Annotated in this window: 52 protein-coding genes and 6 pseudogenes (1 of these 58 only partly in view); 32 read left to right on the forward strand and 26 right to left on the reverse strand. The window is 70.3% G+C overall.

Going from position 1 to position 55997, the window contains the following annotated elements; genetic code table 11:
* Positions 1-32: 32 nt before the first annotated feature.
* Positions 33-1454 carry an ATP-binding protein gene (locus AC061S_RS01615; protein ID WP_478683962.1) on the forward strand — a complete coding sequence of 474 codons (1422 nt, stop codon included), beginning with the start codon at positions 33-35 and terminating at the stop codon, positions 1452-1454.
* Positions 1455-2279: 825 nt separating this feature from the next.
* Here the strand turns inward: AC061S_RS01615 and AC061S_RS01620 are convergent.
* Positions 2280-3197 carry a LysR family transcriptional regulator gene (locus AC061S_RS01620; RefSeq protein WP_478683963.1) on the reverse strand — a complete coding sequence of 306 codons (918 nt, stop codon included), beginning with the start codon at positions 3195-3197 and terminating at the stop codon, positions 2280-2282.
* A 71-nt stretch (positions 3198-3268) separates the two neighbouring features.
* Here AC061S_RS01620 and AC061S_RS01625 point away from each other — a divergent pair, with 71 nt between their 5' ends.
* Positions 3269-3922, forward strand: coding sequence for a maleylpyruvate isomerase family mycothiol-dependent enzyme (locus AC061S_RS01625; RefSeq protein WP_478683964.1), 654 nt, complete (start codon positions 3269-3271; stop codon positions 3920-3922).
* A gap of 97 nt (positions 3923-4019) precedes the next feature.
* Positions 4020-4289 (forward strand): annotated as a pseudogene (locus AC061S_RS01630) (DUF5990 family protein); the annotation flags it as partial.
* 131 nt (positions 4290-4420) lie between these two features.
* Here AC061S_RS01630 and AC061S_RS01635 read toward each other — a convergent pair.
* Positions 4421-5638 (reverse strand): collagen-like domain-containing protein, encoded by a 1218-nt coding sequence (locus tag AC061S_RS01635; protein WP_478683965.1) that lies wholly within the window; start codon positions 5636-5638, stop codon positions 4421-4423.
* 745 nt (positions 5639-6383) lie between these two features.
* On the opposite strand from AC061S_RS01635, the gene AC061S_RS01640 reads away from it, so the two are divergent.
* Positions 6384-7676, forward strand: a complete 1293-nt coding sequence (locus tag AC061S_RS01640; RefSeq protein WP_478683966.1) for a DUF2079 domain-containing protein — start codon at positions 6384-6386, stop codon at positions 7674-7676.
* 17 nt (positions 7677-7693) lie between these two features.
* Here the strand turns inward: AC061S_RS01640 and AC061S_RS01645 are convergent, their stop codons facing one another.
* A complete protein-coding gene (locus tag AC061S_RS01645) occupies positions 7694-8215 on the reverse strand; it encodes a peptidylprolyl isomerase (protein ID WP_478683967.1) in 522 nt (173 codons plus the stop codon).
* Positions 8216-8537: 322 nt separating this feature from the next.
* Here AC061S_RS01645 and AC061S_RS01650 point away from each other — a divergent pair, with 322 nt between their 5' ends.
* From AC061S_RS01650 to AC061S_RS01660, 3 genes are all read left to right on the forward strand, one after another.
* Positions 8538-9659 (forward strand): tetratricopeptide repeat-containing glycosyltransferase, encoded by a 1122-nt coding sequence (locus AC061S_RS01650; protein ID WP_478683968.1) that lies wholly within the window; start codon positions 8538-8540, stop codon positions 9657-9659.
* Between the two features lie 129 nt (positions 9660-9788).
* A complete protein-coding gene (locus AC061S_RS01655) occupies positions 9789-10139 on the forward strand; it encodes a hypothetical protein (RefSeq protein WP_478683969.1) in 351 nt (116 codons plus the stop codon).
* Between the two features lie 290 nt (positions 10140-10429).
* Positions 10430-10642, forward strand: coding sequence for a hypothetical protein (locus AC061S_RS01660; RefSeq protein WP_478683970.1), 213 nt, complete (start codon positions 10430-10432; stop codon positions 10640-10642).
* Positions 10643-10688: 46 nt separating this feature from the next.
* Here the strand turns inward: AC061S_RS01660 and AC061S_RS01665 are convergent, their stop codons facing one another.
* Positions 10689-12764 (reverse strand): SpoIIE family protein phosphatase, encoded by a 2076-nt coding sequence (locus tag AC061S_RS01665; RefSeq protein WP_478683971.1) that lies wholly within the window; start codon positions 12762-12764, stop codon positions 10689-10691.
* Positions 12765-13153: 389 nt separating this feature from the next.
* Between AC061S_RS01665 and AC061S_RS01670 the strand changes: the two genes are divergently transcribed.
* The 5 genes from AC061S_RS01670 to AC061S_RS01690 all read left to right on the forward strand — a co-directional run bounded on the left by AC061S_RS01670 (position 13154) and on the right by AC061S_RS01690 (position 15198).
* On the forward strand, positions 13154-13738 hold the full coding sequence (locus tag AC061S_RS01670; RefSeq protein WP_478683972.1) for a DUF5994 family protein: 585 nt from the start codon (positions 13154-13156) through the stop codon (positions 13736-13738).
* A 5-nt stretch (positions 13739-13743) separates the two neighbouring features.
* Complete coding sequence (locus AC061S_RS01675; RefSeq protein WP_478683973.1) at positions 13744-13932, forward strand: hypothetical protein; 189 nt, start codon at positions 13744-13746, stop codon at positions 13930-13932.
* A 94-nt stretch (positions 13933-14026) separates the two neighbouring features.
* On the forward strand, positions 14027-14293 hold the full coding sequence (locus tag AC061S_RS01680) for a hypothetical protein (protein WP_478683974.1): 267 nt from the start codon (positions 14027-14029) through the stop codon (positions 14291-14293).
* 50 nt (positions 14294-14343) lie between these two features.
* Entirely contained in the window at positions 14344-14616 is a 273-nt protein-coding gene (locus tag AC061S_RS01685; protein ID WP_478683975.1) for a hypothetical protein, read from the forward strand.
* A 195-nt stretch (positions 14617-14811) separates the two neighbouring features.
* Positions 14812-15198: a nuclear transport factor 2 family protein gene (locus AC061S_RS01690; RefSeq protein WP_478683976.1), complete on the forward strand. Its 387-nt coding sequence runs from the start codon at positions 14812-14814 to the stop codon at positions 15196-15198.
* Positions 15199-15561: 363 nt separating this feature from the next.
* Here the strand turns inward: AC061S_RS01690 and AC061S_RS01695 are convergent, their stop codons facing one another.
* On the reverse strand, positions 15562-16335 hold the full coding sequence (locus tag AC061S_RS01695) for a hypothetical protein (RefSeq protein ID WP_478683977.1): 774 nt from the start codon (positions 16333-16335) through the stop codon (positions 15562-15564).
* Positions 16332-17669 carry a right-handed parallel beta-helix repeat-containing protein gene (locus tag AC061S_RS01700; RefSeq protein WP_478683978.1) on the reverse strand — a complete coding sequence of 446 codons (1338 nt, stop codon included), beginning with the start codon at positions 17667-17669 and terminating at the stop codon, positions 16332-16334. Before AC061S_RS01700 ends, AC061S_RS01695 begins: the two co-directional genes overlap by 4 nt.
* A 78-nt stretch (positions 17670-17747) precedes the next feature.
* On the opposite strand from AC061S_RS01700, the gene AC061S_RS01705 reads away from it, so the two are divergent.
* The 6 genes from AC061S_RS01705 (at position 17748) to AC061S_RS01730 (ending at position 23503) form a co-directional block, all read left to right on the forward strand.
* Positions 17748-18905, forward strand: a complete 1158-nt coding sequence (locus AC061S_RS01705) for a Dyp-type peroxidase (protein WP_478683979.1) — start codon at positions 17748-17750, stop codon at positions 18903-18905.
* A 147-nt stretch (positions 18906-19052) separates the two neighbouring features.
* Complete coding sequence (locus AC061S_RS01710; protein WP_478683980.1) at positions 19053-21263, forward strand: SdrD B-like domain-containing protein; 2211 nt, start codon at positions 19053-19055, stop codon at positions 21261-21263.
* A gap of 350 nt (positions 21264-21613) precedes the next feature.
* Complete coding sequence (locus tag AC061S_RS01715) at positions 21614-21988, forward strand: hypothetical protein (protein WP_478684092.1); 375 nt, start codon at positions 21614-21616, stop codon at positions 21986-21988.
* A complete protein-coding gene (locus AC061S_RS01720; RefSeq protein WP_478684089.1) occupies positions 21922-22275 on the forward strand; it encodes a hypothetical protein in 354 nt (117 codons plus the stop codon). The genes AC061S_RS01715 and AC061S_RS01720 overlap by 67 nt, the downstream gene beginning before the upstream one ends.
* On the forward strand, positions 22205-22516 hold the full coding sequence (locus AC061S_RS01725) for a hypothetical protein (RefSeq protein WP_478683981.1): 312 nt from the start codon (positions 22205-22207) through the stop codon (positions 22514-22516). The genes AC061S_RS01720 and AC061S_RS01725 overlap by 71 nt, the downstream gene beginning before the upstream one ends.
* Before the next feature lie 363 nt (positions 22517-22879).
* Complete coding sequence (locus AC061S_RS01730; protein WP_478683982.1) at positions 22880-23503, forward strand: helix-turn-helix transcriptional regulator; 624 nt, start codon at positions 22880-22882, stop codon at positions 23501-23503.
* Between the two features lie 73 nt (positions 23504-23576).
* On the opposite strand, the gene AC061S_RS01735 is transcribed toward AC061S_RS01730, so the two are convergent.
* The 3 genes from AC061S_RS01735 to AC061S_RS01745 all read right to left on the reverse strand — a co-directional run bounded on the left by AC061S_RS01735 (position 23577) and on the right by AC061S_RS01745 (position 28308).
* Positions 23577-26327, reverse strand: coding sequence for a PKD domain-containing protein (locus tag AC061S_RS01735; RefSeq protein WP_478683983.1), 2751 nt, complete (start codon positions 26325-26327; stop codon positions 23577-23579).
* A gap of 161 nt (positions 26328-26488) precedes the next feature.
* Positions 26489-27184: a response regulator gene (locus AC061S_RS01740; RefSeq protein WP_478683984.1), complete on the reverse strand. Its 696-nt coding sequence runs from the start codon at positions 27182-27184 to the stop codon at positions 26489-26491.
* Positions 27181-28308, reverse strand: a complete 1128-nt coding sequence (locus tag AC061S_RS01745) for a sensor histidine kinase (RefSeq protein WP_478683985.1) — start codon at positions 28306-28308, stop codon at positions 27181-27183. The genes AC061S_RS01740 and AC061S_RS01745 overlap by 4 nt, the downstream gene beginning before the upstream one ends.
* Before the next feature lie 196 nt (positions 28309-28504).
* Here AC061S_RS01745 and AC061S_RS01750 point away from each other — a divergent pair, with 196 nt between their 5' ends.
* Both AC061S_RS01750 and AC061S_RS01755 read left to right on the forward strand, forming a co-directional pair.
* Positions 28505-28882 (forward strand): DUF6223 family protein, encoded by a 378-nt coding sequence (locus AC061S_RS01750; protein ID WP_478683986.1) that lies wholly within the window; start codon positions 28505-28507, stop codon positions 28880-28882.
* A 162-nt stretch (positions 28883-29044) separates the two neighbouring features.
* Positions 29045-29584: a GtrA domain-containing protein gene (locus AC061S_RS01755; protein ID WP_478683987.1), complete on the forward strand. Its 540-nt coding sequence runs from the start codon at positions 29045-29047 to the stop codon at positions 29582-29584.
* Between the two features lie 97 nt (positions 29585-29681).
* On the opposite strand, the gene AC061S_RS01760 is transcribed toward AC061S_RS01755, so the two are convergent.
* Both AC061S_RS01760 and AC061S_RS01765 read right to left on the reverse strand, forming a co-directional pair.
* Positions 29682-31511 (reverse strand): alkyl/aryl-sulfatase, encoded by a 1830-nt coding sequence (locus AC061S_RS01760; RefSeq protein WP_478683988.1) that lies wholly within the window; start codon positions 31509-31511, stop codon positions 29682-29684.
* Between the two features lie 108 nt (positions 31512-31619).
* A complete protein-coding gene (locus AC061S_RS01765; RefSeq protein WP_478683989.1) occupies positions 31620-32462 on the reverse strand; it encodes a helix-turn-helix transcriptional regulator in 843 nt (280 codons plus the stop codon).
* A gap of 158 nt (positions 32463-32620) precedes the next feature.
* On the opposite strand from AC061S_RS01765, the gene AC061S_RS01770 reads away from it, so the two are divergent.
* Positions 32621-33487 (forward strand): alpha/beta fold hydrolase, encoded by an 867-nt coding sequence (locus AC061S_RS01770; protein WP_478683990.1) that lies wholly within the window; start codon positions 32621-32623, stop codon positions 33485-33487.
* Between the two features lie 45 nt (positions 33488-33532).
* Here the strand turns inward: AC061S_RS01770 and AC061S_RS01775 are convergent, their stop codons facing one another.
* On the reverse strand, positions 33533-34105 hold the full coding sequence (locus AC061S_RS01775) for a GNAT family N-acetyltransferase (RefSeq protein WP_478683991.1): 573 nt from the start codon (positions 34103-34105) through the stop codon (positions 33533-33535).
* Between the two features lie 12 nt (positions 34106-34117).
* A complete protein-coding gene (locus AC061S_RS01780) occupies positions 34118-34744 on the reverse strand; it encodes a TetR/AcrR family transcriptional regulator (protein ID WP_478683992.1) in 627 nt (208 codons plus the stop codon).
* A 218-nt stretch (positions 34745-34962) separates the two neighbouring features.
* Here AC061S_RS01780 and AC061S_RS01785 point away from each other — a divergent pair, with 218 nt between their 5' ends.
* The gene (locus AC061S_RS01785) at positions 34963-35955 is read left to right on the forward strand and encodes a GlxA family transcriptional regulator (RefSeq protein WP_478684090.1); all 993 of its coding nucleotides are present in this window, start codon (positions 34963-34965) and stop codon (positions 35953-35955) included.
* A gap of 12 nt (positions 35956-35967) precedes the next feature.
* Here AC061S_RS01785 and AC061S_RS01790 read toward each other — a convergent pair whose 3' ends face one another.
* On the reverse strand, positions 35968-36897 hold the full coding sequence (locus AC061S_RS01790) for an alpha/beta fold hydrolase (protein WP_478683993.1): 930 nt from the start codon (positions 36895-36897) through the stop codon (positions 35968-35970).
* Positions 36898-37056: 159 nt separating this feature from the next.
* Between AC061S_RS01790 and AC061S_RS01795 the strand changes: the two genes are divergently transcribed.
* Entirely contained in the window at positions 37057-37695 is a 639-nt protein-coding gene (locus tag AC061S_RS01795; protein ID WP_478683994.1) for a TetR/AcrR family transcriptional regulator, read from the forward strand.
* A 131-nt stretch (positions 37696-37826) separates the two neighbouring features.
* Here AC061S_RS01795 and AC061S_RS01800 read toward each other — a convergent pair whose 3' ends face one another.
* From AC061S_RS01800 to AC061S_RS01820, 5 genes are all read right to left on the reverse strand, one after another.
* Positions 37827-39467: an IS200/IS605 family accessory protein TnpB-related protein gene (locus AC061S_RS01800; protein ID WP_478683995.1), complete on the reverse strand. Its 1641-nt coding sequence runs from the start codon at positions 39465-39467 to the stop codon at positions 37827-37829.
* A gap of 169 nt (positions 39468-39636) precedes the next feature.
* Entirely contained in the window at positions 39637-39972 is a 336-nt protein-coding gene (locus AC061S_RS01805) for a hypothetical protein (protein ID WP_478683996.1), read from the reverse strand.
* Positions 39973-40012: 40 nt separating this feature from the next.
* A complete protein-coding gene (locus AC061S_RS01810) occupies positions 40013-40762 on the reverse strand; it encodes a CbtA family protein (protein WP_478683997.1) in 750 nt (249 codons plus the stop codon).
* 30 nt (positions 40763-40792) lie between these two features.
* Positions 40793-41011, reverse strand: a complete 219-nt coding sequence (locus tag AC061S_RS01815) for a CbtB domain-containing protein (RefSeq protein ID WP_356515299.1) — start codon at positions 41009-41011, stop codon at positions 40793-40795.
* 276 nt (positions 41012-41287) lie between these two features.
* A complete protein-coding gene (locus AC061S_RS01820; protein ID WP_478683998.1) occupies positions 41288-42574 on the reverse strand; it encodes a phytase in 1287 nt (428 codons plus the stop codon).
* Positions 42575-42695: 121 nt separating this feature from the next.
* Here AC061S_RS01820 and AC061S_RS01825 point away from each other — a divergent pair, with 121 nt between their 5' ends.
* Entirely contained in the window at positions 42696-43163 is a 468-nt protein-coding gene (locus AC061S_RS01825; protein ID WP_478683999.1) for a histidine phosphatase family protein, read from the forward strand.
* Positions 43164-43558: 395 nt separating this feature from the next.
* On the opposite strand, the pseudogene AC061S_RS01830 reads toward AC061S_RS01825, so the two are convergent.
* The 5 genes and pseudogenes from AC061S_RS01830 to AC061S_RS01850 all read right to left on the reverse strand — a co-directional run.
* A pseudogene (locus AC061S_RS01830) lies at positions 43559-43828 on the reverse strand (TIGR04222 domain-containing membrane protein); the annotation flags it as partial.
* 190 nt (positions 43829-44018) lie between these two features.
* Positions 44019-44936 carry a factor-independent urate hydroxylase gene (pucL, locus tag AC061S_RS01835; RefSeq protein WP_243330865.1) on the reverse strand — a complete coding sequence of 306 codons (918 nt, stop codon included), beginning with the start codon at positions 44934-44936 and terminating at the stop codon, positions 44019-44021.
* A gap of 255 nt (positions 44937-45191) precedes the next feature.
* A complete protein-coding gene (locus AC061S_RS01840) occupies positions 45192-46571 on the reverse strand; it encodes an aminotransferase class III-fold pyridoxal phosphate-dependent enzyme (RefSeq protein ID WP_478684000.1) in 1380 nt (459 codons plus the stop codon).
* 100 nt (positions 46572-46671) lie between these two features.
* Positions 46672-47268: pseudogene (locus tag AC061S_RS01845) on the reverse strand (SDR family NAD(P)-dependent oxidoreductase); the annotation flags it as partial.
* A 35-nt stretch (positions 47269-47303) separates the two neighbouring features.
* Positions 47304-48584 (reverse strand): RNA-guided endonuclease InsQ/TnpB family protein, encoded by a 1281-nt coding sequence (locus AC061S_RS01850; RefSeq protein ID WP_478684001.1) that lies wholly within the window; start codon positions 48582-48584, stop codon positions 47304-47306.
* 83 nt (positions 48585-48667) lie between these two features.
* Between AC061S_RS01850 and AC061S_RS01855 the strand changes: the two are divergent.
* Positions 48668-48782 (forward strand): annotated as a pseudogene (locus tag AC061S_RS01855) (transposase); the annotation flags it as partial.
* Positions 48783-48909: 127 nt separating this feature from the next.
* Here AC061S_RS01855 and AC061S_RS01860 read toward each other — a convergent pair.
* Positions 48910-49065: pseudogene (locus AC061S_RS01860) on the reverse strand (SDR family NAD(P)-dependent oxidoreductase); the annotation flags it as partial.
* Between the two features lie 220 nt (positions 49066-49285).
* Here AC061S_RS01860 and AC061S_RS01865 point away from each other — a divergent pair.
* The 5 genes from AC061S_RS01865 to kdpC are packed head-to-tail and all read left to right on the forward strand — an operon-like array spanning position 49286 to position 53970.
* On the forward strand, positions 49286-49465 hold the full coding sequence (locus AC061S_RS01865; protein WP_478684002.1) for a hypothetical protein: 180 nt from the start codon (positions 49286-49288) through the stop codon (positions 49463-49465).
* Complete coding sequence (kdpF, locus tag AC061S_RS01870; RefSeq protein WP_243330869.1) at positions 49462-49551, forward strand: K(+)-transporting ATPase subunit F; 90 nt, start codon at positions 49462-49464, stop codon at positions 49549-49551. Before AC061S_RS01865 ends, kdpF begins: the two co-directional genes overlap by 4 nt.
* A 5-nt stretch (positions 49552-49556) precedes the next feature.
* Entirely contained in the window at positions 49557-51221 is a 1665-nt protein-coding gene (kdpA, locus tag AC061S_RS01875; RefSeq protein ID WP_478684003.1) for a potassium-transporting ATPase subunit KdpA, read from the forward strand.
* A complete protein-coding gene (gene kdpB / locus AC061S_RS01880; protein ID WP_478684004.1) occupies positions 51218-53317 on the forward strand; it encodes a potassium-transporting ATPase subunit KdpB in 2100 nt (699 codons plus the stop codon). The genes kdpA and kdpB overlap by 4 nt, the downstream gene beginning before the upstream one ends.
* 20 nt (positions 53318-53337) lie before the next feature.
* Positions 53338-53970 (forward strand): potassium-transporting ATPase subunit KdpC, encoded by a 633-nt coding sequence (gene kdpC, locus AC061S_RS01885; protein WP_478684005.1) that lies wholly within the window; start codon positions 53338-53340, stop codon positions 53968-53970.
* A 77-nt stretch (positions 53971-54047) separates the two neighbouring features.
* Here kdpC and AC061S_RS01890 read toward each other — a convergent pair whose 3' ends face one another.
* The gene (locus AC061S_RS01890; RefSeq protein ID WP_478684006.1) at positions 54048-55268 is read right to left on the reverse strand and encodes an RNA-guided endonuclease InsQ/TnpB family protein; all 1221 of its coding nucleotides are present in this window, start codon (positions 55266-55268) and stop codon (positions 54048-54050) included.
* A gap of 209 nt (positions 55269-55477) precedes the next feature.
* Here AC061S_RS01890 and AC061S_RS01895 point away from each other — a divergent pair.
* Together AC061S_RS01895 and AC061S_RS01900 are read left to right on the forward strand one after the other, a co-directional pair.
* Positions 55478-55618, forward strand: a pseudogene (locus tag AC061S_RS01895) (SMP-30/gluconolactonase/LRE family protein); the annotation flags it as partial.
* A gap of 43 nt (positions 55619-55661) precedes the next feature.
* Positions 55662-55997, forward strand: the 5' portion of a protein-coding gene (locus AC061S_RS01900; protein ID WP_478684007.1) for an N-acetyltransferase family protein. 246 nt of this gene lie beyond the right edge of the window; 336 of the gene's 582 nt are visible here — the first part of the coding sequence; its start codon is at positions 55662-55664; its stop codon lies beyond the right edge, outside the window.

Here is a 55997-nt window from a genome sequence, read left to right on the forward strand (position 1 = left end):
GCTGTAGATAGTATCTTCGACGGGAGCGTGTCGTGCGTCGATTCATCGGGCGGGAGCGGGAGCTGCGGGTTTTGGGCGCGGCCTTCGAGAAGGTCCTCGAGGGGGGCGGTTCCCAGAAGCCCGGCGAGTGCATCCTGCTGCGCGGGCGCCGCCGGGTCGGCAAGTCGAGCTTGGTCGAGGAGTTCCTGAGCCGGGCCGAGGTCCCCTACCTCTTCTTCACAGCGGCAGGGGGATCAGCGGAGGACGAGCTGACGGAGCTGCTCGACGCCGTCGCTTCCTCCACCCTGCCGGAGCGGTCTCTGTTCGCCGAGGAGGCTCCGACCCAATGGAACGCCGCGTTCCGGCTGCTTGCGGAGATCCTGCCCGACGACAGCCCCAGCGTGGTCGTGATCGACGAGGTCCCGTACCTCATGGACCGGATCGATGCCTTCGAAGGCATGCTGCAGCGGGCGTGGGACCGGCTGCTCAGCCGCAAGCCGGTACTCCTGCTGCTGGTCGGCTCCGATCTGTCGATGATGGAGGCGCTGAACAGTTACGACCGCCCCTTCCACCAGCGCGGGCGCGAGATGGTCCTGGGGCCGCTCACTCCCGCTGACATCAGCGACATGCTCGGCCTGGAACCGGCGGCCTCGTTCGATGCGGCACTGGTGACCGGCGGGCTGCCACTCATCTGTGCCGAGTGGGCGCAGGGTGCCTCGCTGTGGGAGTTCCTCCGAGCCTCGCTCGAAAATCCCATCTCCGCACTCCTGGTCTCCGCCGAACGATCACTTGCCGCCGAGTTCCCTCCCCAGGCAATGAGCCGCGAAGTGCTGCGCGCCATCGGGAGCGGCGAGCGCACGTTCACCAACATCGCCCGGGCTGCCGGCGGAATCGCCCACACGACCCTCACCAGAGCCACCGACGTCCTGACGGAGAAGCGCGTGGTCGCGGCCGAACTGCCCGTCTCCCTCCGACCGTCCAAGGAGCGCCGCTATCGGGTGGCCGACCCGTATCTGCGCTTCTGGCTGGCGTTCCTCGATCCACACATGGCGGAGATCGAACGCATGCGCGGCGACCTGACCCTGAGCCGGATCAAAGAACAATGGACAAGCTGGCGAGGCCGGGCCGTCGAGCCGCTCGTACGCGAATCCCTTGCCCGCCTCCTGCCCGACGACGACCTGCCCGCCGCCCCGGCCATCGGCGGATACTGGACCCGCAGCAACGACGTCGAGATCGACCTGGTCGGCGCCGACCGCCAGCCGGTGGCCAAACAGCTGCTCTTCCTCGGATCGGTCAAATGGCTGGAGAGCTCGGCCTTCGACAGCCACGATCTCGCCGCACTGCACAAACACCGGGCAGCAGTCACCGACGATCCCGTGCCACTGATCGCGGTTTCCCGCAGCGGCGTCAACTGCGCCGGACTCCAGGCAACATACGGCCCGGAAGAATTGCTCACCGCCTGGCGCAGAAACTGAACAGTCGGATTGGGCCTTACCCAGTCGCCGCGTTCTCGGCGATCGCGAAGATCCGGTCCAGGCGGTGGTGGAGTACCGCGATGGCCGACTCCTGACTTCGCCGGCCCACCAGGATGCTCGGCTCGGGGACGATCACGGCACGCCTGCTGAGCCTGGAGGCTCGGGCCCTCACGGCCGGCGGAGACAGCCGCAGCGCGCTACGCTCCCTCGCGCTGGCCCATGAAGCACGCGGGCGAGGGCGACGAAGACCGGCCAGAGCGCGGCGCGATGGGCCAGCCGCTGACCGGCAGCCTTGGGGTTCTATGCCTCCTGCCGATCCCCTTGCGTCAAGCCTCATGCTTCCAGGAGTCAAGGCGCGATCACTGAGGCGGGGACACTCCGCACGGCCTTCCTCAGCAGAACGGGGCCCTCAGCGGCACGCCGCACTCCCCAGACACCCCGATCGCATACGTGACGCACCCCGCCACGAAGCACCGAACCCCGTCACACCCCGCCTGCCGAACAGGGGAAAACGCTTCAATCTGCCAAGCCGGCGGACGCGTGCCCTATCCGTGCCCTTCGGAGCGGTGAACAGCGGTCAATACGGGTACGGGCAGACCCTCGCGAAGCTCCCTCGGTCAGCTGTTTTCGCAGGTCAGACACCATGTAGATGCCCCGCACGCCATAGATTCCCAAGCTTATAGCGCGGGTTCGATTCCCGTCATCCGCTCCATGACAAAGCCCCAGGTCAGCGACCTGGGGCTTTTGTGTTGCCTAGACCTGTCGGGGCCACGCGCCATTCGCGTGCCGTAACTGCCGTCACGGCGCGCCAAGTCGGCCCCCAGGTCAGCCTGCGGCGGCCAGGGTTGTACGCAGCAGGTCCAGGAAGACGGTGGCTGCGGGGCTGGAGGGGCCGTCCGCCCGCCAGGCCAGAGCGACCCGGCCGCGTAGCGGCGGCTCGGTGATCTCCAGCGTCCGCAGCCCGAGGGCCGACGCCGCGCCCGCGGGGAGAGCCGGAACCACCGCCACGCCGAGACCGCGGGCGGCGAGCTGTGCAAGGAACAACGGAGCGGCTGCCTCGAAGGCGATGCGGGGCTGGAACCCGGCCTGCGCGCACGCGCGGTCGAGTACCCCGCGCAGCCCTGTGCCGCGCGGCAGGCTGATCAGCGGGCGGTCGCGGAGCTCGGCCACCGGAATGCTCGTGCGGTCCGGGGGCGTGAGGGCGGGGTCGTTCGGGGCAACGGCTGCGACCAGGGGTTCGTCGACCAGGACCTGGAGGGAGATGCCCGGTGGGGGTTCCTCGTCCGCGAGTCCGATCACGGCTATGTCGAGTTCCCCGCGATTCAGTGCGGTGAGCATCCACTCCGAGCTGTCCTCCGTCAGGGCGATCTCTACTTGGGGGTGGTCCTCGTGGAAGCCGGCCAAGACGGCGGCCAGGTCGAACTCATGGGCTGCCGCGGCCGCGCCCGAGACCAACCCGATCGCGACCCGGCCGCGGAGCAGCCCGGTGAACTCATCAGCGGTCTGCCGTACCGCTTCGACGGCCGCGAGCGCGGCCCGCGCGTACGGCAGTACGGCCTCGCCCACCTCCGTCAGGGTCACCGACCGGCCGGAGCGGTCGAGCAGCGGGTGCCCGAGTTCCTTTTCGAGCCGGCGGACCTGGGCACTCAGCCCCGGCTGTGCCAGGTGCAGACGGGCGGCAGCGCGGGTGAAGTTGGCTTCCTCCGCGACGGTGACGAAGTACCGCAGCTGGCGAATGTCCATAACTGATGATGCTAGTTGCGAGACATGCAAACTCTTGGACTTATGGCGGGGCTGCCGAGAGCCTTGAAGCCATGGGTAACACGACGCACCGGAGACCAGCGGCGGAGATCAGGGCCGCGATCGCAGCCGAACGCCGGGAGCTGGCGGCCATGCTGGACGGCTTGTCGGCCGAGGAGTGGGACGCGCCGACCCTGTGCGGGGGGTGGCGGGTTCGGGAAGTCGCAGCCCACATGACGATGGGGTTTCGCTACTCGCTCTCCAGGATGGCGTGGGAACTGATCAGATCGCGGGGCAGCCTCCATCGGATGACCGATCGATGCGCCCACAAGGACGCAGCCACCCATTCGACGCGTGAGCTTGCCGCATTCCTCAGTGACAACGCGGATCACCCCTGGAAGCCGCCGGTCGGCGGGATCGAGGCAGCCCTGGGCCACGATGTGATCCACGGCCTGGACATCACGGTCACTCTGGGGCTCGAACGCCAAGTTCCCGAAGACCGCCTGCGCATCGTCCTGGGGAGCGTCAACGCCAGGACTCTCAAGTTCTTCGGAGCCGACCTGGACGGCATCGAACTCCGCGCCAACGACCTCGACTGGTCCTTCGGTACCGGAACGCCGCTGTCCGGCGCCGCACGGGATCTCCTCCTGCTCGCATACGGCCGACGGCTCCCCCCAGGACACCTCCACGGCGAACTGGGCGATCGCTTCCTCGCTGCGCCGGCATGACGGCGGTGACTGCCTGCGTGCGAGCTCTGCCACATAAGCACCGCCGAAGATCCACTCTTGATTCTTCAGTCGGGCGTGGAGGGTATTTTCTGAGCTCGTCGCGGTCCAACGGCGCGACCGCCCGGACGAGCTGCTCGATCCGCATCTCGGTGACGCACCGACGGCGACGTGGGTACTGGACTGCACGGCCACCCCGACCGAGGTCGGCATCGGCATCAAGGGGCCGTACGTTCAAGGCCGTCCCACCAACCGGTTCGTCTACCTGTCCTGGGGCGCTGTGGACAAGGCAGGAACCTTCATGATGTTCCGGCGGGCCAAGCTGATGCTCGACGCCATCGCCCCGGCCACCGCCGACGCCGCGCTGCGCGGGCATCAGGCGTACTGCCTGGTCTGGCCCTGAGGCGCGGCGGCTGCCGGGCCGCGGCATGCGTGTGCCGTGCCCGGGCGCACCCGGACACGGCACAAGCGGTCAGACCCCGATCAGCTCAGGGGCGCCGGTTACTTCATGTCCTTCCGGCGGTGGTTGGGGTCCATGGGGGCCTCCATGACCTTGGCCGGCTTGGCACGCTGGGCCGTCCCGACCCCCGGCAGCGGCGGGGTGACCAGTACCCAGCCGTTGGTGCACATCACCAGGGTGTCGGTGTTGTTCTGGAGCTGACACCTCCGCTCGTACAGCTGGTTGCCCGTGGTCAGCACCTGGAACGACACGAAGTTCGCCTGGGAGGCCACGGAGATGGAGCAGGCGTCGGCGGGGAGGTCCGCCCCACCGTTGGTGCCCTGGGTCAGGTTCAGCCAGTTCCAGGTGTTCGGATTCTGGATGGAGCGGACGCCGCCGACGACCTGGCCGTCGGTCAGGACGGCCTTGACCTCGCTGGAGTTGCTGGGCTCGTAGGCGTCGACGTCACTGCAGACGGCGGGACCCGCAGGACCCTGCGGACCGGTCGGACCCGTCGCGCCGTCCGTGCCGTCCGTGCCGTCCGTGCCGTCCGTGCCGTCGGTACCGGCCGGACCCTGCGGACCCTGCGGACCCGTCGGACCGGTCGCCCCGCCGCCAGGACCGGCCGGGCCCTGCGGACCGGTCGGACCCGTCGCGCCGTCCGCGCCGTCCGTGCCGTCCGTGCCGTCCGTGCCGTCCGTGCCGGCCGTGCCGGCCGGACCCTGCGGACCCGTCGCACCGTCGGCACCGTCGGCACCGTCGGCACCGGCCGGACCCTGCGGACCCGTCGGACCGGTCGCCCCGCCGCCAGGACCGGCCGGGCCCTGCGGACCGGTCGGACCCGTCGCACCATCCGCGCCGTCGGCACCGGCCGGACCCTGCGGACCCGTCGGACCCTGCGGACCCGTCGGACCGGTCGCGCCCTGGCCACCCGGCTTGCACTTGTCGTGGTCATCGCCCGGCTTGAGGTGCGGGGTGGACCTCTGCCCTTGCTTCGCCGCCCAGTCCTCCACGTGCGACGCGTCGAGCCAGTCCGGTCCCTCCGGCCCGTGCGGCCCGTCATGCCCGTCATGCCCGTCAGGCCTGCAGTCGTCGCCTCCGTCCGCCTGAATCCCCGCGGTCACTGCCGCGGGGGGCTGTGCTGCCCACGTCCCGGCTGCGGCAGGGCTCGCGATGCCCGCCAGAACGAGAGCGAGCGACGCGAACGCGCCGGTGGCCAGCCATCCTGCCCGCCGGGGAAGCGGGCCGAGGGACGATCGGGTCCTGGACTCAGGACTCATGCGCTACTCCTTGTGGAACCGAATCAGGTGGATCTCCGGGCTGGGTCGAAACCCTCGGCAACAGTCGACCCCCCGCAGGGACACGTGTCAGAGGCACGCGCGGACATCAGCACATCGGCCCAGCGCCGGCGGGCCATGCGGACGACCCTCCAGCGCGCCTCCCCGGCCCGGGCACACGCATGAGCGCCCAGCACGGGCGTACTCGTACGACCTGCTCCCTTTCCGGGGCCTGTCCGAGGCCGACTTCTGGCTGCTGCGGCGCAAGACGAACCCGAGATGACGGAGGGCCTCGGCGGGCGCAGACCCCCCACCGCTGCAACGACTGGGCTTCACCCTCGCCTAACGGCACGGTCAGGTGGCTCGTACGACCGTAGACCGACACGAGATCGGCGACGGACTGGTGGCGCGGGCCGTCATGCGGTGGCGGTCGGCGCATCGGCCGATTGCGCGCTGTGCGGCCGTTCGGTGGATTCTGACCGCAGAGAAGGTGGCTCGGAATCACGACCGCGGGATCACTGGCATCTTGAGGGTTTTCGGACGCCGCAGCCGCCTTCGAAAGGCATCAGTCATGCAAGCACCCGCCGCAGACAACGCCGCCCTCCCAGCCCAGCAATCAGCCACCGGTACACGGGTGCCAGCGGAGGCCGAACCGCGAAGCCCAGCCGGAATTCCGTGGTGGATCTGGCTCCTCGCCGGAGCACTGTTCCTGGCTTATGCGACGCTGTCGCTCCGCCTCCATCAGCGGATGCTCTCCAACGCCTTCGACCTGGGAATCTTCGAACAGGTCATCCGGTCCTACGCGGACGGCCGTCTGCCCGTGTCCGAGGTCAAGGGGCCGGACTTCCCCGTCATGGGGGATCACTTCCACCCCATCCTGGCTCTGGTGGCGCCCCTCTACCGGCTCTGGCCGTCGCCGATGACCTTGCTCGCCGTGCAGGCGGCACTGATCGCCGCGAGCGTCGTGCCCCTGACCGTATGGACCCGACGCACGCTGGGCTCCCTGGCCGCCGGAGTCATCGGTGCCTGCTACGGCCTCTCCTGGGGCATCGCGAGCGCGGTCGGCCTCGACTTCCATGAAGTGGCCTTCGCCGTACCCCTGCTCATGTGCTCGCTGATCTCTCTCGCGAGCGACCGGCTGCGCGCCGCGGCGTGCTGGGCCCTGCCTCTGCTGCTGGTGAAGGAAGACCTCGGTCTCACGGTGGCCGTCATCGGCCTCCTCATCGCCCGGCGCGGAGCTCGCAGGCTCGGAATCACCATGGCCGCGGCCGGTCTGGCCGGAACCGCTCTGGCGATGCTGGTGATTCTGCCGGCCTTCAATCCGGAGGGATCGTACGGCTATCTGTACTGGTTGACAGGTCCTGAAGGCGGCGACAGCGGGCCGGCGGATCTGCTCTACCAGGCCACGATCGGACTCATCACCCCTGCGGCCAAGATCACGACACTGCTGTTCCTGCTGGCACCCACCTTGTTCCTGGCCCTGCGATCTCCGCTGGTGTGGGTCGCGCTGCCGACCATGCTCTGGCGCTTCGCGTCCGACCTCTACACCCACTGGGGCACCAGCCTCCACCATTCGCTCGTGCTGATGCCGATCATCTTCGTCGCGTTCGCCGATGCCCTGAGCAGGCGGCAGCCGAGCAAGAGCAGCTTGCGCCGCTACCTGGGGGGCTCGGTCGTGATCACAGCCCTGCTGCTTCCGCAGTTCCCACTGTCGCAGTTGGTCAAGCCGGACACCTGGCGGCCCGATCCGCGCGTCGCCGTCGCCCACAGCCTGATGGACCGCATCCCTGACGGAGCCACCGTTCAGGCATCCAACCAACTCGTTCCGCAGCTCACCAACCGCACGAGCGTCAGCCTCTACGGCTGGGCCGACAGCCGCCCCGACCCAGAGTGGATCATGGTGGACACCGGGGTGCCGCCGCACCGCCGGTGGCCGCAGAGCGTTTTCGAGGAGAGGGACTCGCTGGATCTCGCCCGTACGCAGGGATATCGCAGCGTGGCCGAGCAGGACGGCTTCGTCCTGCTCAGGCGCTCAGGCTGACGGCCCTTACGCGGCCCTCACGGCACCACGACCACTCCCTCGATGACGACCGGCTTCTTGGGCCTGCCGTCGGTGGATCCGGTCTCCACGCCGGCCTTGCCGATCTCCTTCACGACGTCCAGGCCGCCGATGACTCGCGCGAACGGAGTCCAGTGGGAGGGCATGGCGACCTTCGGATCAGCGAAACTGATGAAGAACTGGCTTCCGTTCCGGCCGGGAGCAGCCTTGGACATCGCCACCGTTCCGGCCGGATACTTGGCTCCGGCCAGATTCTCATCCGGGAAGGTGTACCCGGGATCAGCCTTGCCCTTCCCCTCGGGGTCTCCGCATTCCAGTGTGAAAACCCCCCGTGTCGTCACGCGGTGACACCTGCTTCCGTCGAAATACCCTTTCCTGGCCAGGAAGGAGAACGAGTTGGCCGCACAAGGCGCATCGGCGGTCAGCGCCTCCATCAGCACCAGCCCTCGATTGGTCACCAAAGTGGCTGTGAACGGCCGGGAGGCCTTCGCGGCATCGAAGACGGGGATGTCGGAGGCCACTCCCCGCTGGGTGGGGGTGTAGGAGCACGGGGCGGCCGGAGGTTTCGGGGCGGAGCCTTCGGCGGTCAGAGAGACCAACGCCCACGTGAGCACCGAACATGTCCCCGTGACCGCAAGTGCCGTGATCATCGTCCTTTTCGCGGACATGTGTTCCCCAATGGCGGTGAGTTGCGTTTGCCTGCACGATGCCGCGAGCGTATCCAGGGGTCGTTGAATCGGCACGAGCGACACATACCTTCCCGTTCCGATCGGCGCGCCTCAGCCGTCCACCGCGGGGAATTGGTTTTGGATGAGGCCCGTGAAATCAACGGTCTGCCTGAATATGATCGTCAGGGACGAAGCTCCGGTGATCCGCCGCTGCCTTGAGTCCGTTCGCCCCCTGATCGATACCTGGGTCATCGTGGACACCGGCTCGAACGACGGCACCCAGGACGTCATCCGCGAGGTCTTCGGCGACCTGAGCGGCACCCTGCACGAGCGGCCGTGGAAGGGGTTCGACGGGAGTCGCAGCGAAGCAATCGACCTCGCCCGCGGAAGTGCGGACTACCTGCTGTTCATCGACGCCGACGACCTGATGGAGGTGAAGCCGGAGTTCCGCATGCCGGAGCTGACCCGCGACGCATACCGGGTCGCGCTCCACGACGGACCGATCATCCACTGGCGACCGGCCCTGGTCTCGACGCGGCTGCCCTGGCGGTACATGGGTGTGCTGCACGAGTACATCGACTGCGGAAAGCCGTACACCCTCGGGACGCTCCACGGCGCCAACATCCTCTCCGTGGGCGGCGGGGCGCGTGTGCGGGAAGGCCTGCGGACGAAATACCTGCGTGACGCCGGGATCCTTGAGCAGGGCCTGGCCAAGGAGCCCGACAACGCCCGCTATGTCTTCTACCTCGCTCAGAGCTGGCGCGATGCAGGAGAGCCGGAAAAGGCGCTCGCCGCCTACGACCGCCGGGCCACCATGGGTGGTTGGGGGGAGGAGGTCTTCTGCGCCCACCTCTATGCCGCGCGCCTCGCGGCTCGTCTGGACCGGCCGGCCGCCGAGGTGATCGACCGCTACCTCCGCGCGCACGAAAGTCGTCCCTCGCGCGCCGAAGCCCTCGGTGAACTGGCACGTTTCTGCCGACTCGCAGGCCCGCCGCGCTGGCCGCTCGCCCACCTGTTCGCGAAGCAGGCGGCGCGGATCCCCTATCCGACCGACATCCTGTTCGTCGAGTTCGACTGGTACAACTGGCGCGCCCTCGACGAACTCGCAATTTCGGCTTACTGGGTGGGGGAGTACGAGGAGTCCAGGGAGTGCTGCCAGCGCCTCCTCGGCGACGGCAAGCTACCCGAGGAACAGCGCGAACGGATCACCCGCAACCTCGGATTCGCCCAGCGCAAGCTGGGTGCGGACCAACGCAGGGCCGAACCAACCCCTGCGCCTGCCCTGACCCCCTCCTGACCCGGACCGCGGCGGCCGCGCGACGCGTTTCCTGTCTTCTCGGGGCCGGACGGGGGGATCGACGGGGCCGATCGAGGGAAGGGCGGGACGGGAGCGGTGACCCGGGCGGCGCCTTCCCGTTTGCCGAACATGCAGATCAATCGAATCTCAGTAGTCGGCGGCCTGGCCGGCACGGTCCTCCTCTTCGGTGGCGCGCCCGCCCACGCGGCCGACCCGCTGGTCTCGCTCCTCGACAGCCTCAGCGTCTCGGACCTCTCGCTCTCTCGGATCCTCAACCCGACGGTCGTCCTGACCAACGGGGGCGCGACGACGCTCCAGCAAGCGGCCGAGCCGCTTCTGGCGCAGCCCGCCACGCCGGCGGCGGCTCCAGTTGCTCCGGCTGCTGCGCCCGCCGCTCCGGCGCGCACCATCGTGGTGCAGGCAGCCCCCGTGCTGCCGGAGGGTCCCGCGCGGGCCGTCCTGACGCCGGCCGCGCCGTGACGGGTGTACACGTGAAGGCCCCGTCCGGGATCGGGAGCTGCTGGTAGACCCGGGCCTGCGGCACGACGGCCTGTGCGACCCCGTTGGGGTTGTGCAGGCCGTCGTCTTGCTCAGGGCTACGCCTCCCCGACTTCAGTTCGACCCTGACGGCCCGCCTTCCGGCGCCGCCACAGAGGACAGGGGTCACCCGTAAGCCACACCCTGTGGTCGAAATGATGCAGATTGTCACTACGCGTGTCAGCGTGATCCGCGAGGAATCCCAACCCTACGGATCAAGAGGAGTCGCCGTCATGGGCGATGCACAGGACAGGCACCAGGAGCCGGGCAAGGGCCGCGAGGCGCAGGAGCATCATCGCTCCGGGGACCCCGCGCACCCCAAGCCGGGCAAGGCGTCCCGCGAGCAGGGGCAGAAGCAAGGCCACAAGCAGGGCCCGAAGGAGAACTCGCGCCGCCGCGAGGACGACCTGTTGCGCGAGGAAGACCTGCACGACGAGACGCTCTGACCGGAGCACCACTCGCCCACACATCCAGAGCCCGGCCGCGGGAGTGTCAGGGCTGGACCCGGGCGATGAGCAGGGCGACGTCGTCGTGGTCGCCGGGGTGACGCAGTGCGTGCAGGAGCATGTCGCAGGTCTCCTCCAGGGATCGCGGCGGCTTTGCGAGGAGGGCAAGGAGAGCGTTCAGCCGTTCGTCGATGGCCTGGTCGCGGGTTTCGACCAGGCCATCGGTATAGAGGACCAGTTGGTCGCCGGGGTGAAGATCGAACTTGGTGGTGTGGAAGAGGAAGTCTCCGACGCCTAGAGGTACTCCGGTGGGCAGTTCCAATAGTTCGGGCGGCCGTCCGGGACGCATCAACACGGGGGGCATGTGCCCCGCGTTGGAGATGAGGCAGCGGGTGTGGTGGGGGTCATGGACGGCGTAGAGGCAGGTCGTGATGGTCTGCCCCATGGGCTCGGCCAGGCGGTCGAGGTGACGCAGTACCTGGGCGGGGTCGAGGTCGAGTTCGGCCAGTGTGCGGGTGGCGGTGCGGAGCTGGCCCATCGTTGCGGCGGCGCTGATGCCGCTGCCCATGACGTCGCCGACGACGAGGGCGGTCTTGTCCCCCGCCAGGGGGATGACGTCGAACCAGTCGCCGCCGACCTCGTCCGCCGCTTGGGCGGGCTGATAGCGGTAGGCGATCTCCAGGCCGGGCGGGTCCGGTGGCTGCTTGGGGAGGAGGCTGCGCTGGAGGGTGAGGGCGGTATTGCGTGCCTGCTGGTACCAGCGGGCGTTGTCGATGCACACGGCGGCCCGCGCGGCCAGCTCGCCGGCCAGGACCTCGTCGTCGGCGGTGAACGGTTCCGGATTGTGCAGGCGCTTGAGGTCGAGGGCGCCGAGGACTTCGCCGCGGGCTATGAGCGGCACGGCCAGGTAGGAGTGGAGGCCCGCGGCGGCCAGCATGCCGACGGCTTCCGGACTGCGGGCGATGCGGATCAGGTCATCGGCGTCCACGTGGGGCACCCGGACCGGGCGGCCGGTGTTCACGCACCGGGTGACCAGCCGGTCGGCGTCGTAGCGTGCCACCTCGCCCGGCGGATCGGCCGCACGCACCGCCTCTGTGGGGTACGCGGCAGCCACGGCCAGGGCCCTGAATACCGCTGACCCTTCGTTTACGGGAACGGCCGCGCGGCTGTGCAGGATGCTGTCGAGCACGTCCACCGCGGCCACGTCGGCCAGTTCCGGCACTGAGACTTCGGCGAGTTCGCGGGCGGTCTGGCCGAGGTCGAGCGTGGTCCCGATGCGCAGGGAGGCGTCGGCTACGAGCGCGAGGCGCTGCCGGGCCCGGGCGGCCTCGGCTGTGGCGCGATGCCGCTCACTGACGTCGACGACGGATGTCGCGACGCCGAGCACCTTCCCGTTGGAGGCCTCCAGCCGGTAGAAGGACACCGCCCACACGTGCTCGCGGTCCGGGTCGGCCGGGGTGCGCCCCGTGGACTCACGGTCAAGGATCGGGATTCCGTCGGCCAGAACCTCACGCATGGCGGACTCGATGGCCTCGGCGTCCAAGAAGGGCAAGGCCTCTCGGACGTTCCGGCCGACATGATCGGCGGCCGGCAGGCCGTTGATACGTTCCAGCGCCGGATTGACGGTCACGTACCGCAGATCGGTGTCTACCACCGCCAGCCCGATCGGGGACTGCGAAATCAGCCGGGTGGACAGCGCCAGATCCCGCTCCACCCTCCGCAACGTCGCCTGGTCGGTAGCCAGGCCCAGGGCATAGAGGCCTTTCCGGCCGTCCTCCAGCCGCATGTTGCGGAACTCCACCAGCCGCGTGCCGCCATCCTTGTGCCGCACGGGAAACACGCCCGCCCAGCTCCCCCCGCCCGCCATGACCCGCGCGAACAGGTCGACCACCAGCTCAAGGTGCTGCTCGTGGACCAGCAGCCGGCCCGCGAACCGGCCGAGAGCCTCAGCGGAGGTGTATCCGAACAGTTCCTCGGCCTGCGGGCTCCACAACCTGATCCGCCCGTCCGCGTCGAGCACCACGGCCGCGACCTTCAGCACATCCAGCAGGCCCCCCGGCTCGGGGGAACCACCATCCGACGGCTGGCCGGGGTAGGCCGGGAAGGATTCCGTTGCGCGCATCCCGGGACTCCTTCCACCCGCTGCCCGCGACTCCCATCCTCCCTCCCCCACAGCCGACCCCGCACCTCTGCACGAGCAGCGAGGCGGAGTCAGCCATCCGGGTCCGCCCGTCTACGGGGTGCATCCGCACGTCACCTCAGGTAGGCGCCGATGCCGACGCCGGTGCCCGGTCGGCGACCTGCGCGAGCCCGCCGTCGTTTCGCGAAACTCCGGCCGCCCGCTCCCCCGCCCGCCGGAAAATGGCTGGTCACGCCGGTCATAGTCCACCGAACGGGCGTACAGTGAAAGTACCGGGAGTACTTCGCGCACCTGCTTTCACGCGGGTGTCATTCCTGGCGATTGCCTAAAATCCGGGCTGCCGACGGGCAGTCCGGGGGCAGGTCCGCATCATGACCAAGACCCTCGACCGGACCGCGCCCCGCGACCTCGCCGCAGATCTCCCGGCCCTCCCGGCCCGTTTGTCCCTCACCCCGAAGACCATGCTCGCCGGCCAGCTGGACGGGGCCTGGTGGCCCCACTCCCGCGACCTCGCAGCCGAGCTCCCACCGCTCGCCGCCGCCCTGGAGGACCCCTGGGGGCGCATCACCCGCGTCACCGTGAACCCCATCCGCTGGCCCGCCGTACCGCACACGGTGCCCGCGGACGGGCGCACGCTGCACGTGGCCTGGTTCACCGAACAGGACCCCGACAAACTGATCCTGCTCTCCTACACCGTCGGCCGCTGGGACCTCCTCGTCATCCCGCCCGAGACCGAGCCCGCCGCCGCGGCCCGCCTGATGGCCGCCGCCGCGATCCCCGGCAGCGACCTCACCGCGAGCGTCCTGATGGCCAACGAAGCCGCCATCGGGCGCGGCATCCGCGATGCCCAGCGCCAGGAAGCCGGCTGGGAGAGCGAAGGCGGGGCCTGCATGTCCCCCTTCGGGAACCCTATGGACCGACGCACCCTGCCACTGCCCGGGAACGGCTGGAGGTGAGCTCCGTGGAGACCATCGTCCTCATCGCCGTGACCATCCTCGCGACCGGCATCGGAATGCGCCTGATCCACCTGCTCAACGCCCAGCACGACGCCCGGATCGAGGCCTACCACTTCAGCGACCCCCTGCCGAGGCCTCCCGGCCTGCCGGACGACACCAGTCGTCGAGCCCACCACACAGATGCCGACCGGTGAAGGAACCGACCTTCCTCCGACCGGGGGCAGCGGGCGGGGCGCCACGGCGCCCCACCCGCCGGCTCCTCGCCCACCACGAAGGGAACACGCCCACGTGAAGTACATCGAGACCCAGACACTGCCGTCGCTCGGGCACGCCGAGGTACGGATCATCGCGCACACGCCCGAAGCCGCCCGAGCGGTCGCAGAGGCACTGCGCGGCTGCTTCGCCGGCGCGGAACAGCGCAGCTATCCCGGCCTCGACGGCAACACCCGCCTCCACCTCACCGTGGACACGGCAACACCCGCCGGCCCCGTCCGCTCCTGGCTGGCCGCCAGCCGGACCCCCGTCGGCGCCGGCACCCACTCCGACGAGACCTGAGAACCACCACGGACCCCGGAGCCCACCCCCGCACACGAAAGGACGCGGTCATGGCCACACTGCGCGAGCGCAAGACCTACCGCGATGAGGTACTCCGGGTCCTGTACGAAGCCGTCGAAGGCAACCGCCTCCTCGGCATCACCGGAGCACAGCTACGGCGCGACCTCCACGTACCGGAACAGGACCTGGCCGCCGCCTGCACGTACCTGGCGGGCGAAGGCCTGATCACCGTCGACTGGGAACCGGGCAACACCCCCGCGATGGTCACCCTCACCCACGAGGGAATCCGGCGCATGGAGGCCGAGGAGGAAGAGCACGGGTGAATCCCCTTGCACAGGTGAAGGACCTGGCACGTGAGTACACCAGTGCTTCAGTTCCGCGCCCCCTCTCGGGGCCCGCGTGCCATTCGTGCGCCAGAGAGCACCTAACGGGGCATCAACTCCGGGCGCACCGCACACTCCCGCGCGAACCCCGCCAAGATCGACCACGGACAGCGATCGACCTGATACCTTCCGCGCATGGATTTCACCTCTGTCGCCTCCGCGTTCACCAATCACTACTACTCGTCCTTCGACACGGGTGGCGCGACCCGTCAGGGGCTCGAAACCCTCTACCGGCCCGAGTCGATGCTCACCTGGGAGAGCCGGCAGGTTCAGGGGACATCGGACATCATCGCGACCCTGACGAAGCCCGAACTCGGCACCGTCAAGCACGCGGTGACCACGGTCGACTCGCAGCCCGCGCCGGGCGGCGGCATCCTGGTCGCCGTGACCGGCAGCCTCGCCGTAGACAACGCCCACGACAAGCCCATGTCGTTCGGAGAGACGTTCAACCTGCAGCCGATCCCCGGGCAGGCCGGCGGCTTCTTCATTTACAACCAGATCTTCCGCCTGATCTTCTCCTGAACCGCCCGGTCCGGGTCCTCCGCTACGAGCTGCGGGCCCGGCCGTCGCTCCCTCTCCGCGAGGCTGCGGCCCCCATGGGCTGCAAGCCGCCCCTCGGCGTCAGACGATTTCTGACCGCCACGCCGCACGCGGTTGCTCGACGCGGGCCGATGAAGTGCGTGGTGGCATGGTGGCTCTCTTTGTCGCGCGAGTTGCACCGGGAAAGGGGCTCCGGGGCTTCCCCAGCAGCCACCCGCCAGGAAGGGATGAGTGCCCTGGCGAGGCCACGGAGGAGACTCACCGGGTGGAACGCGTAGCGCCGAGCCTGGACGCGGCCCGAGGCCGACCGCCCCTGTTCACCCTTCGTCGTTGCCGGAGCAGGGTTCAACTAGGCACGGGGGGTGGAGAGCTCGGCGGGTCGAGTGCGGCCCGGGTAAGTACGGGCGGCGGTGCCGGCAGCGGGTCCGCCGGGCTCTGGGGAAGTTCCGCGGTCATCCACGCGCTCTCCCCGCCGGCCCGCGCGCTGAAGCGGAGCAGGCGGCCGTCGTCGTCGATCCAGTAGCGGGTGTTGCCGAGTTTGGACTGGTCGGCCCCGGCGGTCGGGGCGGCGGGACCGGCGACGACGATCACCGGGGCCTTGGCGACGTGGTCCTGCCTGACCAGGCGCGCACTACTACGGGCGAGGAGTTGGGCGTTGTCGGGGCGGTCGGTGCCCAAGTTGAGCAACAGGAGAAGGGCTGCGTCGAGCGGGGAGGCGTGCGGGGTGAGGCGGTGTGCCTCCCAGCCAGTGGCGGGGGGCTGTTTCGGCAGGCCGCCGGGCCAGTCGGGGCGCGTGGTGACGCTGGTGAGGTTCCACTGGATGAGCTCTCGGGCCGACGACTCGGCGTCGGCCCGGATTTCCGCGTAGCCGAGGTGGCGGCGCCAGTCGATGCGGCCGGTGAGGGTGACGGTCCGGCCCCGGGACGGAATGGTCATGGTGACGTTTCCCGTGCCGCGCCGGTACGTCGCGAAGCGGGCCAGCGCCACGCGGTCGGCCTCCTCGGCGGTGAGGGGCCGGGGGGCGCCGTCCTCGACGTCGGGCCTGCCCGGTCCGGAGCAGGAGGTCAGGGCGAGCCAGCAGGTCAGCGCGGCTGCCACCGCAGCGCGGACCCGGGTCATCGGCCGTCCCGGCTGTACGCGGCGAGCAAGGTCGCGGCGGGCAACCGAACGGTCGCCGGGTCGACGGGCTCCGGCCTGCCGGTGGCGGGAGCGGCGGGCGCCGTGGCGGCCTGCGGGAGCTGCGGTTGGGCAGGGGGAAGGGGGACGTCGAGGAAGGGCAGGCCGACGGGGGCGGGCGGAGTGTGCACTGCGGTCTGGGGGCCCGGGGTCGGTCTGGCCGTACCGGGGCAGTCCATGGTGTCCGCCAGGTCCTCGGGGAGAGTGCGACCCAGGGGGCCGTCGAAGCAGTTCCCGCTGCCGGGGGCGTGCGGCGAGGCGAGGTATGCGGCGTCGAGGGCGTTGGCGGCGAAGTTGTTGGCGGTGACCCTGTTCCCCATCGGGGGCATGTCCTCGGAGGAGGAGAGGATCAGGCCTGCGCGGGGGTGGCCCGTGATGCGGTTGCGCTGGACGGTGTTGCTGCGACCGCCGGCGATGCCCAGGCCGATGCCGAACCCGCCGTCGGCCTGTTCGGGGGTGTCCGGGGCGGCATTGTCGGCGATGAGGTTGCCGACGATGGTCGCACCGGTCTGAGGGGTGAGGGCCTCGAGGTAGTCGGAGCCCACGGTCATCCCGACCCGGTTGCCGGTGAAGCGGTTGCCGACGATCCACAGGGGGCCGCTGGCGTTGGTGTTCTCGTAGCCGACGGCGTTGCGCTCGGCGATGTTGCCGCGGACCAGGATCTCGCAGGGCTTGCACTGGCCCACGTACAGGCCGGAGTCGGCGCTTCCGGAAGCATAGTTGTGCTCGATGGTGCCGCGGCGGGCGTTGAAGGCGTAGATGCCGTAGAGGCCGTTGTTGGCGGCGGTGACGTAGCGGACGCGAAAGCCGTTCAGGGGAGGGTTCGCCGCCGGGTCGAGGCGGTCATAGCCGTCGCTGCCGCGGCCGATGCCTTCGCCTCCGTTCTTCAGACCGGTGACGAGTACGCCGTTCTGGAGGTGGCTGCGGACGGTGAGGTTCTCCACGGTCACGCCGGGGGCGGTGACCACGACGCCGTTGCCGCGTCGGCCTTCGCCGTCGATGACGACACGGTTGCGGTCGGTGCCGCGCAGCGTGACCTGTCCGGTACGGATGTGGACGGTCTCGCGGTAGCGGCCCGGTGAGACCAGGACCAGATCGTGGGGACGGGCCCGCTCCAGGGCGGCGGTGATCGTCGGCGCCTCGGCGGGGACACGGATCGTGGCCGGGGCGCGGGGGGCATCGTCGGCGGGCCCGGCTGCGCGCGGACTGCAGGCGGCCGTCGCGGCGCAGGCGAACAGCACGGCTAGGAACCGGAGTCGCAGGTGGGGAGCGGACACGGCGTGACGTCCTCATCCGGGCAGGCGGGGCCGGCCGCAGCGGACCGGCGGCCGATCAGTCGTGCGTAGAGTACCCACATGACCACGCAGAGTGACAACCCTTCGGTGGTTCGACGTGCGTTGCTGGGCGCGCTGCCGGCCGTCGTCTCACTGAGCGGGTGCCGGTCCGGCGCCCCGACGCCCCCCGCCTCCGGCCCGCGACCGGCAGACGGGCAGCCGCCCGGCGCGGTGTTGGCCTCGGGCCCGCGCCAGGCCGGGGTCGACCGCCCGACGCAACCGCAGACCCACGCCGTGGTGTCGGTGTACGACCTCCCCCAGGGAGCCGACCCCGCCCAGGTGGCCGCACGGCTGGGCGAAGCCGTCCTGGAGCTGACCGGGAAGCCCCGGATCGCCCTCGGGCTGGAGGTCGGGGACCTGACCGTGACGGTCGGCGCGGGACCGCGACTCGTCGCCCTCGCACGTCAGAACGTGGCCGGCGGGCTGGAGTTGCCGGCCTTCGCCGGCGAGGAGCGGACCGCGCGCGCATGGGGTGGCGACCTGCTGGTGCAGACGTGTGCGAGCGACCCCGTTGCCGTGGTTCTCGCCGATACGCACCTGAGTGCTCAGCTGTCCTCCGACGGCGCCTCGCGCCGCTGGTCGCAGACGGGTTTCCGGCCGCCGGGCGGAGGAGCGGTCCGCAATCTGCTGGGCTTCCCGGACGGCATCGAGAACCCCAGCACCCGCGCCGACTTGGAGCGGGAGGTCTGGCTGCCCGAGCCCGCCCCGCTGGCCGACGCCACGATCGCCGTCGTACGAAGGCTGCGCATCGACGTACCCGAGTTCCTCGCCCAGCCCCCGGCCCGGCAGGAGGAGGTGATCGGGCGGCGCAAGCCAGATGGCGCACCACTGAGCGGCGGGGCTCCGGCCGATCGGCTCGATCTGGCGGCGAAGTCGGCGCGCGGCCGGTACCTGGTACCTGCCATGGCGCACGCACGGCGGGCCAATCCGAACGCCACGGGCAGCGGCCGGATGCTGCGCCGGGGTTACAGCTACCGCAACGGCCCCGCGGACCAAGGGCTGCTGTTCGTCGGCTTCCAGCGGCAGTTGCGCACGTTCACCGCCACCCAACGCCGCCTGGACGACGGCGACGACCTGATGCGTTTCGTCACGGCCACCGCGTCCGGGGCCTTCCTCATCCTTCCGGGCTTCAGCCCCGAAAAACCCCTCGGCAGTAGCGTTTTCGCAGGTCACCGCTGAATCCGTTCTGCACATCCCACCCCGTCCAGCGGCAAGTCACTCAAAAGTGCGAATCTGCCGACAGGGCCTATCGGGAAAGATCAACACCCCAAGATCATGCTCACGCAACGTGTTCATCACCACTGTGTGTGACATGGAGGAAGAGCTGTGAAAGCCCTGAGGAAGGCCATGGTGGCGCTCGCCGCCGGTCTTGCCCTGACCACCGGAGTCCTACAGCAACCCGCGGCCGGAGCGGACCCGGCAGACGGCACGGCCCGCATCAAAGTCATCCGTGACTCCAACACCAACGGCCGCCACGATCCCGCTTCCGAGCTCCCGGCGGCCGGTATCACCGTCGAGCTGACCGACTACGAAGGAAATGTGGTCACCGCGGTCACCGGCGCCGACGGATACGCGGTCTTCCCGCCCAACACCGTCCTCACCGGCGGCAAGTACTACGTACGCATGAAGATGCCCAACGGCTCCTTCCTCGAGCCCACCTTCGGCGCCGCCGGCGGCCTCGCGTCGGACGCCGCCATCATCGACGTGGTCGACGGGGACGCCGAACTGACCATGGGCGTGCGCAACCCGGCGGACTGGTGCGAGGACGACGCCCGGCTGAGTACGGTCTGCCAGGTCGCCGCCACCAAGTCCGGTGGCGTCCGCACCACGGTCACCTTCCCGTTCCGCGAACGCGGTGACAGCAACCCCGGCAACACCACCGCCCTCGCCACCCGCACCGACACCGGCAACACCTACGGTGTGGCCTACCACAAGCAGCAGCGCCGCATCTTCACCGGCGCCCACGCCAAACGGCACACCGTCTACGGCCCCTCGGGGCAGGGCGCCATCTACGTCACCCCCCGGAACGGCGGCGCCACCACCCTCTTCACCACCGTCCCGAACGCCGGCACCACCGCACACCAGGACTCGGTCCGCTTCGACGGCCCCTTCGTCGGTGTGGTCGGCAAGGAGTCGCTCGGCGACATCGACATCTCCGAGGACAACCGCCAGCTGTTCGCCGTCAACCTGGCCGACCGCAGGCTGTACACGTACGACGCCACCCAGCCGACGGCCGCCGCGCCGTTGACGTCCGTGGCCATCCCCAACCCGGGCTGCCAGGCGGCCGGCGACTGGCGCCCCTTCGGCCTCGGCGTTCGGGACGGGGTCGTCTACGTCGGCGGGGTCTGCTCCGCGGAGTCCTCCCAAGCCGCCGCCAACCTCAGGGCGGTCGTGTGGACGTACAACCCCGTCACCGCGGCCTTCGCCCCGGCGCCGATCCTCCAGCAGCCGCTCACCTTCCCCCGCGGCGAGGTCAACGTCGGCGTCCCCGGCTTCAACCGCTGGTTCCCGTGGACAGTCGGTGCCGCCACCTTCCCCCAGCAGCTCGTCGCCCACCCCGAGCCCGAGCTCAGTGACATCGCCATCGAGAGCAACGGCGACATGGTCCTCGGCTTCCGCGACCGGTTCGCGGACATGGGCGGCCACGAGATGCCCAACGCCAACCCCTCCTACGCCAACAGCGGCATCACCGACTCCGGCGGCGACCTCAACCGCGCCTGCCGCAAGCCCAACGGCACGTTCGAGTGGGAGGGCACGGGCGCCTGCCCGAACAACGCCCCCACTCGCCCCAACGGCGGCCAGCCCGCCAACGTCGTCGAGTTCTACCCCGGCGACTTCGTGCCGGGCGCCCACCTGGAGACCGCCCAGGGCGCCATCGGCCTCCACCTCCGCGAGCAGCGGATCGCCTCCACCGCCATGGACCCGGCCAGTCAGTTCTTCACCGGCGGCACCGCCTACTTCGACCGTCTGACCGGAAGCCGCGGCGCCAACCCCGGCGAACAGGGCTTCACCCTCCAGAAGCTCAACGACCCGCTCGACGGCGGCTTCGGCAAGGCCAACGGCCTCGGCGACCTCGAAGTCCTCTGCGACGAGCCGGCCGTCCAGATCGGCAGCCGCGTCTGGTACGACCGCAACAAGGGCGGCGCCCAGAGCGTCGACGACGACGAGCCCGGCATTCCCGGAGTCACCGTCCAGCTCCTGGCCGAGGACGGCAGCCTGCTGGCCACCGTACGCACCGGCGCCGACGGCGCCTACTACTTCGGCCCCGAGCACGGCGTCCGCCCCAACACCAAGTACAAGATCCGCTTCGACAAGTCCACCGCCGACACGAGCGTGATCAACTCCCGTCGCCCGCCCGCCGCGAGCGGCCTGGTCTGGTCGCCCGTGCAAGCCGTCGGAGCCCCCGGTGACCTCAACTCCGACGCCGTCCCCGACACCGCACCCACCGGCCAGTTCGCCACCACCGAAGTGACCACCGGCGCACCCGGCACCGTCGACCACACCGTCGACGCCGGTCTCTTCATCAACCGCCTCTGACGCACTAGCGCGGGTTCGATTCCCGTCATCCGCTCCGCCAAGAGGGCCCAGGTCACAGATCTGGGCCCTCTTCGTCAGCTCGGTGACCACTGCGGACGTCGATCGGTTAATGGGCGAGTGGCTGTCCGCCGCCTGTCGACTGCGCATGAGAATCGAGAGTGGCGTGCCTTCTGCCGTGCTGCCCTGTGGGGAAGATGTTCCGGGACGGGCTGTGCCGGGCGGCGCCCGTGTGGCCGAGTTGCTGCGGCTGCACGACGAGCCGTGCCTACACCTGGACGAAACGTTGGTGCACCGGATCCTCGTCGACCACATCGACGAGCTGACGGCTCGCACCGAGAAGATGCTGACTGGTGTTGCGGACCGACAGCGGCGCGGAGTCCTTCGGGGGCAAGGACCTGTTCTACTTCGACGGCGTCCCCGGCGATCTGAGGGTCATGCCCTACAGCGACGGGCAGCAGATGACCGTCAAGGTGATCGGCACCAACGAGGCACGGACCGAGGTGCCCGACAGGATCTCCGTGGGCAAATGCCTGCTCATCCATCCCCGGGACCACTACGTCATGGGCGTTCTCGACGTGGCCGCGCCGTCGAGCCTGCGCACAGCCGTCGGGATCCGAGCCGGCAGGCCTCCAGCCCCGGTGAGGCGCCGGCTCCGCGGCTGGGCACCGTCGGAGCCGGCCGCGTCGGGTTCTACACCGCCCTCGCCTTCCAGCGCGCCGGGCTGATCGACAGCTGCGCGGCCTTCGACCCGGCGCCCGGGGCCGTCGAGCGGATGCGGGAGCTGTACCGGCTGGAGTCGGGGCCCGCCGTCGTACCGTGCGCCTCGCTCCCGGAACTGCTCGCACGCTGCGACTCCGTCGTCCTGGCGACCGACGCCCGCCGGCCGGTGCTCGGCGGCGCCGACATCGACACGTACGGTCTGCGCTTCGTCGCCAGCGTCGGTGCCGACGCCGACAACCTCCGCGAGCTCGACGACGACGTTCCTGGCCCCTGTCTCTTTCCTCGTCGGTAGCCCGCTCTGCTTCTGCCTCGGCGACCTCAAGCGCTGGCAGCAGCGCGACCTGCTGCGGCCGGACGGGGTCACCTACCTGCACCAGGCACTGGCCGCGCCACGGGCGAGCACCGGCACGACCTGCTACATCTCCACCGGCTTCCCAATGCTGGACCACGCCGCGGCGACTCTCGCATACGAGATCGCCACCGCCCACGGGCTGGGCCGGCCCCTCACACCCGCACGGCCGACCGCCCGCTGAGCCGCTCGCACGTCCGTCCCCCCTTCCCCACGCTCCGGAGCAGCAGCACGATGACAGCACGAACGCCCGCCGCACCCCTGCTCGACCGCGGCCAGGTCATCACCCACAAAAACGTCAAGTACGCACTCAGTGCACGCGACACCTTCGAGGCCGAAGTCGAACCGGGAGAGGTCTTCGAGGTCGACACCGAACTCAACATCGGCGGACACCTGATCACCCACCCCGACGACCGGCTCACCGAGGCCGACATCAACGTCCCCTACGTCAATCCCCCAACCGGCGGCGGCCGCCGCTCGCGCCGTCTCCGAGTTCGCGGAGCTCCGCCCGAACACCGAAGTCGACGGCGCGGAACGGCTGGTGGGCATGGACGCCATCCAGAGCCGGCTCGAAGAGCTCGCCCACGGTCTGACGCGGGAGTGCCTGGCGATCCTGCCCGGCGGCGCCGTGTCCGAGGCCAGCCTGGAGGCCTCACGCCCGCTCGACCGGCGTGCCCTGGGCCGCGGCATCCAGATGCGCTCCGTCTACCAGGACAGCGCCCGCAATGATCCCAAGACGCTCGCCTACGCGAGGTGGCTGACGGAGGAGGGCGGCCAGGTGCGCACCAGTCCCCTGCTGCCGCCCCGCCTGCTGATCTTCGACCGCAGAGTGGCGGTCGTCCCGATCGACCCCGCGAACTCCCGCCTGGGCGCCCTGTGCACCGTCGCGTCGGGCATCGTGGCGTCCCTGCTGACCCTGTTCGAGCAGACCTGGGACTCCGCCGTCCCGCTCGGCGCGGACCGCGCCCGCCCCACCGACTCCGGCCCCACCGCGGGCGAACTCGAACTCCTCAAGCTCCTGGCCTCGGGCATGACGGACGAAGCGGCCGGAAAGCGTCTCGGGGTGTCCCTGCGCACCGTACGGCGACAGATGTTCGCGCTGATGGAACGCCTCCACGCGACCAGCCGTTTCGAGGCCGGCCTGAAGGCCGCCCAGCAGGGCTGGCTCTGAGCGGACCGAACGGAGGAAGCCCCGGCCGCCGCGCAGTGCGGTGGCCGGGGCTTCCTGGTTGTTCGGGTGGGGATTAGACGCCGTAGCTGGAGAAGAAGCCGAGGAGGTCGGTGATCACGTGGTTGCCGCCGCCGTGACTGTTGAAGATGCTGACCTTGTTGGTGGCGTCGTTGACCGGGGTGATCACGTGGTTGGGGACGGTGAACCCGGGCAGCGTGTTGAGGCTGCTGGCGCCGGGCCGGGCGGCGCCGAATTCGTACACGGTCAGGAAGCCGGGGCCGGTGGTGTCGGTCGCCGTGACGTTCAGGACCGCGGAGCTGGCGTTGTACGGCAGGTTGGGGACCGTCGTCGTGGCACCCGGGGCGACCTTCCCGGTCACGCGGGTGTCGGCGAGACGCTCGGGCACGACCGGCGTGAAGCTGTTCTTGCCGTCCTTGCCGTAGAAGCCCACCGCGTCCACGACCAGGTGCGTGGAACCGGTGTTGGTGTAGAGGGTGATGGTGCCGTCAGGGCCGACCGGGACGATGGTCTGGTTCGACTTGTCCTTGCCCGGCTCCACGTTCAGGTTCGACGTCGTCGGACGCCTGCTCGGGTTCGGGTACGCGATGACGTGCGCCGGCGCGGTCGCACCGGTACCGGTCAGGTTCAGCGCGACGGCCTTGGCGTTGGGCGGGATGCCCTTCAGGCCGGCGATCTTCACCGTGCGGGTCTTGCCCCCGCCCAGTGCTCCGCCCGAGGTGCGCGTGTCGGCGAGACGGCTCGGCGCGATCGAGGAGAACTTCGACCCTTCCCACGGCTGGTAGTAGCCGACGAAGTCCACGATCAGCGAGGCCTTGCCCGAGTTGAGCTGGGCCTGGACCTTGCCGTCCGATCCCAGCGGCACCGTCACCATGTTGGCCGAGGTGGAGCCCGCGCGGATGTTCAGGTTCGAGGTCTTCGGACGCGGCTGACCAGAAGGCCAGACGGTGAGGTGGGTGTCCTCCGTGGCATCGGTGACGGTCACGTTGAGGACCGCCGTCGACATCCCCCCGGAGAGGTGGTGGCCGGGCACGACCCGGCCGGCCGGCATGACCACCGGGGTGGCGACACCGCCCCGGACGGGCGTCTTGGTGGTACGGGTGTCGAGCAGCCGGAACGGCTCGGTGGCAGCGAAGTTGGACGTTGTGTACTCGACGCGCACGTCGCGGCTAGCCGTGGACTTCGCGCCCTTGATGTCCTTCACGGTGAGCGACACCTTGTAGATTCCGGGCGCCTTGTACACGTGCTCGAAGACGTGCTCACCCGGGCTCTGCGCCGTGGTGCCGTCGCCGAAATCGATGTCCATGCGCTCGATCGGCCACGGCGCCTGGATGTCATAGGCGTTGAACTTGAACGTCAGAGGACGGATGACCCAGTCCGGGCTGGTCGAGTCCGGAAAGACCGGAGAGTCCCAGAACCCCGCCGCCAGCTCCTTGGCCGCGCTCGCCCTGTGCAATTCCGTGTCCGAGACCTCCCGGCCGGCGGCGTTGGTCACCGTCACCTTCACGCCGTAGCGGTCGGGCGTGGTGAAGACGTGCTCCGCGGTGTTCTCGTGGGTGACGACCGGGTCCGTCCCGTCACCGAAGTCGAAGCGGTACGTGAGCGGCAGCGGGTCTCCCCAGGCGCTGCTCGGCGTGGCCGTCGCCGTCACCTTGGTGCCGACCGGCGCCCACGGCTGGTCGACGGCGACCTCGACGCCGCTCAGCTCATCCTGGGTCTCGTACGCACCGCGGTCGATGTACCCGCCGCCCTTGCCGGTGTTGGCAACGCGCGGGTCGTCCGCGGTCGCCTTCCCGTAGTAGTCGACGGGCAGCACGCCCGGCGCGGTCGGGTCGCCCGAGTCGGTGGTCGGCGAGCCGTCCTTCGGACCGACGACACTGGAGTTCGGGGCCAGGATGTCGTGCGCGCCCTGCCCCGTGGCGGCCGTGAACGCCGCAGGGGTCTGATAGGTGGTGCCGCCCCACTTGTAGGGCACCGCCTTGAGCTCGGGACCGGTGACCAAGTTGTAGTCGGCGCGGGTACCCGCCGCCGCGCTCGCCGATACCGCGATGCCGGTGAGCGGGTAGACCGGCTCGCACCCGCTGAGCGCTGTGGTGAAGAGCACATTGTTGAACAGTGCGGAACCGGTCGAGGTGCCACCGACCGAGACCGTCGTCCCGCAGGCGCTGGTGAACGTGTTGTTGGTGATGACGGTTCCCGGGGCGTCCACCACGTCCAGGGCCGTGCCATCCGGGCCGCCGATGGTGTTGCGACCTAGCACGGTGCCCCGGGTGCCGCCTTCGATGCGGACATCGGTGAGTTCGCTGCGGACGACTCGCACGCCTGTGCTCCCCTCGCCGACCAGGAGGCCGGCTTCGGTGAGGTGTGAGGCGTGGAGCCGGTCCAGCTCGACATCCTTCGAGGCTCTGACCTGGACGCCGCTCCAGCTCTCCAGCCCGCGGACCACCACGTGGGAGGCGCCGGTGATCTTCAGGCCTCTCTTGTAATTCAGCACCGCCTGCGCGGAGTCCGTGTCGCTGGTGAACGTGATCGGCTTGCCCGGCTCACCGGAGCGGTCGATGGTGACGTTCTCGTCATACGTCGCGGGCTTGATCCGGACGGTCTGGCCCGGCTGGACGGCTTTCGCCGCCGCCGAGATGGTGCAGTACGGGACCGCCTGGGAACCGGTTCCGGTGTCCGAGCAGTTGGAGTTGGCGCCGTTGTTGACGTAGAGACTGGCCGGAGTCTCGGCAGCGGCAACGGCCGGTGTTCCGAGAAGGGTGACGAGGCCCGCGGTGAGCAGGACCGTCGCACGAGTAGGACGCACGAGCAAATTCCTTCGGAGAAGACACGATGGGAGTCTCCGGGGCGCGGCGCCGCACAACGGTTGCTCGGCCGTCCCCCCCTTGGCAACGGTCGGGCGCACATGCGATCCCCAGAGTTCTCCGATCATCATCACACTGCCGTAAGCCTGCTGTCACCCCCGATCTACCGGAGTGTGCCTTTCACGTTCGTGACGGGTGGCGAGCTGCGCGGGATGACCAGGCCGGCTTCGTAGGCGAGGATCACGAGCTGGGCGCGGTCGCGGGCACGGAGCTTGGTCATGGCCCGGTTGACGTGGGTCTTCGCGGTCAGCGGGCTGATCACCATGCGCGCCGCGATCTCGTCGTTGGACAGGCCGTGCGCGACCAGGGCGACGGCCTCCCGTTCCCGGCCGGTCAGGCCCTCCAGCACCGTGCGCGTGTCGGTGGGGAGCGGCTGGGTGACGTACCGGTCGATCAGCTTGCGGGTGATCGAGGGTGCGAGGAGGGCGTCGCCGCGCGCGGCCACGCGGACGGCGTGCAGGAAGTCCTCCGGCACGATGTCCTTGACGAGGAATCCGGCGGCCCCCGCGGACAGGGCGTCGAAGACGTACTCGTCCAGGCCGTAGTTGGTGAGGATGACGACGTGTACGCCGGTCAGCGCCGGGTCGGCCGCGATGCGCCGGGTCGTTTCGATGCCGTCGAGGACCGGCATCTGGATGTCGACGAGTGCGACGTCGGGCAGGTGCTCCCTGGCGAGCGCGAGGCCTTCCTGGCCGTTGGCGGCTTCGGCCACGACCTCGATGTCGTCTTCGAGGTCGAGGAACGCGCGGAATCCGCTGCGGATGAGCGGCTGGTCGTCGACGAGCAGGACACGGATCACGAGGCGCGCTCCACGGGGAGTTCGGCCCGGACGGTGAAGCCGCCCCCGTCGCGCGGCGCCGCCCGGAGGCGACCGCCGAGCGCGGTGACGCGTTCGCGCATCCCGAGCAGTCCGATGCCGGGCACGGGGGTGGTGTCCGGCCGGGCCTTGCCGTCGTCGTCGACCTGGAGGGCGACGGCGTCCGGGCGGTACTCGATGCGGACCGATGCCGTGGTGGCGTCCGCGTGGCGGGCGATGTTGGTGAGGGACTCCTGGACGATCCGGTAGAGCGTGCGGCCCACCGCGGCCGGTACGTCGTGCCGCCCGCCTTGGATCGTCAGGGTCGCCCGCACACCGGTCTTGCCGGCCCGTTCCACCAGTTCGGGGATGTGGTCGACGCCGTGCGGCGGAGTGGTGTCGTCGTCGCGCAGGGCCTCCAGGGTCGCGCGGAGTTCCCGGGAGGCCTCCCGGCCGGCCTCCCGGATGGCCAACAGGGCCTCCGGGACCGGTTCGCCGCGCTTGTGGGCCACGTGGACGGCGGCTTCGGACTGCACCTTGATCACCGAGATCTGATGGGTGAGCGAATCGTGCAGCTCCCGCGCGATGTGCAGCCGCTCCTCGTCGGCGCGGCGCCGCGCGGTCTCCTCCCGGGTGCGTTCGGCTTCGTCGGCCCGCTGCTCGGCCTGCCGGAGGGCTTCACCGGCGGCGCCGGCGGCGATGAGCCAGGCGATTTCGAGGGCGCCCCGGGCCTGCGCGAACGCCTCGCCCGTGTCGTGCAGGCCCGAGGCGAGTGCCGCGACGGGGAGGGAGGCGAGGACGGCCACGCTCGCCGCCACCGTGACGGTGCGGTGTCCCGCCCGCACGGCCGCGTACACCGCGAAGAGGAACGCGACGGCGGCCACGTCGAAGCCCGCCGCCTGGTAGCCCACCGCGCAGAGCCCGGTGACGGCGAGGACGGCGACCGGCGCCCGGCGGCCCGCGGCCAGCGCCAGGCCGCCGGCCGGCAGCAGCATGTAGCCGAGCAGGCCGGGGCCCGTGGCGGGGTGCTGCCCCGACAGACCGGTGGCCAGCAGGGCGGCCGCCACGCCTACGGCGATCAGCCAGTCCCTGACACCGGCCCGAACGCGGAACCGTCCTTTGTCCATGCGCGCACCGTAGCCCGGGGCCGCAGCGGGCGGATCCCGCTCGCGGACGAGCGGGCGGCTACCACGCGCGCAGTAGCCCGGCGGCGCCTGCCGCGTCCGTGGTAGCGCGAAGTGTCCGCGCCTGCGGGACGACCTGCCGGGGCCGGGCCGACATGCTCGAAGCACATCCAGTCGTGGGAAGAGAAGGAGCACTCCGATGTCCGCTCGCAGCCTGGCGCACGCCTCGGTCCAGCCGCTCGCCGCCGGTGTCACCGACTTCGGTATCGGGAGGCTCGGAGCCACCACCGGCGGGCTGTTGGGGCTGGCCGCCGTGGTGATCGCCGTGCTGGCGCTGACCCGCCCCGCCGGTCGCTTCGGCACCGCGAACGGTTCGCTCGGGGCCGTGACGGCCATGGCGGCGGGGCTGATCGCCACGGCCCTCGGCGGGCTGGTCGCGGCGACCGCCGACGGTGGTCTCGGCACCGGCAACGGGCTGGGCGGTGCCTACGTGGCCCTGCTGCTCGGCCTGGCCGGCACGGGCCTCGGCGGGCTTGCCCGGGCCCGGGCCCGGGCCCGATCCCGCACCTCGCGCTGACGGCCGCCGCGGCGCCACCGGCTCCACACGTGGCGCCATTAATGACTCGCAGTGGTGCCATACGTGTGCCATCATGACACCACGCCAGTGCGCCCCGCGGCCCGCAGCCCGAAGCGCACGGCACACGTGCGTTCCACAGGTCACCAGCGGAGGGGTCGGATCATGGAGACAGTGCAGAGCCGGAGCCGGAAGCAGGCGGCATCCGGCGCCCTCACCGCCTTCGCCCGCTTCGTGGTCTGCGGCGGCGGGGTCGGGATCGCCTCCAGCTTCGCCGTCGCGGCCCTCGCCTCCTGGATTCCCTGGGCCCTGGCCAACGCCCTGATCACCGCGGTGTCCACGGTTCTCGCCACCGAGCTGCACGCCCGCTTCACCTTCGGCGCGGGCGGACGCGCGAGTCGGCGCCAGCACGCGCAGTCGGCGGGATCCGCGGTGGCCGCGTACGCGGTGACCTGCGCGGCGGTACTCGTCCTGCGGCAGCTGGAGACCTCGCCCAGCGCCGCGCGCGAGCAGATCGTCTACCTGACCGCCTCCGCGCTCACCGGCGTCGCCCGGTTCGCCGTGCTGCGCCTGGTCGTCTTCGCACAGAACCGCTCGAAGAGCGCGGCCGCCGGCATCCGTACCGCCCGTCCCGTCCCCGTCCCCGCCACCGTGGCCCGCGCGTCGGCCCCGGCCGGCCCCGCGGACCTCTGCCGCGCGGCCTGAACCCGTACCGCGGCCGGTCGGGCAGCCGTCCGGCCCCCCGCGTAACTGCTGCCTGCGGGGGGCCGGACGAGCGGTCGGGCGTCAGGGCGCCTGGGCCTCAGGGCGTGACGATCGGGAAGGCCGGGTCGGGCTTCGTCACGTAGGAGAACAGGCGGCTGAGGAGCGCCGGGGATCCCGAGGTGGAGATGCTGTCCGGGGCCTGGCCCGCCAGGACGGCCAGGAGCTGGGGCTTGGTGAGCGTGAGGGTCAGGCCCGCCGGGGTGCGGGGGTCGGTGACGGTCCGGTGGGTGAGGGCGCCGTTGTGCAGGGTGAGGCGGTGGCGGCGGTCCTCGTCGGTGAGGACCAGGTCGATGGTGAGGTCCTCGTCCCAGGCCCGGGGGCCGTCGATCCGGACGGCGATCGAGTCGAGGAGCATGTCGGTGGTCAGGGCCATCGCCATCTCGGGGTTGGCGGTGTCGAGCAGGGCCGCGTTCTCGCCCTGGCGCAGTTCCATGGCGGAGGTCAGGTAGAAGTTGCGCCAGGTGCCGTTCTCCGCGCCGTGGCCGAGCCGGTCGTAGACCCCGGCGAGGGTCTCCTTGGCGTCCGTACGGCCGGGCTCGGCGAAGACCAGGTGGTTGAGGAGGGTGGCCGCGAAGCGGAGGTCGCCGGAGTCGGCGTAGGCGCGGGCCTTCGTCAGGGTCTCCTCGGGGCCGCCCATGGAGTCGACGTAGCGCTGGGCGAGTTCGACGGGCGGGTGTTCCCACAGGGTCGCGGCGTTGCCGTTGAACCAGCCGAGGTAACGCTGGTAGATCGCCTTGACGTTGTGGGAGAGGGAGCCGTAATAGCCGCGCGCGTGCCAGGAGTTCTCCAGGGCGGGCGGCAGCTGCAGTTCCTCGGCGATCTCGGGCCCCGTGAGGCCGGCGTTGAGCAGGCGCAGGGTCTGGTCGTGCATGTACGCGTAAAGGTCGCGCTGGGCGGAGAGGAACGCGACGACGTTCTCCCGGCCCCAGGTGGGCCAGTGGTGGGAGGCGAAGGCCACGTCGTAGCCGTCGCCGAAGTAGTCGATGGCCTCGTCGAGGTAGCGCGACCAGATGCGGGAGTCGCGGACGACGGCGCCGCGCAGCGTCAGGATGTTGTGCATGTTGTGCGTGGCGTTCTCCGCCAGGCACAGCGCCCGCTTGTCCGGGAAGAGGAAGTTCATCTCGGCCGGCGCCTCGGTGCCCGGGGTGAGCTGGAAGACGATCCGTACGCCGTCGAGCGTCTCCTCCTGCCCGGTGGAGGTGATGTCCACGGTGGGCGGGATGAGGGTGATGGTGCCGGTGGAGGTGGTCATGCCCAGACCGGCGCCGATCTGGCCGTCGGGGGCCTTGGGCAGCCGGTCCCCGTACATGAAGACGGCGCGGCGGGTCATGGCGTTGCCGGCGTAGACGTTCTCGCTGACCGCGTGCTCCAGGAAGCCCTCGGGGGCGAGGATCGGCACGCCCTCCTCCGCCCCGCGCGGGAGCACGCCGCGGGCGCCGCCGAAGTGGTCGCCGTGCGAGTGCGTGTAGATCATGCCGGTGACCGGGCGGTCCCCCCGGTGCTCGCGGTACAGCGCGAGCGCGGCGGCGGCGGTCTCGGCGGATATGAGCGGGTCGATGACGATGACCCCGCGGTCTCCCTCGACGAGGGTCATGTTCGAGAGGTCGAGCCCCCGTACCTGGTAGACGCCGTCGGCGACCTCGTACAGACCCTGTTTGGCGGTGAGCTGCGCCTGCCGCCACAGGCTGGGGTTCGCGGTGTCCGGGCACTCGGCCTTCAGGAAGCCGTACGCGTCGTTGTCCCATACGGTGCGGCCTTCGGCACCCTTGACCACGGCGGGCACGAGCGCGCCGATGAATCCGCGGTCGGCGTTCTCGAAGTCGGTCACGTCCTCAAAGGGGAGGGTCTCAAAGGGGAGGGTGGCCATCTCTGGCTCCATTCTGCGGGGGTGTCGACGCCGGACATCGCCTCATCTCAACATCAGACCCGGTTGGGTGCATTTTGGGACGGTCTGCACCACCCCCTGCGGACGGCTCTACGGCGCGGCGACCCGGAGGAGGACCAGCCGGTCGGCCGTGTCCGTGCCGGGCGGGGGCGTCAGGAGCAGGAGGCGCTGGTCGCCCTCCGGGGCGAGCAGCACCTGGCAGTCGAGGTCCACGGGGCCGACGACCGGGTGGATCACCCGCATGCGGCTGTGGCGGCGGACGGCGACCTCGTGGAGTTCCCACAGGGCGGCGAACTCCTCGCTGGCCTCCCGCAGGCGTTCCACCAGACGGGTGGCGGCCGGGTCCGAGGAGCGCCGTCCGACGGCCGCCCGCAGGTCCGCCACGTGGAGGCGGCTGTACTGCTCGTGCTCCCCGGCCGGGTACGCGTCCCGCGCGGCCGGGTCCGCGAACCAGCGCCAGACGACGTTGCGGCCGTGCTCGGACACCGTGCACACGCCGCCCAGCAGGTTGCGGGCCATCTCGTTCTGGGCCAGTACGTCGCCCAGGTCGCTCAGGACCTGCGCCGGAGTTCCGGGCAACGCGTCCAGCAGGTGCAGCAGGCCCGCGCTGACCTGGTCGCCGCCGGCGGTCCGGGCGGCGGGCGGGCGGTGCCCGGCGAGCAGGTGGAGGTGGTCGCGCGCGTCGTCGCCGAGGCGCAGGGCGCGGGCGAGCGCGGACAGTATCTGCGGTGAGGGCTGCGGGCCGCGGGCCTGCTCCAGCCGGATGTAGTAGTCGGCCGACATGCCCGCGAGCCGGGCCACTTCCTCACGCCGCAGCCCGGGGGTGCGCCGCCGCGGCCCGGCGGTGAGGCCCGCGTCCTCGGGGCTCAGTCGCTCGCGCGAGCGGCGGAGGAAGTCGGCCAGTTCAGGGCGGTCGATCGTCATGTGGATCATCCTGCCGGACCGGTCCGGCGCGGCGCGTCCCGCGGCGCATCCAGGGATCGGCGGTCCCAGGTTCGAGGGGGCTCTCCCGTCCCCGGCGGCGCGGCGGCAGTGTGGGCGGAGCCGGAGGGGAGACGCCCCCGGCGCCCGACGCACCAGGAGGAGCAGCCATGTCCACGACCGTCACCGCCGCCGGAGCCACCGTGACCACGACCGTGAGCGCCACCGCGACCACCACTGTGAGCGCCACCGTGCGCGTCGCCGACGCCGAGGTCTCCTACGACCGCACCGGCACGGGCCCCGTGCTCGTCCTCGTCCACGGCACCGGCTCGGGCGGCTCCGCCGTCAACTGGGGGCAGACCCTGCCCCGTTTCACCGGCGACCACACGGTGATCACCCCCGACCTCTCCGGCAGCGACCGCACCACGGACGACGGGGGCCCGCTGACCGTGGAGGGGCTGGCCGCGCAGGTCATCGCCGTCATCGAGGACGCGGGCACCGGGCCGGTGGACCTGCTCGGCTTCTCCATGGGCGCGCCGGTGTCCGCCGCCGTCGCGGCGTTCCGCCCCGACCTCGTGCGCCGGCTGATCCTGGTCGCCGGCTGGGCCCACACCGACGGGGACGAGTACCTGCGCAACCTCTTCACCCTCTGGAAGCAGCTCGGCGCCTCCGACCCGGCCGCCTTCGGCCGCTCCGTCGCCATGACGGGCTTCAGCCGGGGCTTCCTCAACGCGATCGGCCGCGAGCAGGTGGAGCTCCTGATCCCGAACATGCCGCCCACCCCTGGCACCCTGCGCCACGTGGACCTCGACACCCGCGTCGACATCCGCGGCCTGCTGCCGTTCATCGAGGCCGAGACGCTCGTCATCGGGGCCACCCTGGACATCACCGTCCCGGTGGAGAACAGCCGTGAACTGCACGCCGCGATCGCGCACAGCACGTACGCCGAGATCGAGGCCGGGCACGTGGCGTTCTTCGAGAAGGAGGACGAGTTCGTCGAGCTGGTCAGCCGGTTCACCCGCGCGGGCCGGGCGTAGGACCGCCGCGATCCGGGCGCGCCGCTCAGCGCGGCTCAGCGCCGCTCAGCGCAGGTCGAGCCGCATCAGGACGCGGGGATGACCGGCCAGCACCGAGGTGGTGTCGGCAGCGTGGGTGAACCCGGCACGCTCGAAGTTCTTCCGGATCCCGGCGTACGCCATCGTCAGGTCGACCTTGGCACCCTCGTTGTCGAGCGGGTACGCCTCGACCGCCGGCGCTCCGTGGGACCGGGCGAACTCGACCGCACCGGCGATGAGGGCGTGCGAGACCCCCTTCTTACGATGGCCGGGGCGCACCCGGATGCACCACAGCGACCAGACCGGCAGGTCGTCGACGTGCGGGATCTTGCGACTGTGTGCGAAGGAGGTGTCCGAGCGCGGTGCCACGGCGGCCCAGCCGACCGGCTCGTCACCGTCGTAGGCGAGCACTCCCGGAGGGGTCCCGGCCCGGCACAGTCCGGCGACGTACTCACCGCGGTCCGGTCCACGGAGCTCGTTGTTGAGCTTGGACGGGATCCGGTAGCTCAGGCACCAGCAGACGTTGGCCCCGGGTGACTTCGGGCCGACCAGGGTACGGACGTCCTCGAAGACCGAAGCCGGGCGAACTTCAATGGCCATCCCCCCACGATGTCACGGCGGGGTCGATCCCGTGAGGGTGTCGACCAGGGCCTGGGCGAGGACGGTCGCGGCGCCGATCCTCGTGTCCTCCCGCTCGTCGCCGGTGACCTTGCCGATCACCGCGTCGCGCACCGCCTGCGAGATGTCCAGGCCCCCGAACGACTCGGGGAAGGACAGCGCCATCAGGCATACGCCCACGTTCGCGGAGAGGATCGACCGGCCGGCCAGCGCCGGGGTCGTCCGCAGCCGCCCGGCGGCGCGGCACCGCTCCACGGCCGTCAGGAGCAGGGCCTGCGCCTCCCCGATGGCCTGCGGCTTGGCCGCTCCCGCCGGGGTGAACATCAGCCGGTAGAGGTGGGGGTTGCCGAGCGCGAACGCCACGTGGCTGTCCCAGGCCGTGCGCAGGTCCGCCACCGGATCGCCGGTCTGCGGATTGCGCCTCTTGTTGGCGAGGAAGCGCTCGAAGCCGAGGTCGGCCACCGCGGTGAGGAGCCCCTCCTTGTCGCCGAACTGGCGGTAGATCTCCGGCATGCCGACCTTGGCCCGGTCGCAGATGGCCCGGGTGGAGATCACCGCCGCGTCCTTGGTGGCGAGCAGCTCCGCGGTGGCTTCCAGAATGCGCTCTCGAGCCGTTGACATGGCTCCGATGGTAGCAGCGCTAACAGATCCGACCTGGGGGTCAGGGCTTGCAGCGACAAGACATCATGGAAATTCGTAATCATCGATTACGGGTTGTGTTAGCGTTGCAAACATCTGCCCGTAAGCGTCGGCGGGGAGTGCCCACGGAGACGCGATGGAGCCGCCATGGAGACGTCATGGAGACCTGTGGACACCGGTTGGACCTCGATTCCGCGCCCCTGGGGCCCGTCGAGCGGCTGATCGTGATCGTGCTCTTCGAGGGCGTGGACCTGCTGGACGTCACCGGGCCTCCGGAGGTGTTCTCCCTGGTCCCGCGGGAGACGGACGACGCGGCCGGATACCGGGTCGCCCTGGCCGCGCGGACGCTCGACCCCGTCACCACCTCGGCCGGGGTGCGCATCCTGCCGGACCTGACCTTCCACGAGGCCGCCGCGCGGAGCATCGACACGCTCCTGGTGCCCGGCGCCGTCGAGCTGGACGCCGAGCGCCGCGTCCGCGCCCTCACCGACCCGGAGGTCGTCGACTGGGTGCGGACGCTCGCCGCGCGCACGCGCCGGGTGGCCTCCGTCTGCGTGGGGGCGCACCTGCTGGCCGCGGCCGGGCTGCTCGACGGCAAGCGGGCCACCACCCACTGGTCCACCGCGGAGCAGCTCGCCGCCGACCACCCGGCGGTCGAGGTGGACGCCGACCCGGTCTTCATCCGGGAGGGCGAGGTGTGGACCGGCGCCGGGATCAGCGCCTGCCTGGACCTCTCGCTCGCCCTGGTGGCCGAGGACTTCGGCGAGGCCGTCGCCCTGCGCGTGGCCCGGCAGCTCGTGATGTACCTGAAGCGGCCGAGCGGGCAGAGCCAGTTCAGCGTCCCGCTGGAGCCCGTCTCGGCGACGCGGCGCGGCGAGGACCTGCGGCACTTCATCGGGCGGCACCTCGGCGACCGGCTCAGCCTGGCCGACATCGCCGCGTACGCGCACGTCAGCGAGCGGCAGTTGGCGCGGATCTTCAAGTCCGAGCTGGGCATGACCCCGGCCGCCTACATCGAGTCGGCCCGCGTGGAGCTGGCGCGCAACCGGCTCGAAGCCACGGATGCCACGCTCGAACGCATCGCCTCCACCTGCGGGTTCGGCACCGCCGACACCCTCGTCCGGGCGTTCCGCCGCACGCTCGGCACCACGCCGACGGAGTACCGGCTCCGCTTCCGGACCGCCGCGGGCTGAGCCGGCACCTTGCTACGCGGCCCCGCGCGCGGCCGGGTCGAGGGAGTCGACGTCCTCCATGAAGCTGAGCATCCGGGCGTTGACCAACTCGGGGTGGTCGATCTGCGGGCCGTGCCCGGTCGCGGAGACGATCTCGGCGCGGGCGCCGGGGATCACCCGCGGCACCCGCTCCAGCTGGCGCTTCGGGTGCACGAGCAGGCTCCGCTTGCCCATGATCAGGTAGAACGGCGTCCGGATCGTGCCCAGTTCCGCGTCCGACAGCGGCAGTGGGGCGGGCCGCCGGATCCGGAAGGCGCGGACGCTCGCCTGGATCATCGCGCGCAGTTCGGGGACGACCAGGACCGGCTGCTCCAGCCACTTGGCCAGGCGGGGCCGCAGCGCCTTGGGGGCGTAGGTCGCGAAGAGGCTGGCGAAGATCCACACGAAGAAGCGCAGGCCCACCTTCTCCAGGCCGCCCGGGTCCAGGGCGGTGACCGAGGCTAGCCGGCCGGGGCGCAGGTGCGCCTGGTTGATGACCAGCCAGCCGCCGTAGGAGGAGCCGACCAGGTGGACCCGGTCCAGGCCGAGCGCGTCGAGGGCCTCGTCCATCCACTGGGCCGCGCGCTCGGGCTGCCACATCGGCTCGCGCTGGACGCTGCGGCCCGGATCGCCGGGCGTGTCGAGGGCGTAGACGGGCCGATCGGCGCTGAGGGCCGCGGTGTTGGGGTACCACTGGGCCGAGCAGCCGCCCGAGCCGTGGATCAGGACGACGGGCGTACGGGCCTCCGCCGCCGGGTCCGCGGGGCCGTACCGGTAGACGTGCGTGGTCCCGAAGCTCGTCTCCACGTCCGTCTCCGAGCGGGCGGGGGAGCCCAGCGCGTAGAGGGCGTCGCAGGCGGCGAAGTAGCGGTCGCGCAGCTCGTCGCTCACGTAGCGGCCGATGTCGCGGCGTACACGGGGCACGCTCTCAGGTGTAGGGGTCTCGGGCACGGGGGCACCTCCTGGAGGATCGAGGATCCGTTCTTCGTGATACGACCGTACCATGATGTTGATACGACGGTACCATGAAAACGAGCCGTGGGATCATCACCGACGGGCACCGACGGGCGGAGACACCAGAACATGCCGAAACGCGTGGACCACGAGGAACGGCGCACCCAGATCGCCGAGGCACTCATCCGCGTCGCCGGACGGCGCGGGCTGCACGCGGTCGGCATGCGCGACGTGGCCGCCGAGGCGGGGGTCTCCCTGCGCCTCGTCCAGTACTACTTCCAGACCAAGGAGAAGCTGCTCTTCTACGGGCTCCAGCACCTGACCGACCGCTTCACCGCGCGGGTGGCCGCCCGCCTCGCCGCCGCCGGCCCCGATCCCGGCCCGCGCACCACCATCGAGGCGCTGCTGCTGGCCTCCCTGCCGACCGACGAGGAGAGCCGCACCTTCCACCTCCTCTACAGCTCCTACTCGATCCTGTCCGTGACCGACGAGGCGCTCGCCGCCCAGCCCTTCATCGACAACCCCGACGCCGCCGAGAACGCGGTGGCCGGGCTGATCGGCCGGGCCCAGGAAGCCGGCCTGGCCGACCCGGACGCCGACGCGCGCACGGAGGCGATCAGCCTGCTCGCCATGGCGGCGACCATGGGCACCAGCATCCTGGTCGGCCAACGGGGCCCCGAGTCCGCCGTCGCGGTGCTGCGCCACCACCTGGACCGGATCTTCAGGACGGGCACACGGAGTCCCGGAACCGACGCTCCCCCGTCGTGAGGTAGAAGGCGCACGGGGTGATGTTCGACGGCATGCCGGCCGTCAGGGGCTGCGCGGCGCGGTCCGCGGCCACCGCCCGCTCGTACCCGGAGACGTCCTTCGCCAGGCCACGTCGTTGCAGATGACCGTTCCTAGCCAGTGTGCAGGAGTGAATCTTGGACCCACTGGTGCGTACTGGGCGCATCCCGAACGGTTTTGGATGCACTGGGTCCCCGCTTTCTCTTCCCGCCCGGCGTCGGCTCTCCATGAAGCCGGTCCGTGGTGGGTGGGCGGTTTCCGTCACGCCCCCGGGTGCCTGGTCCGGCCTGGACGGTCCGATGCCCCACACGATCACTCCGGTCGTGTGGGGGCGGTGCCGTCCGACGCCGGATCGGGTGTCCGAGGGCGCGTCGTCCGATCGCGATACCAGCGGCATCGTGACGAGACATCTTGCGGCGGGGGGTGACCAGCGGTTTCTGCCAGTGCTGGCCTCCCCACTTGGAGGTGTAGGCCGGGTCGACCGCCACGATCGACAGTCCCTGCTCAGCGGCCATCGATGCGAGCCGGGCTTTGATCTTGCCGGTCGGGATGCCGGAGATGAGCTGCCGGAACCGTTTCCTCCGGCCGTGCTTCTCGCGGGTCTTCTCAGCGGTGAAGTCGAGGTCTTCGATCGCTACGGACTTGACGCCGACACCTTTCGCCCAGTGCAGCAGCTTCGTGATGGCATGGCGGATCTGCGCATCTCGGTGATCAGCGGTGCCGGACAGGTCGTAGGGGAAGCAGTGCGGCTCGCCGACGGGGTTGCCGTGCGGGTCGAGCCGGTAGGCGGCGAAGTGGCCAGCATTGATGTCGACGCCGATCATGCCATTCGCGCGGGCGGTGGCGAGGGGCACGGTCTGGACGATGGGGTGTTGCCAAGCTGCGGTCAGGTACCAGCGGTCTCGTGTGACGTCTAGGTGGATGCGGTAGGCGACGGCTCGGTTCGCTTCGATGCGCTCGGCCCATTCCGCGCCCCGGTGGGCGAAGGCGATCCGGCAGGCGAGGACGTACCGGCCATGCCTGGCGTTGGCCAGGTGGGCGAGCCGGGCCGGGAGCTTGATACTGACTTCACCGTCAGGGCTGACACGGATCGTCTCGTTCCCGAACCGCTTCCCGGACTCGCCATCAGCGGCGAGAAACCAGCGTGCGGCTTCCCAGCGGGCACGCCACTGCTCCTCGCTGAGCTGAGCCTTGTCCAGGTTGTGCCGGGTGTTCGCCAGCCGCTTCCCACCCCGGACCACCCGGACCCGACCCGCCCGCCAGTCCGTGAGAGCGGCTTCATGGCGGGCCTCCAGGGCGACGAGACGGCGGGACTTGTTGAACCACTCGGTCTTGGAGCGGTAGCCGCCCGCGGCCCGCTTGGTGCCCTTCTCCCCGATCGGTAGGGCCAGGCGGTGGCGCAGTGTGCGGATGCCGGCGTCGAGCTTCTGGATGTGCGCGGCCTGGCAACGGCGGGCGAGTGCCCACTGATTGTGGCTGGCCTTGGTGATCGCTCCGGCGATCCGCGACGACGACTCCCCCGTCAGCCCCCGCTTACGGGCCGCCCACGTATCGGTGGAATGGTCGGGGCCGTCCGCGCACCGCTGCTTGAGGTCGCTGGAAGCCAGGGCGCCCTGGTGCGCGCCGACCAGCCGCAGAACCCTCTCGTCCTCGGCACACAGGCGCTTGAGGCGGTCGCGTACCGCCACACCCGACGGACCGAGCGCCACAAACGAGGGAGCGATCGCACGCAGCCTCTTGACCGGATCAGCCATCACTGCCCTCACGGAACCAGCGATGCACACCTTGGGCACGTACACCACGTGCCCTCGCCGACTCCTTGAGATCCATACAGACGACCGTAACGACAGTCACCCAAATAGACCATCACTCACAAGAGTGGGCCAAAGAACCAGCAGTTCCCCACCCCCGCCCGGCCCCTCGTCACACCACCACGACCGCCACCGCCGCCGCACCCATCAGTACGGCGGCGGTGTGGATGGCCGCATGGCCGTAGTCACCCGACCAGAGGTGGCGGGCCAGGCCGCCGATGGCGGTCAGGCCCGCGATGATGCCGACCTGCGCGAGCAGGGTGACGGTGATGAAGGGGCTCAGCAGCAGGATCACGGAGTTGAGCCAGAACGGGGCTGCGCCCGTCCAGCCCCGCCACTCCCGCAGTTCCCGCCACTGCTGCCCGTACGGGCGGTGTGGCCGGCGCGGCCCCTCCCGGCGCTCTTTGGGTCTTCGGTGGTCCCCGAGCCCTCGGGTCGCCGTCGTCACCGCGCCGCCACCAGCCTCTCAGTCACTTGCACGCAAGACGTCAACTCGCAGGCTGTACAGCCTCCTTGGGTGTCCGGGCCGGGACAAGGGCCCGTTCGGCAAGAAATCCGAAAGCCAGGCCGAAAGTGGTCCACATCGCTGCCTGGATGGCGAGCGAGGCGAGCCGGAACTGCCAGACGAGCGCCGCCGGGAAGCCCGTCGGCACCTCGTTGATGCCGGGCAGGAACGCGTACGCGATGCCGACGGCCGCCACGAAGGCGAGCGAGGCGGTGACCGAGGCGTTCCAGTTGCCCAGGCGCGGCGCGAGGCGCCGGCCCAGGATCAGCGCGGCCGCCGCGAGCAGCAGGCCGAGCGCGAGCATCAGGACGTAGAGGGTGGTCCGCTGGGCCGAGGTCTCGGGGTCCCCGACGGCCGGCGGGTTGGCGGGGTACTTGAAGAACGGCACCAGGGTGACGGTGACGAACAGCCCGCCGGAGACGAGCAGCGCGGTGGCCCGGGGGCCGAAGCGGCCGATCCGGCCCAGGGCGTAGCAGTAGACGAGCGCGGCGATGCCACCGAGCGCGATCCCGTAGAGCAGGGTTCCGGTGCCCAGCCCGGCCGTGGCCTGGAGGGCCCGGCTGACCGGGGCGGCCTCGCCGCCGTGGTCGTGGGCTCCGGCTTCCTCGATGGCGATCGCCGCGTCGACCTGGGATTCACCGAGGAAGTACGCGACGAAGAACGCGGCGACTCCGGCGAGCAGGCCGGCGAGCATGCCCCGGACGAGGAGCACGCGGGGGGAAATGGGGTTCATGAAGTTTTCGGTCCCTTGCGGATCGGTGGATCAGTGGCAGGGGAAGCCGAGGAGGTGGCGGCCGTCGTGCATCCACTCGTGCACGGTGTCGCCTTCGAAGATCGCGGTGGCGCCCTGCTCGGCGCCGACGAGGTAGAGCAGGACCAGCATCAGGACGCCGGCGAACAGCGCCCAAGGGGCCAGGGTGGAGAGCGAGATGGGTGCGACGGCCAGCGGGGCGGCAGTCGTGGGCACGGCGGAGTCGGCCATGGCAGGAACCTCCAGAGGGAACACGCGTCCCGGTCAGTGGTGCTTGCGACGACGGTGGCGGGTCTGACTTTCCTCCCCCTCCGGGAGGATTCACAGTGGCGCGACCGTGCCGGATTCTCAACCGGACTTCCGTCATACCGTCGTCTTGTCGTCCGCCACCGTACCGCTCTTTATGGCGGCCTTACAGGGTCGTCTCAGGAGGGCTCCGTCTCACCGTCGTCCCGCCAGTCGATGGCGCCCGTCGGCGGCGCCAGTCGACGGCATCAGTCGACGGCATCAGTCGATGGCGTCGAGCACCTCGCCCAGGTCGACGAACTTGAAGCCGGTCGCCTCGCGGTCGCCGTCACCGGGGGTTTCCCGGCCGTCCTGGACGACGAGCAGGCCGCGCGGGTAGCGCGTGCCGAGGGGGGCGTTGAGGGCGGCGGCGCCGTCGCAGACCTCGGAGCCGTCGAGGGTGGCGGAGGCCGCGGTGATGCGGAAGGCACCCTCGAACTCGTTGCGGTCGTCGCGCTCGCGGTCATAGGCGACGAAGGTGTCGTCGCCCTGGCTGGAGGCGAGCAGGTAGCCGTCGCCGTCGGCTTCGGTGACCAGGGTCAGGCCTTCGACGTCGGCCTTCAGCCGCTTGCCGCCGTAGCCGGGATCGGCGCCGGGCGCGCACTCCTCGGTCTCCTCGTCGTAGGTGCCGGGCACTCCGTACTCGCGCACCTTGTCGATCAGCTTCGGCGTGCCGGTGAGGCCCGCGTCGATGCGCCAGATCCCGACGTCCTCCTGCCCCGCGTACAGGGTGCCGTCCGCGGGGTCGACGACCATGCCCTCGACCTGCGGCAGCTCGCCCGGCTCGGCGCAGGGCGTCCAGGCGGCGCCGTTCGGCAGGCGGAAGGAGGACGGCAGGTCGAGCGTGCGCACCTGGCGGTAGTCGACCGTGCCGGCGGGGGTGGCGACCAGCTCCAGCAGGGCGATCCGGGTGCGGTTGCGCTGGCTGACCACCGCGTAGGACCGGCCGGTCTTCCGGTCCGTCCAGGTGGCCAGGCCGTACGCGGTCTTCTGCTCGTTGATCTCGGCCTGGTCTGCGGAGAAGACCGGGCGCGCCGCCGGGTCGGTGACGTCGGTGAGCGGGCCGCCGGGGCGGTCGCGGTCGATCCGGTAGATCCGCAGGCGGTCGTTGCCCCGGTCGCTGACCACCGCGACATCGGCGCGCCCGGCGCCCAGGCGCAGGCCGTTGACCAGGTCGACGTTGTTGAAGCGGCCGGGTGCGTCGTCGGCGCCCGGTCCAGCCGGGGCGGGCAGCGACTGCACCTGCCGGGCCTCCAGGTCGTAGACCCGCAGACCGCCCTGCTTGGCGGTTGCGATCACCAGGCTGCGGCCCGGGTCGGCGGCGTTGCGCCAGATCGACGGGTCATCGGCGTTGGCGTCGCCGCCGGCCTCGTCGTCGTACAGCGGCGCGGTCTCGGCCCGGGGCCGGATGCCGCTGATCGAGGAGGCTTGCGCCGGGAGCGCGACGGACGCGGCGAGTGCGGTGCAGAGCACGAGTGCGGAGGCGCGGGCGGCCGAACGTAGGGTCAATGTTCTTCCTTTGCAAGGGTTTTGCCCTGAAGGAAAGACGCTCGCCGGGTCGCTTGTCATGTCCGCGCCCGACAGGTGGCCGACGGTTGAACGCGATGCGAAACCCCGGGACAATCAGACGGTGCATCCCACCGTCGCACGAGTACGGCTCGTGACACCACCGTTGGACGAAGCGGCGCGCCTGCACCGATTCCCTTACGGGGACCCGTGCCCGGGGCACGAGGGGCTGCGCGGCCAGGATCACGGCGTCTGGGCCGGGCGGGCCATGGAGGACGTGGCCGGGGAGGATCCCGACGGGCTGCGGCGGTGGATGAGCGACACCTCGTACGCGCCTCCGGGCGGCGGTGAGTCGGTGGAGGCGCTGATCACGCGGGTCGGCGCGCACCTGGGCGCGCTGGCGCCGGGCACGCACCGGGTGGTGGTCGGGCAGGGCGTCGTACGGGCGGCCGTGGTGTGGGCCCTGGAGCTGCCCGCGGCGGCCTTCTGGCGGCTCGACGTGCGGCCGGAGTCCGTGACGACCCTGACGGGCCGCGCCGGCCGCTGGAACCTCCTCGTGGGCCGGCCGGAGGATCCGCCGGGCAGGGCCTGACCCACCGGCTCACTCACCGCCGCCGCCTCCTCCTCCTCCTCCTCCGCCACCGCCACCGCCACCGCCCCCGCTCCCGCCACCGTCGTAATGTGTGCCCGCATGCGGGCCGGGACCGGGGTCGGCGTCCATGCGCGGGAACCTGCGCCCCGACGTCGGGCCCCGGCCGCTGCGCCTCGGAGTCGGGCCGGGACGGGGTGGAGCCGCCTGCGGGGGCCGACCGGGCGTCGCACCGTCCCCTCCCGGAGCGTGGCGCTTTCGACGAAGACGTACGCCGGCATGCGCGGGTCGCGCTCGGCCTGCTGGAGGTGTCGCCGACCCGCACGGGTCACGTGACGGTCCGCGCCCTCCACCAGGCCCCAAGTGGCCAGCCCACGGCCGATCTCCTCGACCTCCCGGGAGCGTTGCAGGCCGGCGCGTACGGCGTTGATGCTCATGGTGCGCCCGCAGAACGCGAACACGGCACGCTCGACCGCATGCCCGGGCAGCTCCCCGTCCACCGTACGCACCTGCGAGGCGTGCACCACGAGCAGCCCGCGCCGGTTCAACGCGATGACCGCGCTGTCCACCACCCGCCGCGCCCCGCCCGCCAGGAACGCGACGTCATACACATCCAGAGTCCGCGTCTCGCCCGAGCCCCTCACGATCCACCGGAACACCCACCCCATACCAGACCCGCCCCCGCTTCGGCCCACTTCACCTGTCGGCAGTGTCACCTGACAGCGCAGCGCCCAACCCTCTTCCCGCCATCTCAGAGCAACACGTGAGCTTCATGGCGAAGGGGGTCGGGCCGGGAACGCGGAACGGCCCGGACCCCGCGACGCGGTCCGGGCCGAACTTCCAGGGGTGGAGCGGGCGTTAGGCCACGATCCAGTCGCTCGTCGCGATGACCGGCTGCACGCCGTCGCGGTGCACGGTGCCCTCGATGAGGCCGTACATGCGGTCGGCCGCGAAGTAGACCTCGTTGTCGTTCTTGAGGCCGAAGGGCTCCAGGTCGACGAGGAAGTGGTGCTTGTTGGGGAGGTTGAGGCGCACCTCGTTGACCTTGGGGCAGTTGTCGAGCACGCGCTCGGCCATCTGGTTCAGGGTCTGCTGCAGGGAGTACGAGTAGGTCTCCGCGAAGGCTTCCAGCATGTTCTTGCGGACCTTCTTGTACGACTGGTCCCAGTCGTACTCGGCGTCGTCGGCGGCGAGCGCCGAGTGCGCCCAGCGCGCGGTGACCTTGGTCGCCAGGATGCGGTCGTACGCCTCCTGCAGCGTCGTGTACTTGTCCTTGATGAAGCCGTGGAACTCGGAGTTGGTCGAGTTCATCACGGTCAGGTCCTTCAGACCCGAGATCACCTGGAGGCCGGTGGTCTCGCTGTACGTGATCTGCGCGGTGCGCACCTCGGTGCCCTTGAGGGCGAAGGAGTGCTGCTCCTTGCGCGTGGGGACCGGGATCCGCTCCCAGGCGTACTCCTCGACGCGGATCTGCGCCTCGCGGATCGGGGCCTGGGAGGAGACGAAGTGCTTGGCGAGCAGGATGCCGAACGCCTCGGGGGAGGCGACGCCGTGCTCCTTGGAGAAGGCGTACACCGTGTTCTTGGTGGTGTCCGTGGGCAGGCAGTTGGCGTTGTCACCGGTGAGGTGGACGTCGCGGAACTCGCCCCGCAGCGCGACGGAGACGTTGAGGTCGCGGATCTCGTGCCAGGAACCGTCGCTGCCCTTGCGGGTGACCTTGACGATGCGGTTCTCGGCCTTGCCGTACTGGTTCTGGGCGAGGATGTGCTTGCTCATGCGCTGTCTTCCTTCGGGTACTCGGGAACACGGAGTCCGGTCGTCTGGATCCCGTACGCCCGGCGTCCGGCGGACGCGCAGCCCGCCCCCCGCCGTTCGGTCACGCCGATTCCTCGCGTGGACCGCCCCGGGACTGACGTGCATCCCGGTCCGTAGGTGCCTGTTGATTCCAGCACGTTCACATGCCGTTCGTAAGGGAGCGAATCCTCCGAGAACAGGCACCCACGGATTGGGCAACCGTACGATCTGCGCAGGTCAGACCGTGTGAGCGTCGGCCACCGTCAGGGCCTCGTCGATGATCCGCAGCCCCTTCTCCGCGTCCTCGGCCGACACGTTGCAGGGCGGCGCGACGTGGATGCGGTTCCCGGCGAGCAGCGGCCACAGCCCGGCCTTCTTCAGGGCCGCCCCGAACTCGGCCATCGGCGCGTTGTCGGCCCCGGCGGCGTTGTACGGGACCAGCGGCTCGCGCGTCTCCTCGTTCCGTACGAGCTCCAGGGCCCAGAACGTGCCCAGCCCGCGGACCTCCCCGACGGACGGGTGGCGTTCGGCGATGGCGGCCAGGCCCGGCCCGAGCAGCTCCGCGCCGGTGCGGGCGGACTGCTCGACGACGCCCTCCTCCTCCATGACGTTGATCGTCGCGACGGCGGCGGCGCAGGCCAGCACGTGCCCGGAGTACGTCAGCCCGCCCGGGTAGGGCCGGCGGGCGAAGGTCTCCGCGATGGCGGCCGAGATGGCGACCCCGCCGAGGGGGACGTATCCGCTGGTCACGCCCTTGGCGAAGCAGATGAGGTCGGGGGTGACGTCCCAGTGCTCGGAGGCGAACCACTTACCCGTGCGGCCGAAGCCGACCATGATCTCGTCGAGGATGAAGACGATGCCGAAGCGGTCGCAGAGCGCGCGGACGCCGGCCAGGTAGCCGTCGGGGTGCACGAGCACGCCGGGGGCGCCGCCGACGGTCTCCAGGATGATCGCGGCGATGGACTGCGGGCCCTCGAAGACGATGGTGTCTTCCAGGTGGCGCAGCGCGCGCTCGCACTCCTCGGCGGGGTCGGCCGCGTAGAAGGGCGAGCGGTAGGCGAAGGGGCCCCAGAAGTGCACGACGCCGGCGGTGGCGGTGTCGTTGCCGAAGCGGCGCGCGTCCCCGGTGAGGTTGATCGCGGTGGAAGTGGCCCCGTGGTACGAGCGGTACGCGGAGAGCACCTTGGGGCGGCCGGTGTGCACCCGGGCCATGCGGACGGCGTTCTCCACGGCCTCGGCGCCCGCGTTGGTGAAGAAGATCTTGTCGAGGTCGCCCGGGGTGCGCTCGGCGATCAGCCGGGCGGCCTCGGAGCGCACGTCGACGGCGAAGCCGGGTGCGACGGTGCAGAGCTTGCCGGCCTGCTCGGCGATGGCCGCGGCCACCTTCGGGTGCTGGTAGCCGATGTTCGTGTAGACGAGGGCGCTGGAGAAGTCGAGGAAGCGGTTGCCGTCGTAGTCCCAGAAGTAGGAACCCTCGGCACCGGCCACGGCGAGCGGGTCGATGAGCTCTTGGGCCGACCAGGAGTGGAAGACGTGACTGCGGTCGTCGGCCTTCACGGTGGCCTTGGCGGAGGTGGCCGGTGTGGCGGCGTCGCGTGCGTCGGCTTCTGCGTTCATATTCCGAGGGTAGTTGTCCACGATGTGGAATCCGGTGGGGATGGGGCCGGAGCCGGCCGGGGCGGTGTCGGAGCCGGGTCCGCGCCGGGGCGGAGCCGGGTCAGACGACGTGCCGGCCGCCGTCGACGGTGAGCACGTCGCCGGTCGTGTAGGCGGCGTCGACCAGGTAGAGCGCGGCGTCGGCCACGTCCTCCGGGGTGCCCACGCGGCGCAGCGGGGTGTTCTCCGTGATCCACTCCCGCGAGCTCTCCCAGACCTGGTCCTCGCCTTCGTACCAGGGTGTGTCGATCAGGCCGGGTGCGATCGCGTTCACCCGGACGGCGGGTCCGAGCTGGGAGGCCAGCAGCCGGGTCATGTGGTTGACCGCGGCCTTGCTCACGGCGTAGGGGATCGAGCTGCCGAGCGCGCGGGCCGCGGAGACCGAGGAGATGTTGATGATCGAGCCCGCCCCGGAGCCGTTCGCCTCAGACGCCCGCAGGTGGGGGGTGGCGGCGGTGATCATCTGCCAGGTGCCGATGACGTTGACCTCGAAGATCTCGCGCCAGGCGTCGGCGTCGGCCGCGTCCAGGTCGCCCAGGGGGATGAACCGGGTGACGCCCGCGTTGTTGACCAGGATGTCGAGCCGTCCGTACGCGTCGATCGCCGTCCGGACGATCCGCCGCGCGTCGTCGGCGTCCGCGACGTCGCCCCGTACTTGAAGTGCTCTCCCGGCTGAGTCCGGGAGATTCCTGCCTACCTCGCGGCAGCGGGCTTGACGCGCTTCGCGCGCCTGACGACTGCCCTTCCGGCAGCCGGGACGAGCGCGAGGCCCATCCGGTACAGGTGCAAGACGTTGCGGGCCGCGTTGCGGTCGGCGTTGCCCGACCAGCCGCAGTCCGGGTTCTTGCACACGAACACGGCCTGGGACTCCCTACTGCCGGGCGTGGTGCGGCCGCAGACGGAGCAGCGCCGGGAGGTGCCGGGGGCGGGAACCTTGACCAAGGTGCCGCCGTGCCGGGCGGTCTTGTACGTCAGTATGGCGACCGTCCGGCCCCATGCCTCCCCGCTGATGGAGCGGTTCAGCCCGGATTTCTGGGCGACGTTCTTCCCCGGCGCCTCGATGGTTCCCTTGGCGGACTTGACCATGTTCGTGATGGTGAGTGCTTCGACCACGACCGTGCCGTAGGTGCGGGCGATGGTGGTGGTCGTCTGGTGCTGCCAGTCCAGGGCTCTGCGCTTGGCTTTCGCGCGGAGTCCTGCGATCTGGTCGTAGGTGCGGTGCAGCCGGCGGCTGGTGCGCTCGCCGGGCTTGCGGTGTGCCTTGCGCTGGGCGGCGCGCTGCTCCAGACGCAGGAGGTTCGCCTGCTCCTTGCCGGTCAGCCACTCGCCGTGCTCGTAGGTTTCGCCGTCGGAGAGGGCTATGGGGACGGTGACGCCCACGTCGATGCCGATGTCAGGCCCCTGGTGGCGGTCGGGCTTGGCCTCCAGGGCCTGGACGCGGAAGGCGATGTGCCAGCCCAGCGCGTCCTTGACCAGCCGGGCCCCGGTGATCCGGTTCTCCCCGTTGGCGTGCTTGCCAACGGGCAGGTCCTTGGTCCACCGGAAACGGACCCGGCCCACCTTGGGAATATTGGCCATTCCCCAGCGGCGATGCACACGTGTGATGTTCAGGTCACGGCCCTGCGGAATGTCCACGGACATCACCGTGCGGAACCGGCCCTTGAAATTGGGGGCGTCGGCGTGGCCGTCCCAGCAGTTCTTCCATGCCTGGAAATACGTCTTGAGTACTGCTTGCGCTGCCTGGGCCGGAAGAACAGCAAGAAAGTCAATTTCCTCGCGGCCCTGCCGGATCGCAGCATCCGCATTCGCCAGAGTCCGCTTATCCTTCGGCATCATCTGCCACCAGGCGTGCAGGCAGTTCCACATAGTGCGGGCCGCGTGCGCCTGACCGTCAGTCTTCAACACCTCGGCAGGCGACAGCGCGAGCCGGGCACGGTGCCCGAACTGCCGCTTGACCAGGGTGCCTTGACTCACGATCCGGAACCTAGCAGGGGTTTACGTCACCGCGCTGGAACCCTCATCCCGATGTCAGAACCAGTCGCCACGTTTTCTACAACCTGCACGTTCACTTGGTTTTCGCCACCAAGTACAGGCGGAAAGCGTTCGTTCAACGGGGAACAAGACCACGTGCACCTGCTCGTGCACTACCCGCCGAAAGCCCAGCTCGCAAGAACCAGCAGCGCCCCCTCTGACCGTCACCACACAAGCGCAGAGCACTCCGGCGCGCCGCGCCTCCGACCCAAGGATGGCCTTCCCGGCGCCGGGAAGGGCGCAGCACTGGCCAAGATCAGAGGTAGACCGCGTCGGACAGTTCGGCGGCGAGCGCCTTGACCGCGCTCTCGCTGCGCGCCGAGTTCAGGACCACGCGGATGCCGGCCGCGGCCAGCCTGCGGGCGATGCCGGCGCCGATGCCGGAGGAGGACCCGGTGATCAGGGCGACACGACTCTCGGACATGGCATTCCTCCTGGCAGGGGCCGGCTTTCCACGTACGGACGCCCGGAGCATAACGCGAATATCGCATACCGGAAAAGAATTTCCAATATACGGAATTCGATCTTCCACCCTCCGGGGCTTTATCGCCACACACCAGGCATATCGGCACACATCCACTTACCCTGAGCGAACGGCACGTCCACCCGCGTTAGGGACCCGTCAAGGCCGCGCCACCGGGCGTATGGGCCCCGTCAAGGAAGCCTGTGAGGAGCCGAAAAGGCGTTCCACTCAGAGGTGTCCTGAAAACGCCCGCCCTCGAACCCTCCGGGAGCTCACGATGGCCGATCTGGCCTTCGTCGTCACCACGATCGCGGTCTTCGCGCTGGTGGTCCTCGTCGCCAAGGGGGTGTCCAAGCTGTGAACGCCGAAAACGTCATCGGCCTGCTGGTCGCCGTCGCGCTGTTGGGTTACCTCGTCGTCGCCCTCGTCTTCCCGGAGAGGTTCTAGCGCCGATGAGTCCCGTCCTCGCCGGGGTGCTCCAGCTGCTCGCGCTCGTCGCGGCCCTGGCCCTCGCCTATCGCCCCCTGGGCGATTACATGGCCCACGTCTACTCCTCGAAGAAGCACTACGCCCCCGAGAAGTGGATCTACAAGGCGGTCGGCGCCAACCCGAACGCCGAGATGCGCTGGCCGGCCTACCTGCGCTCGGTCCTCGCCTTCTCGGCGGTGAGCGTCCTCTTCCTCTACCTGCTCCAGCGCCTGCAGGGCCACCTGCCCGGCTCGCTCGGCTTCGTCTCCATCAAGCCGGACCAGGCCTTCAACACGGCCGCCTCCTTCGTGTCGAACACGAACTGGCAGTCGTACGCCGGTGAGCAGGCCATGGGCCCGCTCGTCCAGACCGGCGGCCTGGCGGTGCAGAACTTCCTCTCCGCCGCCGTGGGCATGGCCGTCGCCGCGGCCCTCGTACGGGGCTTCGCGCGCTCCCGCACCGGCGAGCTCGGCAACTTCTGGTCCGACCTCGTGCGCGGCACCGTCCGCATCCTGCTCCCGCTGGCGGTGATCGCCGCGGTCGTACTGGTGGCCTGCGGGGTCATCCAGAACTTCTCCGGCATCCACGAGGTCGGTCAGTTCTTGGGCGCGAAACAGCAGTGGAACGGCGGGGCGGTCGCCTCGCAGGAGGCCATCAAGGAACTCGGGACGAACGGCGGCGGCTACTTCAACGCCAACTCCGCCCACCCCTTCGAGAACCCGACCCCCTTCTCGAACCTCTTCGAGATCTTCCTGATCCTCCTCATCCCCTTCTCCCTCACCCGCACCTTCGGCCGGATGATCGGCTCGGTCCGCCAGGGCTACGCGATCCTCGCCACGATGGTCACCATCTGGCTCGGCTTCACCGCCCTGATGATGTGGACGGAATTCGGCCACCACGGCCCGGCTCTCCAGGCCGCGGGCGGCGCGATGGAGGGCAAGGAAGCCCGCTTCGGGATCGGCGCGTCCGCGATCTTCTCGGTCGCCACGACGCTGACCTCGACCGGCTCCGTCAACTCCTTCCACTCCTCCTACACCGGCCTCGGCGGCGGGATCCAGCTGCTGGGCATGCAGCTCGGCGAGATCGCGCCCGGCGGCGTCGGCTCCGGGCTCTACGGCATGCTGATCATGGCGATCATCGCGGTGTTCATCGCCGGCCTGATGGTCGGCCGCACCCCCGAGTACCTGGGCAAGAAGATCGGCACCCGCCAGATCAAGTTCGCCGCCTGCTACATCCTCATCACCCCGGCCCTGGTCCTCGGCTTCACGGCCCTGGCGATGGCCCTGCCCACCCCCGGGCACTCGATGTCCAACGGCGGCGCGCACGGCTTCTCCGAGATCCTCTACGCCTACACCTCGGCCGGCAACAACAACGGCTCGGCCTTCGCGGGCCTGAACGCCAACACCCAGTGGTTCAACACGACCACCGGTCTGGCGATGCTGCTCGGCCGCTTCCTGCCCATGGTCTTCGTCCTGGCCCTGGCGGGTTCGCTCGCCGAACAGCAGCCGGTCCCGGCGACGGCGGGCACCCTGCGCACCGAGAAGCCGCTGTTCACCTTCCTGCTCGTCGGCACGATCATCATCGTCACGGGCCTCACCTACTTCCCGGCCCTGGCGCTGGGCCCGCTCGCCGAAGGGCTCGCCTCATGAGCACCGTCACCCCCACCCGAGCCCCGCACGGGGACCTGCCCAGCGGTCACAAGCCCGAGAAGGCCAAGATCGGCGGCGGGATCTTCGACCCGAAGCAGCTGCTGAAGTCCTTCCCGGACGCGGTGCGCAAGCTCGACCCCCGCGTGATGGTCAAGTCGCCGGTCATGTTCGTGGTGCTGATCGGTTCCGTACTGACCACCGCGCTGGCGATCTCCGACCCCGGCAACCTCTTCGGCTGGGCGATCACCGCCTGGCTGTGGCTGACCACGATCTTCGCCAACCTCGCGGAGGCGGTGGCCGAGGGCCGGGGCAAGGCCCAGGCCGACACCCTGCGCAAGGCCAAGACCGACACCGTCGCCCGCCGCCTGAACGGCGCCGTCGAGGAGCAGGTGCCGGGCACGGATCTCCGTATCGGCGACCTGGTCGTGTGCGAGGCCGGGGACATCATCCCCGGCGACGGTGACGTCGTCGAAGGCGTCGCGTCCGTGGACGAATCGGCGATCACGGGTGAATCGGCCCCGGTCATCCGCGAGTCGGGCGGCGACCGCAGCGCCGTCACCGGCGGCACCAAGGTGCTCTCCGACCGGATCGTCATCAAGATCACCACGAAGCCCGGCGAGACCTTCATCGACCGCATGATCAACCTGGTCGAGGGCGCGTCCCGGCAGAAGACCCCCAACGAGATCGCGCTCAACATCCTGCTGGCCTCGCTGACCATCGTCTTCCTGCTCGCGGTGGTCACCCTCCAGCCGTTCGCGATGTACGCGGGCGCCAAGCAGTCGATGATCGTGCTGACCGCGCTGCTGGTCTGCCTCATCCCGACCACCATCGGCGCCCTGCTCTCCGCCATCGGCATCGCGGGCATGGACCGACTCGTCCAGCGCAACGTCCTGGCCATGTCGGGGCGCGCGGTGGAAGCGGCGGGTGACGTCTCGACCCTGCTCCTCGACAAGACCGGCACCATCACCCTCGGCAACCGCCAGGCGTCAGAGTTTGTCCCCGTCAAGGGCACGACGGAAGCCGCGCTGGCCGATGCGGCCCAGCTGTCCTCCCTCGCCGACGAGACCCCCGAGGGGCGCTCCATCGTGGTCCTGGCGAAGGAGAAGTACGGCCTGCGCGAACGCCACCAGGGCGAACTGACCGGCGCCGAATGGATCCCCTTCACCGCGCAGACCCGTATGTCGGGCGTCGACGTGGACGGCCGCAAGGTCCGCAAGGGCGCCGCCAATTCGATCACCGCCTGGGTCGGCGAACAGGGCGGTACGGTCGCCCCGGACGCGGGAGCCAAGGTCGACGAGATCTCCGGCGCCGGCGGTACCCCGCTGCTCGTCGCGGTGGAGGACGAGAAGGGCGCCCGCGTCCTCGGGGTCATCCACCTCAAGGACGTGGTCAAGGAGGGCATGCGCGAACGCTTCGACGAGCTGCGGCGCATGGGCATCAAGACCATCATGATCACCGGCGACAACCCGCTGACCGCCAAGGCCATCGCCGAGGAGGCGGGCGTCGACGACTTCCTCGCCGAGGCCACCCCCGAGGACAAGATGGCCCTCATCAAGCGGGAACAGGCCGGCGGAAAGCTCGTCGCGATGACCGGCGACGGCACGAACGACGCCCCGGCCCTCGCCCAGGCCGACGTCGGCGTGGCCATGAACACCGGCACCTCGGCCGCCAAGGAGGCCGGGAACATGGTGGACCTGGACTCCAACCCCACCAAGCTCATCGAAATCGTCGAGATCGGCAAACAGTTGCTGATCACCCGCGGCGCCCTGACCACCTTCTCCATCGCCAACGACGTCGCCAAGTACTTCGCGATCATCCCGGCCATGTTCGCGGCGGTCTACCCGGGCCTGGACAAGCTCAACGTCATGGGCCTGCACTCCCCCGACTCCGCGATCCTCTCGGCCGTCATCTTCAACGCGCTGGTCATCATCGCCCTGGTCCCGCTCGCCCTGAAGGGCGTCCAGTACCGGCCCACCAGCGCCGACAAGATGCTCCGCCGCAACCTCACCCTCTACGGACTCGGCGGCCTCGTCGCCCCGTTCATCGGCATCAAGCTCATCGACATGGTCGTCTCCCTCATCCCCGGCCTGCGCTGATTAGGAGCGTGCTGATCCCCATGAACAACTCCGTAGGCAACACCGCCCGCCTCCTCGGCGCCGGGCTGCGCGCCCTCCTCGTCCTCACCGTGCTGTGCGGGGTCCTCTACCCGCTCGCGATCACCGGCATCGCCCAGGCGGCCTTCGGCCACCAGGCCAACGGCTCCGAGATCAAGGACGCGAGCGGCAAGGTCGTCGGCTCCTCCCTGATCGGCCAGTCGTACGGGGACGACCTGCGCTGGTTCCAGGGCCGCCCGGCGGCGGGACTCGCCGAGAACACCGTCAACACCCAGTACGAGCTGCTGGTATCCGGCGCCACCAACAAGGCGGCGGACAGTCCGGAGCTGCTGAAGTCGGTGCGGGAGGCCAAGGCGAAGATCCTGCTCGACAACACCGTCCCGGGCTACGCCCCGCGGCCCGCCCAGATCCCGGCGGACGCCGTGACCTCCTCCGGCTCCGGCCTGGACCCGGACATCTCCCCGGCGTACGCGGAGCTCCAGACGGCCCGCGTCGCACAGCGCAACGGGCTCCCGGTGGCGGAGGTCGCGAAGCTGGTGAAGGCCCACACCGAGGGCCGCACCCTCGGCTTCATGGGCGAGCCGCGCGTCAACGTCCTGGAGCTGAACACGGCCCTGCGGGACCTCAAGCGGTGAGGGTGACCGGCTGGCTGTAGGCGTCGAGCGTGCCCGTGGTGGAGGTGACCAGCACGAGTTGACTTCCGCTCTCCTCCCTAAGGGGAAGAGATTCCTACCACGGTCGTCCGACCGTCTCGGTGGGTTCCTGCTTCTTCGCGCTGTGCCGGGACACGTCCCGGTCCTACCAGCGCTCGACAGGCTGACACTGCCAGTCCGGCAGCCTTGGCGACGTTGACCGCCGCGTTGATGTCCCGGTCAAGGACGGACCCGCACGCCTTGCACTCCCACTCGCGGATGTGCAGCGGCTTGGGTCCGTCCTTGAAGCCGCACTGCGAGCAGACCTGTGAAGTCGGCTCGAAGCGGCCGATGCGTACGAGGGTGCGCCCGTAACGGGCGGACTTGTACTCCAGCATGGCGATGAACGCCGACCATCCGGCGTCCTGAACGGACTTGGCCATGCGTGTGCGGCCGAGTCCTCTGACTGCCAGGTTCTCAACGGCAACCGCTTGGTTCTCGCGGATGATTCTTGTTGAGAGCTGATGGTGGAACTCGCGCCGCGCGTCGGCAATCCGTGCATGAGCGCGGGCGACCTTGATACGGGCCTTGGCCCGGTTGTTGCTGCCCTTTGCCTTGCGGGACAAGCGCCGCTGTTCCCGCTTCAGCTTCTTCTCCGCCCGGCGCAGGAAGCGCGGGGATTCGATCTTCGTACCGTCCGAGAGGATCGCGAAGTGCGTGAGCCCCAGGTCGATGCCGACCTGACCGGACACCTGGGGCAGCGCTTCATCCGTGCCGGTCTCGACCACGAATGAGGCAAAGTACCGTCCCGTCGCGTCCTTGATCACGGTCACCGTGGACGGCGTGGACGGCAGCGTGCGGGACCACTTCACCCGGACATCGCCGATCTTCGGCAACGACAGGTCGCCGCCGGTCGTGATCTTCCAACGGGCGTTGGCGGTGAACCGCATGGCCTGCCGGTTGTCCTTGCGGGACTTGAACCGCGGCGCACCCGTCTGGGGGCGCTTGCCCTTGAGGCCGTCGAAGAAGTTCCGGTACGCGGTGTCCAGGTCCCGAAGGGACTGCTGGAGCACGACGGCGGAGACCTCCCCGAGCCAGGACCGTTCCTCAGTCCTCTTCGCCTCGGTGATCAGCAGCTTCGAAAGGTCCCCGGTCCTCGGAAACGGCGCACCTTCGGTGCGGGCGGTCTCACGTGCGCGCAGCGCATCGTTGTACACCACCCGCGAGCACCCGAACGCCCTGGCCAGCGCCGAGCGCTGAGGACCGTTCGGATACATCCGGAAGGAGTACCTGAGCTGCATGGCGATCAGCGTATTGCAGATGGTTTATGGCTGAATATCGGAACATCCGTACGCGTCGGCACTGCGCCACGTGCACCTACTCGCGACCTTCCCACCGAAGGTCGCCCTCTCCACGCTGTCAACTCGCCCAAGAGCGTCAGCTCTCGCAGACGCCGCCAGGCGACGGCCTACCCGCTGCCGTGGGGCCAGACCGGGACCGGGGGTGTGCAGTCGCCTGGGGCGGGGTCAAGCGCAACCGGCTCTTCATCACCGCCGAGACGAGCCTCTACTCGGCGGTCATGGGAGTCACCGGCACCCACCCGACCGGACCGGGGCGCAGGCCCTGGCTGGACGGTCCCGGCCGGCCCTGAAATCCCGGTGCCGGGCGCCGGGCTCCGCTGGCACACTCCCCGCATGGACGACGCCACCGGCGCGGATGAGACCCGCCATTCCGTACGCGAGATGACCGAGCCCGACATCGACGCCGTCGCCGCCCTGCGCGTGAGCGGCTGGCGCCACGCCTACGCCGGGCTGATGCCGCAGTCGTACCTGGACGGCCTCAGCGTCGCCGCGTACGCCGAGCAGCGGCGCGCGGCCTTCGCCGATCCGGCCAACGCCGCGACCAACCTCGTGGCCGAGGGCCCCGACGGGGCGGTCCTCGGCTGGGCCGCCTTCGGCCCCGCGCAGGGTGAGGCCGTCGAGGACAGCGCGGGCACGGCGGGCACCGCGGGCACGGCGCCGGACGAGGGC

The organism is Streptomyces sp. CA189, assembly GCF_056428985.1.

Excerpts from the sequence above, each read along its gene's own strand:
- AC061S_RS01705 (WP_478683979.1), top strand. The coding sequence starts at position 17,748 with ATGACCACGCAGAGTGACAACCCTTCGGTGGTTCGACGTGCGTTGCTG.
- AC061S_RS01695 (WP_478683977.1), bottom strand. The coding sequence starts at position 16,335 with ATGACCCGGGTCCGCGCTGCGGTGGCAGCCGCGCTGACCTGCTGGCTC.
- AC061S_RS01750 (WP_478683986.1), top strand. The coding sequence starts at position 28,505 with ATGTCCGCTCGCAGCCTGGCGCACGCCTCGGTCCAGCCGCTCGCCGCC.
- AC061S_RS01770 (WP_478683990.1), top strand. The coding sequence starts at position 32,621 with ATGTCCACGACCGTCACCGCCGCCGGAGCCACCGTGACCACGACCGTG.
- AC061S_RS01665 (WP_478683971.1), bottom strand. The coding sequence starts at position 12,764 with ATGCGCGCAACGGAATCCTTCCCGGCCTACCCCGGCCAGCCGTCGGAT.
- AC061S_RS01635 (WP_478683965.1), bottom strand. The coding sequence starts at position 5,638 with ATGAGTCCTGAGTCCAGGACCCGATCGTCCCTCGGCCCGCTTCCCCGG.
- AC061S_RS01865 (WP_478684002.1), top strand. The coding sequence starts at position 49,286 with ATGGGCCCCGTCAAGGAAGCCTGTGAGGAGCCGAAAAGGCGTTCCACT.
- kdpC (WP_478684005.1), top strand. The coding sequence starts at position 53,338 with ATGAACAACTCCGTAGGCAACACCGCCCGCCTCCTCGGCGCCGGGCTG.
- AC061S_RS01810 (WP_478683997.1), bottom strand. The coding sequence starts at position 40,762 with ATGAACCCCATTTCCCCCCGCGTGCTCCTCGTCCGGGGCATGCTCGCC.
- AC061S_RS01745 (WP_478683985.1), bottom strand. The coding sequence starts at position 28,308 with ATGGACAAAGGACGGTTCCGCGTTCGGGCCGGTGTCAGGGACTGGCTG.
- AC061S_RS01775 (WP_478683991.1), bottom strand. The coding sequence starts at position 34,105 with ATGGCCATTGAAGTTCGCCCGGCTTCGGTCTTCGAGGACGTCCGTACC.
- AC061S_RS01815 (WP_356515299.1), bottom strand. The coding sequence starts at position 41,011 with ATGGCCGACTCCGCCGTGCCCACGACTGCCGCCCCGCTGGCCGTCGCA.
- AC061S_RS01840 (WP_478684000.1), bottom strand. The coding sequence starts at position 46,571 with ATGAACGCAGAAGCCGACGCACGCGACGCCGCCACACCGGCCACCTCC.
- AC061S_RS01685 (WP_478683975.1), top strand. The coding sequence starts at position 14,344 with ATGGCCACACTGCGCGAGCGCAAGACCTACCGCGATGAGGTACTCCGG.
- AC061S_RS01650 (WP_478683968.1), top strand. The coding sequence starts at position 8,538 with ATGATCGTCAGGGACGAAGCTCCGGTGATCCGCCGCTGCCTTGAGTCC.
- AC061S_RS01765 (WP_478683989.1), bottom strand. The coding sequence starts at position 32,462 with ATGATCCACATGACGATCGACCGCCCTGAACTGGCCGACTTCCTCCGC.
- AC061S_RS01670 (WP_478683972.1), top strand. The coding sequence starts at position 13,154 with ATGACCAAGACCCTCGACCGGACCGCGCCCCGCGACCTCGCCGCAGAT.
- kdpA (WP_478684003.1), top strand. The coding sequence starts at position 49,557 with ATGAGTCCCGTCCTCGCCGGGGTGCTCCAGCTGCTCGCGCTCGTCGCG.
- pucL (WP_243330865.1), bottom strand. The coding sequence starts at position 44,936 with ATGAGCAAGCACATCCTCGCCCAGAACCAGTACGGCAAGGCCGAGAAC.
- AC061S_RS01800 (WP_478683995.1), bottom strand. The coding sequence starts at position 39,467 with ATGGCTGATCCGGTCAAGAGGCTGCGTGCGATCGCTCCCTCGTTTGTG.
- AC061S_RS01755 (WP_478683987.1), top strand. The coding sequence starts at position 29,045 with ATGGAGACAGTGCAGAGCCGGAGCCGGAAGCAGGCGGCATCCGGCGCC.
- AC061S_RS01890 (WP_478684006.1), bottom strand. The coding sequence starts at position 55,268 with ATGCAGCTCAGGTACTCCTTCCGGATGTATCCGAACGGTCCTCAGCGC.
- AC061S_RS01655 (WP_478683969.1), top strand. The coding sequence starts at position 9,789 with ATGCAGATCAATCGAATCTCAGTAGTCGGCGGCCTGGCCGGCACGGTC.
- AC061S_RS01620 (WP_478683963.1), bottom strand. The coding sequence starts at position 3,197 with ATGGACATTCGCCAGCTGCGGTACTTCGTCACCGTCGCGGAGGAAGCC.
- AC061S_RS01690 (WP_478683976.1), top strand. The coding sequence starts at position 14,812 with ATGGATTTCACCTCTGTCGCCTCCGCGTTCACCAATCACTACTACTCG.
- kdpB (WP_478684004.1), top strand. The coding sequence starts at position 51,218 with ATGAGCACCGTCACCCCCACCCGAGCCCCGCACGGGGACCTGCCCAGC.
- AC061S_RS01640 (WP_478683966.1), top strand. The coding sequence starts at position 6,384 with ATGCTCTCCAACGCCTTCGACCTGGGAATCTTCGAACAGGTCATCCGG.
- AC061S_RS01730 (WP_478683982.1), top strand. The coding sequence starts at position 22,880 with ATGGACGCCATCCAGAGCCGGCTCGAAGAGCTCGCCCACGGTCTGACG.
- AC061S_RS01660 (WP_478683970.1), top strand. The coding sequence starts at position 10,430 with ATGGGCGATGCACAGGACAGGCACCAGGAGCCGGGCAAGGGCCGCGAG.
- AC061S_RS01780 (WP_478683992.1), bottom strand. The coding sequence starts at position 34,744 with ATGTCAACGGCTCGAGAGCGCATTCTGGAAGCCACCGCGGAGCTGCTC.
- AC061S_RS01625 (WP_478683964.1), top strand. The coding sequence starts at position 3,269 with ATGGGTAACACGACGCACCGGAGACCAGCGGCGGAGATCAGGGCCGCG.
- AC061S_RS01760 (WP_478683988.1), bottom strand. The coding sequence starts at position 31,511 with ATGGCCACCCTCCCCTTTGAGACCCTCCCCTTTGAGGACGTGACCGAC.
- AC061S_RS01795 (WP_478683994.1), top strand. The coding sequence starts at position 37,057 with ATGCCGAAACGCGTGGACCACGAGGAACGGCGCACCCAGATCGCCGAG.